Source organism: Photobacterium indicum (assembly GCF_003026215.1).
GTDB lineage: Bacteria > Pseudomonadota > Gammaproteobacteria > Enterobacterales > Vibrionaceae > Photobacterium > Photobacterium indicum.
Window position 1 is genome coordinate 173,014 of sequence record NZ_PYOC01000007.1, and the last position, 57,671, is coordinate 230,684.

A 57,671-nucleotide genomic window follows, 5' to 3' on the forward strand; every position below is an offset into this window, starting at 1 on the left:
AACAACTCGCAACGTCAGCATACATCGCTGGTGATAAATTCTCGGTGGCAGATATTACTGCGTTTGTAATGTGTGGCTTCATTAAAAACTTAGAAATTGAAGTCGACGACTCATTGCCTAACCTGTTGAATTGGTTCGATCGTGTTAGTCAACGCGCATCCGTTCAAGGCTAAACAGCAGAAATAATAACAACAACGGCAATAATACGAAGAAGGGATTAAGGTTATGATCGATCTATATACCGCTGCAACACCGAATGGCTTTAAGATTTCAATCGCACTTGAAGAAATGGGATTAGAATACCGTGTTCATCACTTAGATTTGATGTCTGCCGAACAAAAGCTTCCAGATTTCCTAGCGATTAATCCTAATGGTCGTATTCCCGCTATTATTGATCGTGATAATGATGATTTCGCCGTATTTGAATCAGGTGCGATCTTACTTTATCTTGCTGAAAAATCGGGTAAGTTCATTCCAGCTGAACCTAAAAAACGTTCGCAGGTGATCCAATGGCTGATGCTCCAAATGGGCGGTGTCGGACCAATGATGGGACAAGCGAATGTCTTTTATCGCTATTTTCCAGAAAAAATCCCAGCAGCAATTGAGCGTTATCAGAATGAAAGTCGTCGCTTATTTGAAGTCATGGATACTCAGCTAGCAAATAATAAATACTTAGCAGGTGATGAATATTCAATTGCTGATATTTCTACATGGCCATGGGTAAGAATTTACGACTGGAGCGGCGTAAGCATTGAAGGTTTACCTCACTTACAACGCTGGGTTGATGAGCTAGCCGATCGTCCTGCTTGCCAGAAAGGAATTGTAACACCTCCACCTTCCGAGCTAAGCGATGAAGATCAAGCAAAAGAAATCCGTAAGATGGTAAGTAAATAGCGAGACTTGGTACTTATATTCAAGCTATTTATACAAAAACTATGTAGGCACAAGCTATTCAGCAAACATTAACACCGAGAGCGAGTTCATTGTCTCGGTGTTTTTTAATACCATTCTTGAGCGGTATAACACGATGTTTAGCTTGCCACATCGATAAGGTGCTCATCAAAACCCAGTGCAACCAAACACTCAAAAGCTTTCCACACATCTTGAGGGATATCTTGCGGAATAGAGTAACCATACTGCGGGTAATATTTAATACGCTGTAAATCCCCTAGCATCACGTTAATCACATCAGAATACGACAGACCTTCGTTTGGGTATTCATCGAATGAAATATCAGGTGATGTCACAATGATCTCTTTTCCTGGCCATTGCCTCATGACTGTCGCAAAGGTTCGGCGTTCCATAAATGGCTTCTGCACTAAAATCATTTTATTGGGTGTCAGATCTTTTGACTCAAGTAGCTCACGAGTGAACTGAACATTCTCTCCCGTGTTCGTTGATTGAGGTTCAATCAGAATCTTTTCAAGTGGTACCCCCATATCTGCCGCAATATGAGCAAAGTACTCCGCCTCAGAGCAACCAAAAAAACCTTTCGTTAACTCACCTTCTCCACCAGAGAATACAATGTAGGGTGCATAGCCTGCCAAATAGATCTTCGCCGCATGCTCTGCAACTCTTACGTCATTGCTGCACAAAACAAAAATACAGTCACTTTTTTCTAACGTTTGATTAAGAAGATGGAAATCCCAGATTTTCTTTGCAAGAACATGTACATGTTTTGGCATAAATGATTCCTTCTTAATTCAAAATAACGTGAATACGCTTTATACAAATCAGCTTTGCGACAAACTAGCAAATAACAACTAGATTGCATAAAGAATGTGAATGGACGATGACAGTAACAATTACTGTCATCGTTTAAACACACTTAATTTAGCAAGAAATTGAGTAAGATTCAGGGTTCAATACTTATATTTCAAAAATAGAAAAGTGTGAGGGAGTTTAGCGGTGCCACCATTCAGGGGTAATTGTGATGCTTGTTTCACCAGAAGTTAACCAAGCTTGCTCACTTTCAATCGTTAGCTGAATCTGCATTGTACGAGCAAGAATTGATTCAAGCTGGCTGAGTGTTTCGTCATTAACGTAAATAACAGAAATGTTATCAGACTGCGTTATTTTACTCTTGTTTTGCTGCCACCAAGCTGTTGCTGCATTATTGCCATAAGCAAAAATGATCACTTTTTTAGCACGATTTGATGCTTTACGGATGCGTTTTTCATCAGGAAGACCAAGGTCAATCCAAAGCTCAATTTCATCACTTAGGCTTTTTGTCCAAAGATCAGGTTCATCTGTCGAACTCATCCCTTTCGTGAAGGTAAGATTTTCATCTGCATTTAATGCCCATGCCAACAAACGCAGCATTAAACGTTGATGCGTTTCTGATGGATGACAAGCAACAGTATGGGGCACATCTAAATAAACGTGACGATCCATATCAGCTACATTGATATGAGCTTTGTAAATAGTGGCTTTTTGTGCCATAGGAAGAACACCTAACAGGTATATTAATAAGTATAGTATCAGTATTGTTATACTACATTTTTTATCTATTTTTCAATGAGATAGACACCAATAGCTCTCAAAAATACAGCTGCATTTTGAAAGATAAAAGTACTAACCATTGATGGTTTGTATAGTTACCAACCAGATTTCGCTGTTTGATTTGGTAACTCAAAGAAAAGATTAAACCAAGCAGAGCAATTCTACGTTATTCCGCAAGTAATGTACGGAATTTTGTTATAAACGCAGTTTTAGGGGAGCAACATTTTTACATTCAAATGCTGAGTAATGATCGCTTCTTTCTTTATTTTAGGTAGCTGTTTAATACGATATTCAATTTGCATCGCAAATCGCTTATCACCGACTTCTTCATGCCATGCTAACGTCAGTGGCCCCTTCCCTTTTAGGTATTTTGCCCCTTTCTTTCCAGATTGGTGCTCAGTATAGCGCCGCTGAACATCTGTTGTGACACCACAGTACAGGGTATTAGATACCGTTCGAATCAAGTAAACCGACCAGGTTGGTTGCTGATTATCTAAAGAAGCAAGCTTGCTATCAACACCCTCTAGAGGCATTACATCTTGATTTTTCATAGTATTCTACACAATATAAATAGTACTCTACACAATATAAAAAGCTCGGCATAAGCCGAGCCACATAGTTGTTGAAGGTATCTTTTCTTTACGACGTAAGCGATTCTAATAATTCCTTCAATTCAGCTATTTCTAACTTCATTGCTTTCACTTCTTCTTCTAACTCTGCCAGTCTTTCGTTATTGACACTGGCAAGCCCAGTAGGAGATGCCAATTTTGCCGCTACAGCTAACGCTTCAATATCAACTTCACCGCTGAATAAATGCATATAACGGCAATCACGCTTACCTGATTCACGCGGTAATTTAACCACATAAGGGCCTTTCGCATGCTCTGCTAAGCCATCTAAAACGGCTTCTACTTCTTTTACGTCACTAAACGTACACAAACGATTCGTACGTGTACGTATTTCACCAGCACTTTGCGGTCCACGTAATAGCATAACGCAAACAGCGGCAAGTTCTTGAGCTGTAAACTTTAAAGAGCCAAATTCAGTATTACAAAAACGGTGTTGGAACTTTGATACACGACTGCCAAAGCTAGAAACATCATTGATTAAACGCTTTTCTTTTAGTTGCTCAACAGTATCAAGTACTGTTGCTTCATCTAACGCCATTACTGGTTCACGATTGCTCTTCTGATTACACGCTGTCGTGAGTGCATTCAGTGTCAATGGGTATTGATCTGGAGTGGTAACTTCTTTTTCAAGTAAACAACCAATCACACGCGCTTCATTTTGTGAAAAGTTAATATCCATGATCTTCCTTCACCCTATTCATTATGATTATTTAATACTTTATCGCACTATGTTTAGTTGAGAATATTTAAAGCAAACATAGTCGCAAAGTCTATTAGCAGATTAGCATGAGATGCTATAACGACAAGGGTTGATAGAATCAAGTGATGGAATTTTAATCATTAGATAAACAAATATCAGACTTACTTCAAAAGTTGCCATTTTGAGGCTATTTTCACAAACAAAAAAGCACAATTCGTTATGCTGTGCTCATGCGTATTCAGCTAACTTTCAAGTTCAGATAGGACCAGCGTTCAATTATGTAAACTCAGCCGCAACAAAACGGTTACGCCCTTGCTCTTTGGCTTTGTACAAGACTTTATCAACAATCTGATACATATTCTCAACCGTTTCTAGCCCTGTCGGCACCCAAGACACCATACCTTGGCTCACCGTTACGATGTTTGATGTTGCTGACTGAAGATGCGGTATTGCTAATCCATTAATACTAGATTTAAGCCTTTCGCACTCTTTCACTGCCCGAGTCTTATCACAATTACTCACTAAAATAACAAACTCTTCACCGCCGTAACGTGCAGCTAATTCCCCTGCGCGACTGAAATTAGCTTTTAATTCACCAGACACTAGCTGTAAACAACGATCACCATCAAGGTGGCCATAATAATCGTTGTAATCTTTAAAGTGATCAACATCAATCATGATCATAGTAAGAGAAAGCTCATGACGACCGTGCCAAGAAATAAATTCAGTCAGTTTCTGATCGAGAAAACGTCTATTAGCAATCTGAGTTAACCCATCTTCATTCACTTGTTGTGATAGCAGCTCATTCGCTTCTTCTAACTTAACAGTCGCTTGTTTTAATTGATGATGCATAGCAGCAATACGTTGCATTGCTTTTAGTTTCGATGCCAATACAATTTTATTTACAGGCTTAACTAAATAGTCATCCCCGCCCATATCAATGGCTTTCGCTATCATTTCAGGTTCATCGTGACCACTTAGGAAGATAATTGGTACCCACTCAGGATGGTCACTTCGAATTTTATGAGCAACTTCCATCCCGCTCATATCAGGCATACTGATATCCAGCAATAATAAGTCAGGATCAAAAAGAGGATATCGTTCAATGGCTTCATGCCCAGAACTGACCGCTTCAACGATATGACCTAATCGCTGCAATCTCATTGCAAGTTGCATGCGTTCTAAATGAACGTCATCAACCAGTAAGATACGCATTGCTTCCATGAAAGTATCCTATCGATATGAATATACTTATATTAATCATAATTTATAGCACACATGCTCTCCAAAAACAGAGCAATAGCAACCTAACCTTGCAAAAAACGTTCACTATCGACTATAAATTATCTAGCGTGATCTAGATTACATATTTAAAACTGCGAGATTTTATCTCTGAATTTGCATGATATGTTGACATTTGATGTTAGAAATATAGGATTCCCCTCCTTAAATCATAAATGCTGTAGGAAATGGCTATGTCTGAGATTGAAACAAAAGACGAGCAACTAGTTAATGAACCAACATTGACTCTTGATGAATGTTCACCAGAATTACGTCAAGTCGTTGCATTCGAAGAAGTACCTGAAGAACTGATGGATATGCTAATCAGTGTTTATATGGTATCCGAGCCTACTTCCCGTGAAGCATGGAATAGCATGCCAGGAAGTGCACAGAATGTTCTCGATAACTTTGAACAATTCCACGCACTTGTTGCACTAAGCCAGAGCTACTCTGGTGTTGATTTCCTTGGTGAAATGCAAGAAACAACACTACCAGATCACATGAGCGAAGAAGAGCAACAGGAATATAAAGCTGTATTGCTTGATAAAGTTCTTCACAACTGTCTAAAAGATCTGTGTAAGCAGCTAAAACAAGCACGTCGTAATCCTCCAATGAAGCGTGAGTTTCAGGAAATTTTCAAGAAGTAATTCTTGCTAAATAAAAAGGGAAGTTCTCGCTTCCCTTTTATTTTCTTCGACAAATACTAAAGTCGAACGTTACTTTTTATTTAAACAAAAGAATGATTGGTTCGATATCGCACAATAAGGACGATATTTGTACACCTCGATCTTTCCCTGCTTCCTTAACGTTTAATTATTGAACACCGCCCATAAGATTTTCTTATTCTATTCATTGCCATTAAAATCAAATCATCCAATTTTTCAAATAGATACAAGCTTTAATTTCTGTGAACTTATGTCATGATTATGTGAATCATTAGCCGTAAAAATGGTTTTTTACTTATTTCGTGATAATATCAATTTCTTATATAATTCAATGAAAATTGAACGTTCTTCATTAGTTAGAGGTATGAATGTCCAGCACTGAGCAGATTAAGTTTCGAACAGATATTTGCTACGTTCCAAGTCTTGGCATCCTAAAATCAGCAGATTCGACTCAGAAACTAAACCTTTCTGAACAGTATATTCTGACGCATCTGATCGAAAATTACGGTCGGCCGGTAACAAAAGATGAATTACTAAAGGCTGGATGGCCAGATCGCATTGTAACCGAAGCATCTTTATTTCAGGTTATCCGTGCTTTACGTGTAAAATTACATGAAGAGAAGAAAGGCGATATCATCGAAACCCTACCTCGCGTGGGCTACCAGGTTCGTGATTTCATACGTGAAGAAGTTAATTTAAATACAAATGTAAAATCAGTAAACTCTGATAAAAAGAAATCACCATTTTTCATTGGTTGTGCCATTTCAGGTACTATTACTATTGCTGGTTTATCTTATTATTTTTTTCCAGAACCAGTGCCAACCCCAGATAAATACATCATCACTGAAGATGTTATAAGCACTAACCAGTTAACATTAATTGGTAAAACAAAAGCTGACATTATTGATCTAAGAACGAAATCAATTGAAATATATAAAGAACACAAAATGTTATTTGATCCATCTTTAATTCTAGAACGAAGAATTATTGGATATAAAAATAACGATCTTTATTCATTTGCATGGTGTCGTCTTAATGATCAAGATGACTGTATCGAGAACAGTGATTTCTCTTATACCGTCACAGCTGAGAATTGGGAACAGTTCTCAGATTTTCTATCTAGGAATATGAAAACATACCGTGAAACGCCCATCATTCAAACTGAACTGGCGCGTGAACCCACAGCGCAATCATTTATGAATTATCTTGATGGCTCAGGTATTCATTCAAAAGTTATCCATTATTATATATCTAAAGAGCAATCTGGCGCATTGAATTACTCATTTATGTCATTCATAACAGAAAACAAAAGTGACTACCACCATGCATTATCTATTCGAGCAGCCTCTGCTCAAGAATATGATAAAACACAGTCTCAATTTTTGAAGACAATAATAATTACACCTGAAATGTTTCATTGGTCGTATCAACCAAGTAAAGAAATCATTGAAAGTAAATCTATAGCCTTAACAACAGAAAAAACCATGCAAGATACCTATTTAAATAATACGCCCACTTTTACGTACCTTGTCTACCAGCAAGATTACCTAAACCTTATCTTAAGCGATGATACGGGATTATATTGGTTGCATAATAGTGAAAAAAACAATAAATCACTTGAATCCACGGTAGACCCAGAAAATACCTACCAAGATTAGTAAGCTGGGGATCAAAACATTCCACATGATCCCTATTCCTACCAGGCCCCAAAGTACGATCGCTGTAATCATAAATACTACAGCAGTTTTGGCCGCAGCCTTCCAATTAGCACTCATTACCATATCAACAATACCAGTAACACCCAGTAAAATGAGTAAACCTGGCCACCACCACCCAGTTAGATAAAGTAACCCAAAACCAATAAGGAAAATGCCTGAAGACACACCATCTCGCCCTGCTACTTTTAGCCCAAACATACTCCCCCCTTACGTACTCATCGCTGTTAGCTTAGCGTTATAAAAATTTCTTATTACAACGACAATACACCAATCAAACTCAGTACGGTTATAGTGTTTTGATATAATTAAATTTAATACTATATTATTTATTCAGTACATGTGTTTAATCAACGTGCTGATCATTTTATATAACTTAATAAGTGCCTTTAAAATCAGTCTCTTTTGTGAAAATTAAGAAAAATTTGATTAGCTAACACCAATAAACAAAAAGTAAATAGGTTGATAATCGATGATGTATAAACCTTTTTTTAAGCACTACAAACGTGCAATTTTAATACTAGCATCCGTTATATTTTCTGGGTGTGCCGCTTACGCGGGTTTAAATTACAATAAGCTATATGGTACACCTGAACCTCAACAGCGTATCTTAGAAGCAGAATCTTTCCATGCTCAACATTATGTAAATGATGTTAAGCCCATAATAGATAACAGGTGTGTCGTCTGCCACGCTTGTTATGATGCGCCTTGCCAACTGAAGATGTCATCTGCTGAAGGTATCGACCGTGGTACTAATAAAGATAAAGTGTACCAAGGCACACGATTGCTAGCCGCAAATACAACTCGAATGTTTATAGATGCACAAACAACCGCAGGATGGCGTGATAAAGGCTTTTCACCTGTATTGAATGAACGCTTACAATCACCAGAAGCCAATACGCAAGCTGGTGTTATTGCCCGAATGCTTCAGTTAAAACAAAACCACCCTTTACCGAATAGTGATATTCTTGATGACACTTGGGACTTTTCTCTCGATCGTGATCAACAGTGCCCTACCATTGAAGAAATGAGCACCTATGAACAAAAATACCCTAAATGGGGAATGCCTTACGGTTTACCGCAAATATCAAGCACTGAAAATGATATTTTAATGCAATGGATTTCGGAAGGTGCGCCAATGACTGGTGTCGCTCCACCTTCAAACACTGAACTTAAAGAAGTGGAAAAATGGGAAGTATTCTTAAATCGAAATTCGTTAAAACAACAACTAACAAGCCGTTATATATTTGAACATATATTCGTTTCACATTTATACTTCGATACAAAAGAAGTACGTACACAAGAAGTGCCAACATTCTTCAAGTTAGTAAGATCAAAAACAGCACCCGGTAAGCCGATTGATTTAATCACAACACGCCGACCTTACGATGCTCCAAAAGTAGAGCGCGTTTACTACCGCTTAAAACAAGTTCGCGAAACAATCGTTGATAAAACGCATATGCCATACGCACTCAACAATGAAAAGCTTGCTCGTATAAAATCATTATTTATTGAGCCTAATTACACAATAACAGCCTTACCAAGCTACAAACCGACAGTAGCTGCAAACCCGCTAACAACCTTCACTGAATTACCAGTTGAGGCACGCTATAAGTTCATGCTTGATAATGCGCAAAATACGATTATGGCGTATATAAAAGGCCCTGTATGTAGAGGGCAGCTTGCACTCAATGTTATTAATGACCGTTTTTGGGTGTTTTTTGTTGATCCTGATATGTCTAATTTCACGCAAGTAAACTCATTTTATCGTTCGCAAGAAAAAAACCTTCATCTTCCTGCGGAAAAAGAAAGCAATACCGTCACTATTGCTAATTGGATTTCATATTCCAAGCAACAAGGTCGATTTCTACAAGCTAAAAATGCCTACATGGCTGAACGATTCAAAAATGGTGAACACTTAACTACTCAACTGATTTGGGATGGTGATGGTACAAATACAAACGCAACCTTGACGGTATTCCGCCACTTCGATAGTGCATCGGTGGTTAAAGGTTTAATCGGTGAGCAACCTAAAACTGCATGGGTCATTGATTATTCGCTATTAGAACGAATTCATTACCTACTTGTCGCTGGTTTTGATGTCTATGGTAATTATGGTCACCAATTAATTACACGTATGTACATGGATCTTCTACGCATGGAAGGCGAATCAAATTTCTTATCATTCCTACCAACCAAAAATCGCCATCAAGAGCTTGCAGATTGGTATCAAGGCGCTAATAAAGATTTAACAACGTATCTTGAAGGTGATATTAATGAGTTCAACCAACCAACAGGGGTTACCTATATAACAAGTAATCCCAAACATGAATTATTACAAATGCTAAAGAAGCGCGTTGAAAATGTAACGCCGACACGTTATTCGCTAGAATCAACACAACTTTCAAATGAGAGTAAGAAGTCTCTTCGCAAGATCAATGAATTACGAGGAGAAGATGCCTCCATATTCCCTGAGCTCACTTTTATTATGGTTGAACCAGAAGATACTTCTTTAGATCCTCAGCTCTTCACCTTAATAAGAAATAGTGCTCATAAAAATATTTCTAGCTTATTTGATGAAAAATCAAACAGGAAATATAAACGCGATACAGTGACTCTCGTTAACGGACTACTGGGAAGTTACCCCGCCGCTTTTTGGCTAATAAAAGAAAGTGAGCTCCCTGCCTTAGCAGCTCAAGTACTAAAAGTGAAAACCAATGGTGATTATGAAAGGTTATTAGATAAATACGGGATTCGTAGAACGAATTCTTCCTTCTGGTCTTTCAGTGATGCCTTGATGAAGCAATATAAGCACAACTACCCTATTGAATCAGGTATTCTTGATTACAATCGTATTCAAAACAGATGAGTAGCTTGTTTTAAGGTACGTTACTCTTATTATACCGTTCTATGTAAATCATTTTAATCCGGTATTTGCCTAGATTCGTATTTTAAGCCAGTAGAAAGTTTCTATTGGCTTTTTCATATAAATTAATTGTAAAAAAATGCAACAAATGTAGTACTAGATTGTTAATTTTGAGAAAATAGCGCGTATGCCGCTAACGTACAAAATTTTCGGTTACATGTTGTTGCTCAACCATAACCGACCTATAACAATCTAATGGAAAGTATTATGAAAGTATCAACAACAGCTATCTGGGATAGCTTTGTTCGTGGTTATCACTGGCTTCAAGTCTTGTGTATTGGCGGTTTATGGTACACGGGTACTGAAGGCCTAATGGACTGGCATTTTGCTATTGCTTACTTCCTATTAACGCTTTTATTAACACGTATTATTTGGGGTTTTATTGGCAGTGACACTGCAAAATTTCTTCTTTTTGTGCGTTCTCCACGTGCTGTTCTTCAATATTTTCAGTCGATGCGTAAGAAAAAAAATGATGAGGTGCATTTAGGCCATAACCCTGCTGGCGGCTATATGGTTTTAGGCTTCTTCATTTTACTCACTACTCAGCTGATCACAGGTCTTTTTGCTAACGACGATATTATATCTGAAGGCCCTTTAGCGATGTACATTACCGGTGAAGAAAGCAGCTTGATGACCGAAATCCATGCATTGAATTTTGATGTTATGCTCGGGGCTATTATTTTACACCTTGTGGCTATTTTCTTTTATCTATACAAGAAAGATAACCTAATAAAACCAATGCTCAATGGCCGCAAAGAAACAGTCACAGAAATCGATACAGATGCGGCTCCGAAAATGGTCAATGGTCTTATTGGCTGGATAGTATTTGCCACAATAGGCTCTGCTGTATATTCATACTTAGCAAAAGACATTGTTGCTTATCTTTTTTAAACCCCATTTTTAAATGTAAATTACAAACAAATACTAAAAAACACCGAAGGCAGTATGATTAAATGTCATTTATCTTCGGTGTTTTACTATCAGAGTTACTGTTATTTCACCAAACGTTTAACGAAACTTGTAATCTGTATGGCAAGACTTACAGTTTTTAGCGGCAACACCAAACGCTTTCTTAGTTGCTCGTTCATCACCTTCTGATGACACATTTGCCAACTGCGCCAAATCACCTTGGAACTTTGTTAATTTACCTGTGAACCCATTCCAATCACTCCAGATCTCGGGCTTCGCTTTCGTATCACCTTTGTCAGAGCCTTCAACATTAAATGCTTCCTCAGGCATCAGTGCTAACTGAGAGATATACTGAGCACGTTGAGCAAAAACGTCTTGGTTCCAATCTTTACGACCTTTTACCATTTCAGCCATATCACCAAAGTTTGCAGCAATCATTGTGAATGCTGATTGGCGATAGTGAATCGCATCTTCTGGTTTTTCAAACGGGCTAGCTACAGCAGTTGTCGCGACTAGTACAATACTGCTTAATAGTAATTTTACTTTCATTGCGTCCATTCCATATTATTGTTATATCAACAAAATGATACCAAACAATAATATATAGTAAACAAGCCCCATCAAGAAAAGACAAATCCACATAACATTTCACATAAATGAACAATTTTAATGCGTATTATTTTTTAATGCCCCTGTTAAGCAGTAACTGTTAAAATGAAGTCATTATAAAAGCAAGATAAATGAGCAAAGTCATGCAAGGTACACTAAGAAAAATGAAGTCAACATTAGGTGATGTGGTTGAATACTACTTACCTGTCGGTGAAGAACAACTAGCATTAAACCCATTAATTGGGAAACATCTCAAATTGACTCACACAGGTAATATCTTTTGTGATGCCTGCGGTAAAAAAACCAAAAAAAGCTATTCTCAAGGTCATTGCTTTCCTTGTATGAAAAAGCTTGCCCGTTGTGACATGTGTATTATGAAGCCAGAAACCTGTCATTACGCTAAAGGAACGTGTCGTGAGCCTGAATGGGGCGTGGCTAATTGCATGGTGCCTCACTATGTTTACTTATCGAATACTTCGGCTTTAAAAGTAGGTATTACACGCCATACTCAGATCCCTACTCGCTGGATAGATCAAGGTGCAACACAAGCACTTGCCATTTTAAAAGTAAAAACTCGCCAAATTTCAGGGTTAGTCGAAATAGCCATAGCTGAAATGGTTGCCGATAAAACGAACTGGCGAACAATGCTGAAAGGCGATAATGACGCTATCGATTTGAAGCAAGAAGCAGAAAGACTGCTACCTGAAATTGAAACACGCATTAAAGAGATAACAGACTTATACGGTGACGATGCTATTGAACGTCTTGATGGTGAAATTATTGACCTTAAATTTCCGGTTACCGAATATCCGACAAAGATAACGTCGCATAACTTTGACAAAGAGCCAGTTGTAGAAGGCACATTAGTTGGTATTAAAGGGCAATATTTATTCTTTGATACGGGTGTGATTAATATTCGTAAGTTCTCAAGCTATGAAGTTCTTGTAGAAGCTTAATAAATTTTGTGCGGATAACTGTAATTTAAAAGCGGCGCCTAAATAAGCACCGCTTTTTTAATAAATACATTTTATATACAGGGCCTTATTTCACTTTAGGTTGTACGTAATTTCTTTTTGGATCACGCACTGCAACGTCGCGAGTAAAGTTTTCTCCCAACGTTACACCAGAGCCTTTAATTAAAATAAACTCTGTTTGTTCATTTAATTCACCTAATTTAGTCCGTAGCTTAATGACGGCTTGCTTATTGTCTTCACCATTAGACTTAATCCAACGAACGACAGGGCGTTCTATCGATTTGCCACCACTTGTAAATTTAACCCAACTTTTTCCATCACGTTCAAAATTTTGTACATCTGAGGATCCAATTGTCGATACCTTACTATTAGTATCAACCTTCACTTTGACATGCGCCTGCACTTCATCAAACCAAACCCACTCTTGTGCACCAAGAATCAACTTCCCATCTTTAGTTTTCGTCACGACAGGCACTGGCTTAGGTTTCTTTTCAGGTACAGGTTTAACCTCTGGCAAAGGCTTAATTTCAGGTTTAACTTCTGGAGTAATCACTTCAGGAATACTTGGCTCAACCATTGGAACCTCTTTACCTACTTCAGGCTGTTTTTCTGGCTCCTGAATACTTTTTTGCTGCGCACAGCCAACAAGTAGCAACACACAAAAACCAGTAACAATCTTTTTCATTTATCGCATCCTTGGCACATTTTAGTTGACCATCTATTAGGTAACAATAATATCTAAAGTCATGATTATCCAGAAAGATTTACGCCTGCTTATAAGCAGTGTTAAATCGATCAAGTTTACTGTTAATCCAAGATTCATCATACCAGCCGATATTACGACTATGTTTAGCGTCGTCCCACAAGCCTAAAAAGTAACGACGAATTTCAAACCCTTCAATTAATGGAGATTTTTCATGATAACGAGCAACTAAGTTTAAATCTTCTCTTACATCAAACAAGTGAAAAATATCAAACTCTTTATGTTTAAAGCCGACATCGCAGGGATCGAGTAATCCTGATATTTTATATGTTTTCGGGTCAAAAAGAACATTTGCAATGTGGCAGTCATCATGAACAAAAGAAGATTGATTATTAATCGGCGTTAATATTTCCGTTTTTTTCTCCCACAAAAACCTGTAAGCATCTTTTAATTCACAGGAAAATGGTGAAGCACTACTTAGTACATACCGTAAGACAGGATACATCCACTGATCAAAAGCATCGATCAAAGATGGCTCAAACTTTTCAGGTGTAACTTCAAACCCTCGGGAGTCAGTGTGCTCATGTAATGCAATTAATATGTTTGTGTAATCTTCTCGGAACGTTTCTATCGCTTTGGGGTTATTAGGTAATTCATAAGCTGATATACCTTCTAGCCATTCAATCAGCATGTAATCGTAGCCCTCTGTACGACCAAAAAAGTACACTTCAGGCACAGGGCAAATCACTTTTTTTTTCAATAATCCAAGAGCTGTAACCTCTTTCTCTATTCGCCCAAATTCACGAGAAAATTTAACTACCACTTTTCCTTTGGGTGAAATAAGAAAAACAACCCAGCCATAGAATGTTTCTTGAATATTACTCACGTCAGGCTTTTGGCTAAACATCGCTTGATAAGCACTTTCAGCAATTCGCTTTAGCTGGAGCTTATTCATAATAATATCCTTATACTAACCTAACATTACTGACCACTTTAAAAATTTTATTCCACTAAAGAATAAACATTAAATATTTTATAGTTTTAATTAACATCAACAAGAGTGCAATAAAACGCATAATAATACTAGTGATTTATTTAAATACTAATTTAGTAATTAAGAAGAAAGAACTATTCGTTAACCATATAAAATAACGGTGACGTTATTTAAAAGAGGTAAATAATACCTCTTTCTATATAACGACATTAATATTTTTGTATAGCAATTCCAATTTCGTTAGACAATTCCTTTAACTGCTCTTCATTGTCTAATCGTATAGACCAGTTTATTCCACTTCCTGTTGCTGTTATTACATTAGCACCGCCAATCAATGTAACTTCATCGACTTGCGCTTGCAGTGTCACTTTTGCAGCGCTTTCAATACGAATAACAAGCTCATGTTGATTGGCTATGATTTTACCTTCTGAAAACGTCATTAACATTTATTGTTCTTTCTTTTTATGTTGCATCACTGCCATAGTAATTCGACTAGTACAAACAAGTCGCTCTCTCTCGTCACTAATTTCAATTTGCCATACTTGCGTTGTAACACCGATATGAAGTGGTGTAGCTTTTCCCGTCACATTGCCTGTTCGCATAGCACGGATATGATTGGCATTAATATCTAAACCAACACAATATTTTTTTTCATCCACACACATATTTGCCGCAATTGAGCCTAATGTTTCAGCTAATACCACCGATGCTCCGCCATGTAGCATACCAAGTGGTTGATGCGTTTTAGGCTCTACTGGCATGGTTGCCGATAGGCTATTATCATCAAACGATGAATATTTAATCCCTAAATGTTCAACCAGTGTATTCAATGATGTTTGGTTTAGGGTATCGAGCGTAAAAGCTTTCTTCCAAATTGTCATTAATTTACCTAACGTTCGGTTCTACTCTGTAGATAGAATACCAGTTAACCTTCGTAATTCCATCGAATTACCACCAGCCATTCAATTTGCATATAAATAACAATTAAATAAGCGCCTTGCCTAGAGCACAACAAATACTCGCTGATACGAGCATCTTGAGGTAACTTGGGTATAGATAGTCGCGTCATAATAGACACATAATTTATAATTAAGGAATGGAAGGAGTCATTCATATGAAACTACAGCATCCTCTATTTTTAACGGTATTAATAGCATCGTCACTTACTCTTACTGCGTGCTCGAGTTCTCCCACTGGCCGCCAGCAAGTTTTACTTTTTTCGGGTAACGATATGTCTCAGCTTGGTGCTCAGTCATTTGAAGAATTGAAAAAGCAAGAGAAGATCAACACTGATGCTAAAACTAACCAATACGTTCAATGCGTTACAAGCGCAATCACAACACAATTAGGTCCACAGCCTGACTTTGACCAATGGGAAGTCGTTGTTTTTGATAGCGACCAAGTTAATGCATTTGCTCTCCCTGGTGGTAAAATTGGCGTCTACACAGGGTTACTTAACGTTGCTAAAAATCAAGATCAATTAGCAACTGTTATTGGTCATGAAATTGGGCATGTAATGGCGCAGCATAGTAATGAAAGGTTATCTCGTAGCCAGCTCGCAAATGCAGGTTTAGAGCTTACCAATATTGCCATGAGCGGTACTCAATACCAAGGTGCAGCAATGGCTGGTTTAGGCTTAGGTGTTCAATATGGCGTACTTATGCCTTATGGACGAGCACAAGAATCTGAATCAGATATTATTGGATTAAGGTTAATGGCTCAGTCAGGGTTTGACCCATACCAAAGTGTTGAGCTATGGAAAAATATGGCAAAAGCATCAGGAGGAAATCAACCTCCAGAGTTACTATCAACTCACCCATCTCATGCAACGCGTATTGATGATTTAAAAGCTGAAATAGCTCAACTACCAGCAACAAATACAAAGCGACAAAGCTGTACGTTATAGACATTACGACTAACACTGAGTAATGCCGTTCAATTAATGTGAGCGGCATTGCTTTACCCTTCTAAGTATCTCTAAAGTTATTAATATTACGGCCGCTATAACAACAAGAGAGCATACCCTAAAGCGATAACTGCATACCTCTAGCGATTGTCACACTCGAATCTCGCAGTTTTAAGCCGTATACGCATATATGTGATGCAATTTTCAACCACTCTTTTCTAGATTAATCACTCTTTATAGTTGGCTGTTATGAACATAAATAACTTAACAATCAGAACAAAGTTCTATCTTTTGATTGGCGTGATTTTGTCAATCTTTGCTATCTCATTGCTTTTTATCAAATCAGCCAATGATCGAATTGCTAACAATTTCAATCAATTCTATACACAAAACTTCGCGGTTTCATTGTTATTTGAAGAAGTCAAAGATACGCAAACCGAGATTATGTTGAATGTTCGAGGATTGCAGATTGCTTACTTGCTGAACCTTTCAAATCAGGTTGATGGCTATGTGTCGAGTATTAATAAAAACATGGCGGATACCCCGCAGTTATTGAATGCCTTATCCAAAGACTTTGCCGGTGATGCAACGACTACAACTAAACTTAGGCAAGTAGTAACAACTTTTCAGAACAATTCATCGGCTTTCATTAAGGCAATGGAAAATGCGCCAGATAATAAAGCCCCTTTTTCTGTATTCTCAGATTACCGTGATGCATATTCCGCCCTTAACGAGTTCTTTAATGATTTTCAAAAAATGAATTATAGCGCAGCGGATACCGCAAATAAGGACGCCAATAATGCAATTAGTTATGCGAATTATGTCTTCTATTTATCCATAATTATTTCAGTTGCCATCGCTGTAATCTTTAGTCAATTCTTATCAAAAAAAATTACTAATAGTATTAAGCATGTAATGGATACTGCGCACGCACTGGCCAAAGGCAAACTGAATGTGTCGTGTGTTGTTGACGGAAAAGATGAAATAGCCGAACTCAGCTGTGCATTGAATACCACGATTCAAAACCTGAACAATACACTTTCTGCTATTAATAGCTCGACGCAGATTGTCGATACCAATAGTCAAACACTACTAGAAGCTAATAATAATATTCAAATTTCAGCTTCTGAAGTGTCTGATCACACTGTACAGGTTGTAACGGCCATTGAAGAATTGACGATCACCAGCATGAATATCGCCGACAATACTTCTGAATCTGCGCAAACTTCAGATACCATGGCGGTGCTGGCTAACAAAGGGATCGACTCTTCAAATCAGACTAAAGACGCAGTTATTAAACTGGTTGGTAATCTGAATGAAACTGCCAATGTCGTTGGCCTGCTAAAAGACGAATCAACAAGAATCGAAAGTATCCTCGATGTGATTCGTAATATTGCTGAACAAACAAACCTGCTTGCCCTCAATGCAGCCATTGAAGCTGCACGAGCTGGTGAGCAAGGACGTGGATTCGCTGTTGTTGCCGATGAAGTAAGAAGCCTTGCTCAACGTTCGCAATCATCCGTTAATGAAATCGAAGCCATGCTGAATCAACTCAGCTCAGCTTGTGAAAATGCAGTTAAAATGATGTTTGACAGCACTGAAATTGCCACTTCAGCTGAAGGAAAAGTGGTAGAAAGTAACCAGATGATTGAAGACATTCTAGAATTGATTCATCAAGTCAATGATCAGACGCAGCAAATTGCCACGGCCGCTGAGCAACAAAGTGCTGTCGCAACTGAGATCAGCGGTAACATGCATACTGTACAAGAATTAACTCAAAAATCAGCAACCATTTGTGCCGAAACAGCAAGCTGCAGTGATGAAATGAATCAGGTTAGCAAGCAAGTATTGAAACAAGTTCAATTCTTCGAACTTTGCTAGCCTACCCTACTTCATGACAGTCCAACTTACTGCATCTCTGGTGATGCAGTGGCTGGATTTGTGGTTAACATTAAGTGGGGTGTAACAGAAGCTTAATCTAAGTATATTGGCGCTATCCGAACAGTTTCTGGCGGCAAGCACATTTTATCATTACATGCTTGTAACCGTATGTTTATTAATAAATAATTAGAAGCTACTGGCTGAACTATATTTCCTGTCAATTTCAGCTCGTCTTCATATAATGATAATTCTTGCTGACTGAAACTAAGCGATTTCAGATGACCGTCAGGGTACTGCATCGTCAGGTCTGCGGTTGTAGGATAAACAAGTTCAACAGTGGTAGGGATCAAGTTGGATTGCAATGGCTGTGTACTATTGATATGCCAGCCATTTGAAATCATCAAGGTTAACGTTAACTGTTTTTTATTCTGTCTAAATTCAGCATGAATTTTAATATTACCTTTTGCCGCATATTTCACAGGCTTGATGTTGGCTTGAAGTGATTCATCAACTGCAGCCAACATGGCGATAAATGCGATTGGATTTTGGTTTATTGTAGACGCATTGTAACTGATAAATTCTTTGATCTGACTCTGCTTAACAAATTGCCCACTTCGCTGATGCAACATGACCATAGCCATAAGCATTGCAGAATTTCCTGAAGCAATGGTGTTATCTGTCACATCTTTATTACGTAAAAAAAACTGTTCATTTTGATCGAACGCTGTATTAAAGAAGCTTCCTGATTTTTTATCCTGGAACATTCTCACTGCTTGAAGATAGATAAGATGCGAGCGCGTTAGCCAAATATCTTTATCGGTAACATCGTATAACGTCAACATAGCCTGAATATAATGCCCATAGTCACCTAACGTCGCAGAAGCAGAACTTTTGTTTGAATCAATTAAACGGGAAGATGATCCTTGATCATTTATCGCATGTTGCCATATTGCTTCAGCACACTGATCTGCAACACGAATATACTCAGGAGTATTAAATACCAGACCACTGTTTGCCAATGCACTTATCATCAAAGCGCTCCATTCAACTATTTGTTTTTTGTCCTTAAAAGGCGGAATGCGCTCAGCTCGTTTTTGATAAAGCTTCTGTCGAATTCCTGCTATTTTTGTTAATAGTATCTGGTAATCAATATCGTTAGCTTCGGCAACTGATTCAAGACCGTTGGGTAAATAAAGGATATTTTTATGGTTAAAATTGCCTTCCTGTCTAATACCATATAATTTCCGTACAAAATCTGTTTCTCCCGGTGTAAATAAAGAAGCAATATCTATGTCATGCCACAAATAAAACTTACCTTCATTATTCTCACTATCAGCATCAGTTGCAGAATAGAAACAAGCCTTATCGGAACGCATTTCATTAAGTACATAATTCAAGGTTTCAATAACGATACGTTTATATTCATTATCACCACTATAAAACCAAGCATTAGTATAAACATCTACTAATAGCGCTTGATTAAATAGCATTTTTTCGAAGTGGGGAATTCGCCAGGCCTTATCAGTTGCATAGCGATGAAAACCTCCTGCAACCTGATCGTAAATCCCACCTTGTAAAAGAGCATCTAACTCTCGGCTAATAAACTCCCACTCTCGACTTAAAGCGAAATAATCAACTGTTTTCAATTTCCGAAGCAGTAACATTAATATTAATTCCCGTGGAAACTTTGGAATGTGATCGACTCCTCCCCACCTCTTATCCTCAGAGCTAAGTATTTTTATTATGGTTTGATCAATCAAAGACGGGGAAATTGTATCCGCCACGCTGGCCACTTTTTGTTGCTCTTGAATTTCCTGATAAATTTCAATGGCTGACTTAAGCAAAAATTGATGATCATTTGTCCACTTATCTTGTACTTGCTCAAGTAAATCGACAAAATCTGGTCGCGAAAAATATGAGGCGGCAAAAAATGGCTTACTATCATGGGTTAGAAAGCTTGAAACCGGCCACCCCGCCTTACCTGAAAAAACTAGAGCCGCTTTGATATAAAAACCATCAATATCAGGACGTAAATCTCGATCAACCTTGATACTAATGAAGTACTTATTGAGTATCCGTGCCACCTCTTCATTATCAAAGCTCTCAGCTTCCATTACATGACACCAATGACAAGTTGAATAACCTATAGATAAAAAGATTGGCTTATTCTCTCGACGGGCAGCATCAAAGGCTTCCTTACCCCATGCATACCAGTTAACGGGGTTATGAGCATGTTGTAAAAGGTAAGGCGAATTTTCCAATATCAGCCGATTGGTGTAGACCGGAGTACCTATTTTTGATAAATATTGAGTTCTAACCTGGTATTGACCTTGCCTACTTAAGCGAGCTTGTTCCAAGTCGAGTTCAAGGGTATTTTCCAACCCTTTGCAATATACGACGGGGCAAAGAAAGATAAGTAATAAAACTTGATAGTGGAATTTAAACATACTGAGAACTCTTTATAATAGCTTTCATTAATAGATAAATAGCTAACAGTTGATATTTAAATGATCCAGATCAATATTTTAAAAGCAGAGAATTAAAATCAATTAAACAGACTGTCACCCATCATTACCTGTTACCAGTATAGTAAATACCAATGTCAACATCATATTAAATAACAGCCTATTCGTTGCAATTGATTGATAACTTTATAATTAAAAATATAGAATTATGTTTACCTCAAAAAAAACACAATTAATTGGCTTGGTCGTTAATTAAAAATAAACCTTAGAATTAGATAATTTATAAGCTGACTCTTTCTTATTTAATAATAACCAACCCCATTTAATATCAACCACGCCCAACAAAACAATAAAGTTGCGCAAGACAAAACATTGACTATATTTATTTTAAAAATAAATAAAGGAGCAGATCGTGAATAGGGAAAATACTTATTTTATCTCGTTGATGGCCTTCTGTGTCAACTTGCTGTTTGGTTCATTTAGCTTTGCGGCAAATAGTGAAAAAATGAAAGAAGGTGAAGCGCTTTATAATCAGAACTGTGTTTTTTGCCATCAGCCAGATGCGATTGGCAAACCGGGGTTTGCCCCATCTTTATCCAATCCTGAGTTACTTTCAATTTCCTCCGACAAATTCCTGATGTCCACAATTCGTGATGGTCGAAAAGGGACTGCCATGGCCCCTTACGCTCATCTTAACCGTGACGGCATTAGCGCCATTGTTACCTATTTACGCAGCCATGAAACCCTGCCCAATCGTTCTGCCTCTGTTGAGGCACAAAGACCTGCACAGGGCGATCCTCGTAAGGGAGAATTATGGTTCAGAGATATCTGCGCGACCTGTCACGGCATTAAAGGGGATGGTTACCTTGCTGGTGGCTCTGGTTCAGCCATAGGGAAGATCGGCTTTTTAAGTAAGGCAAGCGATGGCTTTATTCGTGAAACCATCAAAAACGGTCGTTCCAATACCCGCATGTTGCCATTTTCTGGGCCGGACGGATTGGCAAATCTAAGTGAAACAGAAATCGAAGATATCATTAGTTATATGCGCACATTAGGTAAGTAAAGGAGTTATATACCATGAAGCGAAATAAAGTATCACGCCGAAACTTTTTGAAAGGTAGTGGATTTATTGCAAGTACCGCAGCAGGTGCTGGATTGTTTGTGGCACATAACCCTGAGCTAGAAGCTGCACCACTAACAGGGGAGCCCACCAAAAGAACGACAGCTTTAGCACAATGCCCATATTGTGGCGTTGGCTGTGGCACCATTATCCAGGTTGAAAATGGAAAGATTGTTTCCATGCGCCCAGATAAAGACCATCCAACAAACTATGGTTTGCAGTGTATCAAAGGGTTAACGGCAGCAGAGCCAATGTATGTTGACCGCATGGAAGGTGACCCGTATGTGCGCAAGGATGTGTGGGAGGAATGGAATAAACCGGATCACGGTGATATTGAATATATAAGTAAAACCAAAGGCTCGTTTGATGAAGAGCATTTTATCCGGGTACCCTACCATGATGCTTCCGATATGGTCGCTCGTAAGATCGCTCATTTTGCCAAGAAATACTCAGGAAACTCCATCTCCCTTTATGGTTCTGGTCAGCTAACAATGGAAGGCCAGTACCTAGAAAACCTGTTTATGAAAGGAGTACTGGGGTCAAACACCATTGAAGCGAATGCGCGCATGTGTATGACGTCAGCAGTAACGGGTTATTTTGCTACTTTAGGTTCAGATACCCCACCACTGGCTTACGATGATATCGAATTGGCCGACATGGTGATGCATTTTGGTCATAATGCCCGAGAGTCACACCCGATTATTTTCTGGCGTATTGCCGATCATAAAAAGAAAAAGGACATCCCAACTGTCGTTGTTGATCCCCGTGCCACCGGAACCAATAAGGGTTATGCCGACATCAACGACAAGAACAATATTCATGTGCCGCTGCTCAATGGTGACATCAGTTTTTTGAATGCAATCGCTCATGTATTACTTAAAGAGCATGACGACGTTATCGACTGGAAGTTCCTCAAAGCGCATGTGACTGGCTGGCAAGAATATATTGATGGCGTTAAAAGAAATTATAGCCCAGAGCAGGTTCAAGATCGCATGGGTGGCGTCAACCATGATGTTTCACCAGAAAAAATCCGTCGCGTTGCCGCAATGTTTGCCGATGCAACTCGCAAGCGACTCGCACGCAGCAAGGGCAAGCAAGAGGGTGAAGGGTATGGCGGTGTCATCATCATGTGGGGTATCGGCTATAACCAACATATTCATGGTCAGCACAATGTTATCTCTATTATTAACTTGTTAACATTAACTGGTAATCTAGCCAAACCGGGGTGCGGTCCGTTCTCTATGACTGGCCAGCCGAATGCGATGGGTGAACGTTTTACCGGCGGGCTGACTGGACGCCTGCCCTTTAATGAAGGTTTAGGTAACCTCAAACATCGCGCCCATATGGCTAAAATGTGGCGGGTACCAGAGAAAAACCTAGATAACGCCGCCAGTTCACCCAACCCCGGTTATGCCGTGGGGATGATGGAACGTGCCCTCAAAGACGATCTTAAAGCCATGTTTCTGGTTTATGCGACCCACATTGACTTACCTGATCAATACAATCTGGTGCGCCCAGCACTGGCAAAAACCTTTAACGTCGTGCAGGAGATCTATCGCCATGCGCCGAACAATCTTTATGCTGATGTGATCTTCCCTGCATGTACCTGGGGCGAAGTCAACGGCGTTTATATTAGCTCGGAGCGTCGGATCAATATTACAGAAAAAGCAGCGCAAGGGCCTAAAGGTTGCCGTCCTGATATGGATATGGTGATTGATAAAGGTAAGGAAATAGCTGAGTTACTGGGGATGGATGGCGATAAAATCTTTCCTTATAAGCGAGGAAAAGACGGCGAATACGATGCCGAAGAAGTCTTCAGGGATGTTTGTCGTGCCTCTGTGGGAACGGATGCTGATCTCACTGGGATCCTGGATCGTGAAAAACTCGACGGCATCAGCCCATATGAGCAGCTTAAAACCCTGCGCGGTATACAGTGGCCGGCCCCTAACTATGAAGCGGCGAAAAATGGCGGCACACAACGCCGTTACATGATGCAGGAAGGTCAATGGGAAAATCGCCCCTATGGCTACTTCCGAACTAAAGACGGCAAGGTACATATGAAACTGTGCCAGCAGGATTATAGCCAACGTAAGGAGATCACCGAGAAATTGATGGAATTTGGTGTCAAAAAAGATCATTACACCATTGATAATCAAGATTTAATTATTAAAGCCCGAGATATGGCCTTAACACCGGATCTCCCTGATGAAGAATTCAGGGGCCAGTCATGGCAAAACGTTCCTAAGGACAAATTCCCATACTGGATGGGTCTCGGCGTGGTTTATGAGCACTTCCATACTGCCAAATCAAACCGTAGCCCGACAACGCGACGACTGGTACCAGAGATGTATGTCGAAATGCATGCAGAAGATGCCAAAGATCTCGGGATTAAAGATGGTGAATGGGTGCGTGTTGTGAGCCGTAGAGGTTCGTTAGAAGCCAGAGCACAGGTCGGTGGTACGGATAGTTTAGTGAAACCCGCTCGAAACAGTGTGCCGCGCGGTTATATGTTTGGTCCTTGGAATCTGTCAGTGGCAGACAGTGCCGATCCCAAGAAAAACAAATGGCTGGCAAATGGCATCAGTAACCGTTGCTGGGATCCCGTATCAGGACAGGTCGACTTTAAAAAGCTGGCTTGCCGGATAGAAAAAATATAACAGCAATACCGTGGCAGAGCCTTTGTCACGGTCGACGAGTTAGGCGCAAGGCATGAGTACTAATGTCTTTGGGGAGTTTGTGGTTATTTATACCCAAACGCCTTGGCGTATAGTTACCTGGAGGTAGTCATTTGAATAGACGACGTTTTATAAGGCAGCTTAGCTTATTAGCCTCCGCAGGTGTTTTCTTTAAAACGTCGTTGGTTAAGGCTGCTTTTAAAGCAAAACAGTTCACCCAACGTTATTTACGTCCCCCAGGGGCACTCAAAGAAGAAGATTTCATCAATCGCTGTATACGCTGCAATCAATGTGCAGAAATCTGCCCTAATAACTGTATCAAGTTTTTTGACTCCGAAAATGGACTTGAGTCTCATGGTACCCCCTATATTACACCACGAGAAAAGGCCTGCATTTTATGTATGAAATGTGGCGATGTTTGTCCAACAGGGGCGATTCAGCCGATAAAACGCCAATTGGAACCCATTGTACAACAAGTGAATATGGGGGTTGCTCGGGTCGATAAACAGCTGTGCTTATCTTGGCAGGGAAAATCTTGTGGGGTCTGTTACCGGGCCTGTCCACTATCAGATGTTGCGATAAAAGTTGGCTTCATGGAGCAACCTGAAGTACTCGACGCTTGTGTCGGGTGTGGCCTGTGCGAACGCAGTTGCATTCAGATTCCACAAGCAATTAAAGTTATACCAAGTCATACATTAGATGCCTTGAGGAGATCGTAATGTCGGATGAGATGGATCTTAAGCACCAAAGTCAATCGGCGGGAAAAATAAACCAGCCATTCTTTCTTTGGCGTCATCTGAATAAATTACGCTGGTTATGCCTGGTCATTGTTTTTTTAATGTTGATTTTGATCCCGCTGCTTAGTCTTTACCAACATTTTGTTGCGGCACAGGGCTATAACCATTTAACTGGCTCAGAAAAATTTATCTATGATTCCATGGCGTTTATTACCGCCCCTTTAGTCAGCGATCCTGAGCATGAGCTTGATGCAATAAAGGGGACAACATGGTCTGGTCAGTTATTTGGCCTGAAGTTAACGGATCCATTGGCACTCGTCGGGCAAATTGCGGCTGGAATCGAAATTTACTGGCCATTCGCCCTTACGGCAATGATCCCGATTATCTTTACTCTGCTATTTGGGCGATTTTTCTGCGGCTGGATTTGTCCTGCGACTTTTTTATATGAACTAAACACCAATATGGCTGTTTGGCTTAACAAGATCGGCATACGAACGGGGAATCGGCGTTTTAACAGAATGTTTAAGTACCTAGTTCTGATCGTTGGCATCGTACTGTCAGCTCTGACAGGCAGCATTATTTTTGCCAGTATTTATCCACCAGCTGTGATTGGTCGGGAATTATATTTTTCTATTGCTCTGTCGGGGTTCGGAGGCGGAACACTCTTTTTCATTCTCACCTTGTTATTTGATTTACTCGTTGCTAAGCGGGGTTTTTGTCGATACCTATGCCCGGGTGGTGCGCTGTATTCACTACTTGGTCGTTATCGGGTATTTCGTATCAGGCGTATTGTTGAGAAGTGTAATGACTGCTCTAAATGTAATGCGGTTTGTGAGTTTGGCCTCAATCCAATGGAGGATGACTTCGGGCAAGAATGTAATAATTGTGCAGCCTGCATCTCGGTCTGCCCTAAAAATGCGATGACGTTTACTTTTTCGATGAAAGACCATAAATATCAAGGATATGGTCATCACAGCCGTCACTATCGAAAAAACCAAAGTGATAACAGGTTTGGTGATATCGAAGTAAAAAACCTCAACGATTGAGGAGCGATCATGAACAGAAGAGCAATAGACAGACGATCATTTCTTTACCGTATATTTAAATCACTCTGGCTGACCACCATTGCGGCTATTCCCTATGGTCTCGGCCGTATGCTCATGCCAGAAAAGAATCAGTTAGCCTCTTTGAATAAATCTCAGTTAAACCATGACAAACTAAGACCACCCGGTGCATTAAATGATGACATTGATTTTCAAAAGGCGTGCATCGGATGTAGCTTATGCGCAGAAGTTTGCCCCCCTGCCTGTATTCAGTTTTACCACCTCGACGGTGCCAACAATGCCAATACCCCCTACATAGAACCCGCTCTAAGGGCGTGCATTTTATGTGGCAAATGTATGGAAGTTTGTCCAACGAATGCTCTAACTGTCACAGAAACAAGAAAAGTAAACATGGGCCGTGCTCAAATAGAACGTTTAGCCTGTTATCCCTGGGTTGACCGAGGTATTTGTGGCGCCTGTGTCTCAATTTGTCCTTTGGGTGAGACGGCTATTAGTTTTGAATTTGCCAATATGTACCGTCCTGTCGTTAATGATGGCTGTGTCGGTTGCGGTTTATGTGTTGAAGTCTGCCCCCACCCGAGTTTACCAATACGTATAATTAAAGAAGCCGATGCTATCGTATAAATAGGTGGTCAATGATGTTAAAGCACACTGTTAACTTATTATTTTGCTGTTATTTCCTGATGCTCAGTATCCCGAGTTATAGTCACCATGTATTGGGACGTCCTTCATATAGCCTAAATGAAGACTCGAATACCCCGCCCAGTATGGCTGTTGAAACTCAGATCGGTAATTATTTCATCACCTACATGGTTTTTCCTGCCTTTCCCAAACCGAATGAACCGGGACGGGTTAACTTGTACGCCACCCGTATTGATAACGGCCAGACACTAAATACATCAATTACTTTTTCTGTTCGTGATGACCGTTGGTTTGGTAGTAGAGAACCCAATGAAACTATCGGTTTACAAGAAATAGATGATGGGGTTTACCGGCAAGGTTTTTTATTCAAAAAAGCGGGTGACTACATTATTCGTGCTCATTTTGAAGCGGATGGCGAACCTTACGAAATAGACTTTCCACTTCAAGTTGGCTCTGGCAATTCTGTTGGCCCAATAGGGGCTGCTATTGGTTTTTTAATCTTTTTCTTGATCTGTATAAACATAGTGCAACGTAAACGTATTGCGCGTTCTAAAATTCAGCAGGGGAAGCAAACATCATGATTATGACCCATCCAGGCTTACCCATTGAGCTGGCCATCATCATTGGCATTAGTATGTTACTGTTAGGTTTATGGGCTTTAAAAAGTAAAGCGCCAAGTCACACTACCACTGCCAGCACATCATTAGCCCATGTCCCCATAGTAGGGACATTTTTTAAGTATATAAGCCAACACACCTGGCCGCTCTTGCTACTTAAAATAGTATTTGCGCTTCTATTTGTTTTGATTGTAGTTGCTGGGTTATGGGGCACCCCGATTGTTGAACGTAATCTTGCAACGACATTGACCTGGAATTTCTGGTGGACGGGTATCATTATCGCCATATTGTTCAGTGGGTCAGCCTGGTGCGCTATCTGCCCCTGGGATAATATCGCCAGCTGGCTGGTCAATCACAAATTATGGCATCGCTCCAACTCTAACAGCAGGCTGCAACTGAGAGTGCCCAACGTTCTGCGTAACATTTGGCCTGCCAGCCTATTATTTATTGGGTTTACCTGGCTTGAATTAGGCGTTGGTATTGTAGCCAGCCCTTATGCTACAGCATTACTGGCACTGGCGATGGTCATTTTGGCAACCACGGCTCTGGCGCTGTTTGAAGGCAAAGCTTTTTGTCGCTATATGTGTCCGGTTGGCAGAACCGTCGGCGCCTATTCTCAGCTCGCACCTGTGGCATTGCGCCCCATAAATAGTGATACCTGCAGAAGCTGTAAGACATTAGAGTGTTATCACGGTTCAGAGAGCATTGCTCCTTGTCCAACCCAGCAGATCATGGGACGGTTACAAGAAAATACCTATTGCACCTCCTGTGGGAATTGTACGCAAAGTTGTCCCTCTCATAATATTAGCTGGCAGCTACGCTCGCCAAGTAGCGAGGCGATCAACGATGCCCGTCCTCATACGGATGAGGCATTCTTCATGTTGATCCTTTTGGCTCTGACCCTTTTTCACGGCTTAACCATGCTTGACCACTGGCAAATCTATATTAGTCAGATAGCGCAAAATATTAATGACAGCGGCCAGCTCCTTTTGAGTTTTACCATTGGTCTGATAGCGTGCTTACTACTGCCCATTTTATTGTATGGTGTGAGCATCTGGTTAACGTCAAAGTTATGCGATGAAACTGCCGGGGTCAGTTTTAAAAAGTTATTCTCCGGCTTTGCTTTTGTCTCACTGCCGTTAGCCTTTTCCTACCATATTGCCCATAACCTGAATCACTTTATTCGTGAAAGCAGTAACTGGACAGAATTGCTTAGCAATCCACTTGGTATTGATACCCAGCCATTAAGCATGATGGAAAAACACATTCGTCATATGGCAATGATGATCCCAGAAAATATGTTATTCGCCTTGCAAGGTCTGTTAATGGCTGCTGGTTTCTTTATTGCCGTACAAGTCATTCGTCATCGGGGAAGTCATCTATTTGCAGCCCGAGGCATACAGTTACTGCCCATGCTGTTGTTCGCAGCGCTAGTTTCCGGCATTAATCTGTGGATGCTTGTACAACCGATGACCATGAGAATGTAGAAGGAATTGTATCGTGAATAAAGATAATCCAATGGATCGCCGGAGTTTTTTTAAACATAGCTTTGCAAAAATGGTTCAGACTGGTAACGATATTATCGAACAAAAAGCGATTGAAAAAGCGAAGGGCTGGATCCGACCTCCTTTTGCCGAGCAGGAGCTGGATTTGTTAATCAACTGCAGCCGTTGCGGCGATTGTATCAGTGCCTGTCCACACCAAGTCATTTTTCCTTTACCACTGAAACGCGGTGCTGACGTTGCTGGAACGCCAGCGATGGATATTATTAATAAAGGCTGTCACCTCTGTGCTGACTGGCCATGTGTAACGGCCTGTAATGAGAAAGCGCTGGTATTTCCGATAAATAAAATAGATGAAAAGGATGAAAAGGATGAAAAGGATAGTACGGGTGAAACAGAAAATTCTACGGAAACATCCGTAGGATCAGCAGAAGATAAAAAACGTCCTGATGCGCAGGATTGCCCTCCTATGGCCAAAGCCACCGTCAACAGTGCTACATGTTTACCCTACTCCGGACCTGAATGTGGAGCCTGTAAAGGCAGCTGCCCAATCCCCGACACTTTAGTCTGGCAGAATGAAAAACCCAACATCATACAAGAGAACTGTGTCGGTTGTGGATTATGTCGAGAAGCCTGTATTACCAGCCCTAAAGCCATTGAGATCAGCCCCATTGTAATTAACAGCAAAGAACAGCCGGATCGCAACCTGCGGACTCAAGAGAATGTTTAACCTTTGCAAAAGACTATTGCATCGTAAAATTGTTTTTGGCAGCACCGTTGGCGTCGCCCTTTTTTTTATGTTCATCGGTGTGGTGTGCTGGGGGGCATTCAACACGGCGCTTGAAGTAACTAACGATATGAATTTTTGTATTAGTTGCCATGAAATGGAGGAAAATGTTTATACCGAATATATCAACACCATACATTATAATAATCGATCGGGAGTAAGAGCCACCTGTCCCGATTGTCATGTTCCAAAAGAGTGGCAACATATGCTGCTAAGAAAAATATTCGCCTCTCGGGAATTATTTCAAAAGCTTATCGGCACGATTGATACGCCTGAAAAATTTAACCTTAAGCGATTAGAGTTAGCCCAGCATGTCTGGCAAAGCATGGAACAAACCAATTCCCGTGAATGTCGTAATTGCCACAACTTCAATGCCATGGATATCGCATTTCAAAAAAGCCGTAGCGGCCTGGTTCACACCTATGCACAACAACGAAATAAAACCTGCATTGATTGCCACAAGGGCATAGCCCACCAACTTCCTGATGGCGTACTTCCCTACAAGGGAGGCAATGATGATGACCACCAGTATTATGAACAACAACAAATCGATTGTTATCAGTGTCATGAAGGGATGCCCAAACCCAATACCGATGATTGGGAGCTTTAATCCACTCAACCAAAGCAAACATTCCGCCAATCAAAATGAAGCAGAAGCAAGAGCGTCTGAAGGTTATACCAAATCCATTAATTATCTGATCAATTCAGCGAGAGTTAATGGAATTGGTATTACATAAAAAATCCGGAATCAGTTACTGATTCCGGATTATGTCAGGCTCATAGGATCGTTCAACTGATCAGCATTACCCTAGGGTGCTTTTTATTGTTAGAAAGCGACAGTTAAGATTTGTTACTGACCTTCCATCTCAAAACCAGGTGTAAATACTTCTACACGACGGTTTTGAGCACGACCATCTTCTGTATCATTCGCTGCAACTGGCTCTAGCTCACCACGACCTTGCGCCTGAATTCGACTCTGTTCAATACCAAAGTGTGTTGCTAAATAACCAGCAACCACTGCTGCACGTTCTTCAGATAGGTTTTGGTTATACGCTTCTGCACCACGGCTATCAGTGTGACCGATAACAAATAGTTCCGTTTCTGGGAAGTTAACCAGACGCTGCGCAATAGGCTGTAACTGATCAATGTCTTGCTGAGATAACGTATCGCTATCAAATGCAAACGGCAGTGCAACCGTGATTGGTTCTACTTGAACCATAGCTGGAACAGGTGCAGGTGCTGGTTCAGGTGCTGGTTCAACCACTGCAACTGGTGCAGGAGCGCCCCAACCATACACTAAGCTAATACCATAGAAATGAGTATCCCAGCTAGCGTCAATGCCTGAATCTTTAAGTTCTAGATCATTGTAATATTGATATTCAAGACGTGCCGATAGGTTCTTATTAAAGAAGTATTCAGCACCTACGCCTGCCGTACCAATGATGCCGTCATCAGAGGCATTAATAAGGCCGCTACCATCAGCGAAATAATAGAAACCACCCGCTTTAGCAAACAAATCAATTGAGTCAGTGATATTCCAGGTGAACTTACCAACAAGATCAACACCTTGTTGCTCAACTGATGCATTTGTACCTTTAATGTCAGCTTCACCAAGGTAGGTATAACCACCTTCAACGGCAAACCACGGCACAATGTTATATCCTAAGAATGCACCACCGCCCCAATCCTCTTTATCAACATTACTTGAGCTAATATCACCAGAGAAGCCGCTATAACTCGTACCACCGACTCGAGCGCCTGCATACCACGGGTTTTCTGTTGCAGCATTAACTACACCAGAAATGAGTAACGCAAGCGGAAGTATGTAATTCATTTTAGACATTTTTCAATCCTTTTATTATTTTAGTGCCACTACCATGTACACTATTAGGCTCAGTTCTTATTTTTTACAAGCCGACTTTCTATTTCTTCCATATAGTTCAATTTTTCTTAAATCATTTCAGCGCGATAGTTATTATTGTTCTATACTTTATTTCTGCAATTACTTGAAGCTTATTAACTTAATTGTCAATTATTTACAGCTGATTTTGAATATTACAAAAAACACTTACAATTCAGTGTATTCACCTACTTTATTTAAGCTTAATATATGAGTAACCCTCGAGTTCCCCTATCGTTAGCAAGTCATTAAAAACAAAAAAGCGAGTTTCACTGCACGTTTATTGGCTAATACCGTTTTCTTACCGCTAAAAGTACATTTTTAACAATTACAACTGTCGAAACAGTTTTAAACATGATTAATGCCAAGTAGAATACCCCTTAATATGACCATGTTTGATTTGATCACAGACAAGTAGAATATGAATGTAAATGTTTCAGATACACCTTTTGAAAACATCGATGGCTCAATAAAAACTAAAATCACCGTTGGTGTTGTAGGAGGTGGTGTTGCAGGTTCAACCGTAGCACTTCGTTTAGCCGAACTTGGCATACCAGTGACTTTATTCGAAGAAGGCACGACCTTAGTGAATGGTCCTCCTATATGTCATCTACATGCAGGAGGTAATTTATATCGTGAAATATCGGACGAACAATGCGTCACATTGCTTCGCCAATCGATAGATACACTACGTGTTTTTCCTCATACCGCAAACATCCGACCAACCGTTATCGCTGTGCCATTACGCGATTCAGGTAATCCTGATACATTATTACCACGCTTAAAGTTACTTAAAAATGTCTATAAAAAACTCATCGAGCAGGACACAGGCAATGCTGTACTTGGTGACCCAGATGAGTATTTTAAAATTTATCAACAACAAGATTTGATAAATCTGGCAGCTAAAAATTTACCGTTAATGCCAGTTTCACTGGATGATTGGATGGTTCCAGTGGCTAAAAATTTGAATTTAAATGAATTCAAATACCCTATTATCATGGTGCAAGAATACGGATTAAGCATATTTAGAATTGCAGCCACTGCATCTCTAGCCTTTGATAAATTGCCAGCCTGTAAGGTTTATACTAACGCCAAAGTAACTCATATAGAAAAAAACGATAGTAAGAACCAACAAGCTTGGAATATTTCCTTTCAGCGCTTTAATAAGCAACTTAATGATCATCAGACGGAGAATATAACCGTTGATTATCTCGTAAACGCTTGTGGCTATCGAACAGGATCATTAGATGATATGGCAGCCGTTACACGAAACCGCATGGTTGAATTTAAAGCCGCTTATGTCACTCAATGGCCTGCATGTGAAGGTATTTGGCCTGAGGTGATTTTTCATGGCGAACGTGGTACACCCAATGGTATGGCGCAATTAACACCCTACCCTAATGGATACTTCCAGCTTCATGGAATGACTGAAGACATAACCTTATTCAAAAAAGGGCTCGTCAGTTCAACAAAGCAAAGTGCTCAGCCAAAACTTGAAGAACACTTCATTAGTAAGCTTAAAACACAGTGGAAACCGTTTGAAGTAACAGCTCGAACGCAACGAGCAATCAATCACATGGCACAATTTGTTCCAACGTTTGATGATGCTATTGTAAGTGGAAACCCTCTTTTTGGTGCACAGCAAATTCCGGGGAACGACCCAACATTACGTGCAGCAGATGTTTCTTTCGAAGATCAACATTACGCCCGCTCTGAAATTGTGAAAGCGTCGTCGGCTATATCTGCAGCAGATGCTATTTTAGACAAACTGGTAGAAGAAGGTCTGATCACTAAAGATATATTCGCAGGCTTATTGTCACGTGAAGAACAATTTCAAATGACGCATGCTCTTAACACTGAAGATGTTGTTCGAGTTGCTGAACAATTAGCCGAAAGTAGACATTTTCCGAAAGCGTTAGCTCAGCCAGTTAATATCGCCAAGAATCAAAAATAGTTTCTAAGAACTACAAATAACTAATAATTCTTTTTTAATTCTCAGATAAGTGAAGCCTTTATTCTTGCTTCACTTATCTCATGAATTTTAATATCAAGTTTAAAAAGCGACTTATCATTGCGTTAAATCGGTATCAATCCAATACTTAGAACCAGACACGTTTGCATCAAGCAGCAAACCTTTTTCACCTATTTGATAAATAGCCATTCCACCATTATATTTCGCTGTTAATTCTGCACTTTCAGTACCCGCAACAGCGCCCATTTCTGATGTTGCTTCCCAGCCATCTTTCACAAAACCATCAAATGTTTTTTGATCTTCAAAAAAAATGATTTGCTGGTAGAACTTTCCACCAAGCCCTGCAGCCAAACCCGCACCAAACATTTTCATGTAGGTACGCTTGTTTGTCTTACGATTAACCGCGACACCCGCACCTTGGTTAGTGTGCAGCATCAATGAAAATTTTCGGGAATCAAAAACAGCATAACCATAAGCGGAATCAAACAGCAGCTTTGCCGAGGGTTGCTTATCAAATAAACGAGCAAGTGCAGTATCAGACATTGTATTCAATGCTTTTCGAGCTTCTTCAGGGGTCTCTGGTTCTAACATCTCATTTAGCTTAGCTTCACCAGATTCCCATGTTTCTTTCGAAAAGTCAGATACACTATCCCATGCATCTTTGCTGGTATCACCGATTGCACTTCCTAAATCAGATGCGGAATCTTTTATTTTATCCCAGCTGGCATGCACGGGTAAAACGAATAAACCCAAAGCGATAATAATGGCTCTATATTTCACGATACTGCCCTCATATAAAAACGGTAGCCATAAGGCTACCGACTTGTAAATTAGTTAAGCTGAAGTCATTACTTCTGCTTTGGACGGAAAGGCTTAATCACTTCCTCGTTACACTCAAGGAATGGACCTTCCATCAAATCGATACAATAAGGTATAGCAGGGAATACTGCATCCAGACACTCACGGATAGATTTTGGCTTGCCCGGTAGATTTACAATCAAGCTATCACCACGAAGACCCGCCGTTTGGCGTGATAAAATCGCTGTCGGTACAAACTTCAATGATTCAGTACGCATTAGCTCGCCGAAACCTGGCATCATACGGTCACATACAGCCTCTGTTGCTTCTGGCGTTACATCACGCTTTGCAGGGCCAGTGCCGCCTGTCGTTACAATAAGGCTACAATCTTGCTCATCAGCCATCTTGATAAGCGTTGCTTCAATCACGTCTTGCTCATCAGGGATCACTTGGTATACAGGCTCCCAAGGCGATGTTAAGTAGTCATTCAACGTATCGATAATTGCTTGGCCAGAAATATCTTCGTAAACACCTGCGCTAGCACGGTCACTTACTGTCACAATACCGATTTTCGCTTTACTCATCTGTTATCCCTCAGACCTTAATAGATCTTATTTTGTTAGTTATTGGTGCATTGTAATCCATAACTGCCGCATAAAACGGATTCCATTTATCACAATAACCAAATGAATTATTTGAAATGCAATATTAAGGAATAATCGTGTATGGATAAAGAGAAAGATAAGGTTTCCGTTTTTAAACCTTACAGACCGCCCATTAGCATGTACTTTGTTTCCATGTAATCACAAATCCCCTGTCGAGCACCCTCACGGCCAAGGCCAGACTCTTTTACACCACCAAAAGGCGCAACTTCAGTAGAAATTAATCCTTCATTTATACCTACCATACCGAATTCGAGACTTTCACCCATACGCCATGCACGCTGTAATGATCGCGTATAAACATATGATGCTAAACCTGAATCTGTATCATTTGCACGGGCAATAACTTCATCTTCTGTCGCAAAACTGAATACTGCAGCCAGAGGGCCAAACGTTTCTTCAGTAGCAACACGCATTTCATCGGTAACATGTGTAATAACATGTGGGGGGAAGAAGTTCGTTGATGAATCAGCTTTTTCACCAAATGCTAAGGTTGCCCCTTTTTCTAAGGCATCTGTTACATGGCTTTGTACTTTTTCAGCAGATGCTCGATTAATTAATGGACCAATTGTAGCGCCATCGGTAAAACCGTCAGCCATTATTAGTGTTGATACTCGCTGAACCAGCTTTTCAACAAAGACGTCATACACTGTTTCATGTACATACAAACGGTTTGCACACACACAGGTTTGACCTGCATTACGGAATTTAGCAACCATAACGCCGTCAATAGCTGCATCCAGATCTGCATCTTCAAACACGATAAATGGTGCATTACCACCTAACTCTAAAGACAATTTTTTCACTGTTGGAGCAGATTGCGCCATTAACAACTTACCGACAGCAGTTGAACCCGTAAAAGAGATTTTCTTAACCACTTTACTCTTCGTCAGCTCACCACCAATGGCAACAGCATCACCCGTGATAACGTTGAATAACCCTGCTGGTAACCCTGCACGTTCGGCAAGTTCAGCCAATGCAAAAGCACTAAATGGAGTGTCTGGCGCTGGTTTTAGTACAACGGCACAACCTGCAGCAAATGCAGGGCCACATTTACGAGTGATCATTGCGGCTGGAAAATTCCACGGTGTAATAGCCCCTACAACACCAATCGGTTCTTTTGATACAACAATTCGAGCGTCGGTTTTATGGCTTGGTATTACTTCACCGTATGTACGTTTCGCTTCTTCGGCAAACCATTCAATAAAATTAGCGGCGTAAATCACTTCACCTTTGGCTTCAGCAAAAGGTTTACCTTGCTCTGTTGTCATGATGGTCGCGAGATCATCGATATTTTCTAAAATAAGTTCATACCATTTACGTAACGTATTTGAACGCTCTTTAGCTGACACTTTCTTCCAGCTTTGAAATGCTCGCTGTGCAGCCTCAATAGCATGCAAGGTTTCTTCATGCTCCATTACAGGTACATAGCCGATAATTTCACCCGTCGATGGGTTTGTAACAGGCTCTACTTTGCCGTTTTCAGCGGTTACCCATTGGCCTGCGATATAACACTTTTGTTTAAACAAACTGGGATCATTCAGATTCACTTGGAATTTCCTTTCGACAGTGCACAAGTTAATGGCTTGAATTTTAATAGCATATACATATACCCAAGTTACCTCAAAAGTGAACACTGTTCACAATGCTATGCTATTAGCCCATTTCAGGCAAGCTCACGATCTTATAGCAGCAAAACAATAACGAATATTGCTCATCACGTATGGATATACCCAAGTTACCGCAACTAGCACCAGCGGCGAACTTCACTGCAATACTTTTTGTAATCATCTCCAAATATAGCGGTAAGCACTTCTTCTTCAGGCTCTATTTGAAAGTTATTCATGAAAAAGAAAAAGATACCAAGCATCAAAAAACATGATATTGCACCTAAGTAAAAGATAGCGGCTAATTGAAATAGCACTAATCCTAAGTACATAGGGTTACGAGAATAACGGTATATTCCAGAGGTAATAAGACGAGATGCCTTTTGTGGCTTCCTTGGATCAATCGATGTTCTGGCTTTCGCAAACGACACGATGCCAGCTAGCCCAAGAATAGCGCCTAGAAAACAAAAAATAAGAACGACAAAAGATTGCCCAGGAAAAACGAATACCCAAAGTGGCCAATACATTGCCAATAAATACATTCCGCCAAAAGATAGCAACAGCAATAGCGGTGGTGGTAGTTTAAGACTCATAAAGAAACTCCATATGTATGATTCTGTCTATCGCTGAATTCAATAAATCAGTGCAACTCTAGTACAATAAAGCGACGTTATAAACTAAGTATATAGCGCCATACCCTATCTATTGATGCGCCGTGCAAATAATAACAACCATACAGATTTAGCTAAGGAATACGGTGACAAGTCGCATAAATAGTACAAGTATTTTACCGATATTATATTGCCAGAACTAAGTAAGACTTATAAAATCAGCCCGCTTTCTCATTTACTGTTTTTCATGTGTTATCGAGATAATTTTCTATGCAAGAATTGAAATACCTCCAAGGTTACTCTTCTGATTTAACTAGCCAAGTACAAAAACTGATTGATAGTCAAAAACTTGAAGCATTATTACTAAAGAAATATCCCGATAATCACAACATTAAAACAGAGAAAGCCCTGTATGATTATGTTGTTGAAATTAAAAACCAATACTTAAAAAAGTCGGCCCCCATTAGCAAAGTTGCATACGATAATAAGATCAATGTTATTCACCATGCTTTAGGCCTTCATACATTTATCTCTCGAGTACAAGGTGGAAAGCTAAAATCTAAGCACGAAATCCGTGTTGCTTCAGTGTTCAAAGACGCACCATTGGCTTTTTTACGCATGATCGTCGTGCATGAGCTTGCCCATCTTCGAGAAAAAGAACATAACAAATCTTTCTACCAATTGTGTTGCCACATGGAACCCAATTATCACCAGTTAGAATTTGATATGCGTTTATACCTAACTCAGGTCGATATTTCTCGCAGTTCAAAATACTAGCCTCATTAATACACCAAGTAACCTCAAAGTACATGACTCTGAGTAAGCTTAGCGAGTCTTTTGAGATGGCTTCGATATAAACATATAGAATAACTGAGCAAGAAATGAATTATATCGCACCCTTTTTTACATTGTTCAGTACACTAATTCTACTACTATCCATTAGCCCAATATTGTCGATTTGTGACAAAAACAACCATAAAGGCTGGCGTACTATCGCCGTGTTTTTAATCTTTTTCATTTTTGGTTCAGTCACTTATACAATTCTACTTTTATTGCTTCCTTTCAGCCCATTAGAACTTTTTATTGCTCCTATTTTTGCAATTGGTAGTTTATTTACCCTGCTAGTCATACACCTTAGCTTGAAGAGTATTCACCAATATCAAATCACGGCAATGAATGAGCGCTTTAACGCTCAACATGACGCACTAACAGGGCTTAAAAATCGTCAGTTCATGTGGCAAAACTTAAAGCTTAAAACCCAGAACAAGCAACATTTTGCCTTAATGCTTATCGATCTCGATAACTTTAAACAAGTTAATGATGCATTTGGTCACTTAGCGGGAGATGCTTTACTGAAAGCCATGGCTACACGTATTCAAGCAATATTTAAGAAAAAAAACACAATAAATAATAGTGTCGAGCTCATTCGATTAGGAGGTGATGAATTCGCCATCATTCTAGATTACACAAAGAAAAGTGAAGTTACCGATTGTATTCAGCTACTACAAAACATCTTAAAAAAACCTTTTTTCATTCGTGGAACTATGGTTCATATTCAAATGAGTATTGGTATTGCCTGTTACCCTGAGCATTCTTGCAGTATCACTGAATTAATAAAATCGGCAGATGCGGCAATGTACAAAGCGAAGAAACAAGCATCTGGTTTCTGTTTTTACTCAATAGAGTATGAGCGAAGTTCGATACAACACATTCAGCTTAACGATAAAATTCGTAACGCACTCGCTAAGAATGAATTTTCATTGCATTACCAACCTATTTTTGAAAATGATGGTCGAACAGTTTATAGCTTAGAAGCATTAATTCGCTGGCAACAGCAAGATGGTAGTTATATATCTCCTTCTTTATTTATTCCTGTCGCAGAAAAAGCAGGGCTAATTTCATCTATCACACAATGGGTGATCCACGCTGCTTTTACCCAGCTTGAAATATGGCAAGACTTAGGACATTACCGACACCTTCAGATTAATTTATCTGCGTGCGATTTACAAAATGATGGCATTGTTGATTACTTAAAAGAACAATTAGACACTTTTAATATAAACCCAAATCAAGTCATATTAGAAATAACAGAAAGTGCCATGATTGCTGATATTACCTTGGCAAAAAATGCACTCAGAAAGCTTTACGCACTTGGAATTACACTAAGTGTTGATGATTTTGGTTCAGGTTATACATCATTGACTATGTTAAGTGATATGCCAATAAAACAGATAAAAATTGATGCTCAATACGTGATTGAGATGAGCCGTAAAAATAATAATTTTGCCATCATTTCATCCATTGCTTTTCTGGCGAACAGTATCGGTGCTAAGGTCGTTATTGAAGGTATTCAAAACCAAAAAGTACTGACTAAAGTTTCAACATTAGAAACCGCACTGTTACAGGGTCACTTCCTTAGCCATCCCATGAAAGCAGAACAACTTGAACCGATGTTTTCATCAACAATTAAAATAATGAGCTTACAACCTTAGAAGCCGATTGGAATAATTGGTTTTTTCATGATTTCTGATTGAAAGCCTGACAATAGTTCGGGTTTTAGCCTACAATGTTCAGCTAGAAAAATGATTAGGTGTTTACATGAAAATTTGTGCTGTTGAGTTACGAAGCAACGAGGCAATTATTTGTCTTCTTTCTCTAAAAGATGGTCTGTTCGATCTTCCTCAGTGTCGTACTCAGAAGTTCATCATGCAGGACTCTCTTGATAACGAACAAATGAGAGATTTCCAATTCGCATTTAAAAAGCTATTGGATGATTACAAAGTTGAGCGTGTTGTTATTCGTACTCGTGAAACACGTGGTAAGTTCGCAGGTAGTTCTGTTGGCTTTAAACTAGAATCAGCGATTCAGTTAATTGAAGGTCTTGAAGTAGACTTCATGACAAACGCTGATATTAAGCAAAAGCTTAAGCGTAACCCGATGGGAATTGATTTCCGTGCAACGGGTCTACGTCAGTTCCAAGAAGCTGCATTCACAACAGGTTACGCTTACCTAGGTAAGTACTAATCGATTACATGCTGTGACTGTAAAGTGTCTGTGTTACCGACGCTTCTACTATAAGAACATATGAAAAAGGTACGGCATAAGCTGTACCTTTTTCTTTTGTGAGCACTCAATGATTTGATTGAATTGAACCTGCGACTAATCACACCTCAAAGGCCGAATCACCGATTCTAACCCTTCAATTTTAAACTCCAGCGCCAATGCCATTAGCGTGCCTAACTCTCCCTCTGGAAAGCCTTGCTTTCGAAACCACAGCAAATATTCCTCAGGTAGGTCAATCAATACTCGCCCACTGTACTTTCCAAATGGCATTTTCATATTGGCTAGTTTGATTAGGTGTTCTTTTTGAAACATAAAGTTATTTATCCGCATTTAACTGATGCTAGGGTTCTTTAAGCACTTACACTGCTGTAACTGCTTGTATGCGAAGATTATACGCTTGCAGTCCATTGCTGGCTAACCAGCGTTTTTCCATTTTGTGTCACTGTACCGATATACACATCACCCGCGATTATTTTACCCACGCCTTTGGGTGTGCCTGTCATGACGATATCACCATTCGTTAATGCCATGAAAGTTTGTATTTCAGCTAATATCTCATCGGGCTTATAGAGCATTAATTGAGTATCACCTTCTTGAATTAACGTATTATTGATACTTAACGTTAAACCCAATAAAGACGCTTCAGGTTGTAATGATACAAATTCACTGAATACAGCTGAACCATTAAACGCTTTGCTGCGTTCCCACGGAAGAGATTTCGATTTCAAAACATTTTGTATACTGCGTTTTGTTAAATCAATGCCGAACGCCACGGCACTGAACTTACCATTTTGATAAAGGAAAGAGATCTCTCCTTCATAATGCAGTTCATCGCCATTATGTGATGCAAGTAAGGATGAAGATATAGCAGAGTTAGGTTTTACAAATAGTACCATTTCATTTGGTACTTCATTACCCAGTTCATGAATATGCTCTACATAATTTCGCCCAACACAAACCACCTTGTTTGGTGTTATAGATGATCCATCTAACGTAATTTGATTCATTTTAATCCCTTAATAACGACTGTCACTCTGCTTTAAAGGCAACGATATCACTAAACACATAGATACCAAAGCAAGCGTAAAACGCAAGATTAACCGTCCATTCAGAGTATTGAATACAGAAGAGAGCGTATTGAGTTACTTTGACAGGGCTAGCATCTTGAGGTGACTTGGGTATAGCGATAACAAAAAGCCGCACGCTATTTAGTCAATAAACTGCGGCTTTCTATAACGGGGGTTATATAGTGCTAATTCTTTTTCATAAAAAAAAGCTGCACGTTTACAGGTACGCTTGTTGCGATAGAATTAAGCTTTGCCACTTGTTGTAAGGCTGCAACACCACCATCCAGCTTAAAAGCCGCAGAATCGATCACGATAGAGTTAATTGAATTAACTTGTAACCCACCATTTTCAAGCCCTGTCACTTGCAGGTTAGCCGTTAATAGTTGTTTATTACCGTGTAAATCGAGATCAAATTCAACCTCAACCGGCATCGTCTTTCCAGCAGACAAGTCTGATAATGCATCAGAATCTACAGTTGCACTTAGGGTCGCAACAGGGAATTGCCCGGTTTCAAATAACATCTCTTTCATTCGATCATCACGGATTGATATCGCAGTATCGACGCTAGTAAGGTCTATCGAGATTTTAACGTCACCGTTATCAGTTACTGAACCACTCACATTTCTAAATTGATGCATTTCTGTTACTGCAGCATTTTTCACCGACATAAAGTTAATATTCGAATCTGTCGGGCTAAGTGTCCAATCTGCCAACACCGATGATGAAAAGCTGACTAATGCGATACCTGTTGATAGAAATATATATTTTAAAAGCTTCATAAACCGCCCTGTGATTATTTAAACCGATTTCATGACTATAGGCTAAAAATACCCCATTAAAGTCTTTTCATCTGATTTTTAGAGCTTGCTCTGATTACAAAACCTAAATTTTTACCACAAAAAAGCCTGCAATCATGCAGGCTCTTTATAAACAAAAGATAAGAAACAATAAGCCTTTACTTGAACAAAGCTATTAGCTCGCTTTCTTTAATTCAGATGTTAATGCTGATGACGATAACAACTCATCGACGATCAATTTCAATAAAAAAGTTTCACGTTCTATCGACATGCCTTTTTTATCACTATTGGCTATCGTCTCTTCGTTATGGGCAATCGCCTTATGGATATTCATCCAAACAGGTTTCATCCCATTTTTGATTTCGTAATCTTCAAAGCGTGTCTCACCAAGTTCAGCATCAATGGTACATACAAAACAATATGATTCCATATGAACGATATCAAATTCAGGCTTATACCAAGGTCGGTATTCTTCATAAATACCAAATGCACGAATATCACGAATATTTTGCGCACCAGTTTCTTCTTGAAGCTCTCTAATCAAGCCCATTACTGCATCTTCACCGTCATCAATACCACCACCGGGTAAAGTGTAATCATGATAACGAGCGGTATAAAGCATAAGAATATTTTCACCGTCAAGAATGATACCGCGAGCCGCTTTACGATGAAAAACAGTGCCATCTAAACCTGCAATATCAGGATGCACAGAAGACTTTAATAAACGCATAGCTTGTAATAATGGCATTAATTTTGTCGCCTAATTCAATTCGAAACGAGAAAAGTCGGCTATTCTAACGTAAAAACTCACTCGTTTCAGGTAATCTGTAAAATGCCGTATTACCAATTAAACAATTTTTGTAAAAAGCCTTCCACACTCTTAACGCAACTTGGTTGAAGATTTCCTTTTGGATCCCATGCTGGCAACTTACTTTGCCCCACACAACTGGCTGAATATGTACCATTCTGTGATTGACTGTATGTGAAGTTGGTAATTTGAGCAGGGCGACGTAACACTAATGCTTCAGGATCACGCTGCTTAATATAATCAGAATACAACCTTAAAGCCCCAGAAGAACCCGTTAGATTAATCCCCTTATTGTCATCTCGCCCCATCCAAACTGTCACCACTTCACGTCCATCAATGCCAACATACCAGCTATCACGACTTTTATCTGTCGTACCGGTTTTACCCGCTAAATGTGATGAGGGAAATTGTGCATTCAAATAACGACCAGTACCAGTCGAAACTACTTTTTGCATACCATACATCGTTAACCAAGCAGCTTGTGCAGGTACGGCAGCTGATGATGTTGGCCAATTTTGGTAAATGATATTGCCTTTGCCATCTGTTACGGCGCTTAATGCTGTTAGCTCGGCTTTATGACCACCACTCGCAATGGTTTGATACATCTGGGTTACTTGCAATGGTGTTAATGTAAATGCGCCTAATAACATAGATGGTAACTTGGGCACTTCTTTTCGATCGACACCCAGTTTATCAAGCGTATCAATCACGGTATCAAGCCCAACAGCCAAACCAAGGTTCACGGTAGGAATATTATAAGACTTAGCTAAAGCTTGATACAACGGCACTTCACCACGATATTGACGATCATAGTTACGTGGCGACCAATTCTCACCTTTAGCTCCTTTTAACGTAAGCGGTCGATCTTTCAAGCTTGTTGCGAGAGAAAAACGTTCTGGCTGTTCAAGTGCAGCAAGATAGATGGCAGGTTTAACGATAGAACCAATCTGGCGTTTGGCATCAATTGCACGGTTAAAGCCAGCATATCCCGGACGACTTCCGCCTACCATTGCTCGAATTTCGCCAGACATACGATCGGCAATAACAACGGCAGTTTCTAGTTCTTTACCTGCTTTTTTCTCTAATTTGGGCACCGCCTGTCGAACCGCGAGTTCTGCTTTTTCTTGCGATAAAGGATCGAGCGATGTGAATAATCGTAAACCTTTGTCTGGCTGATAATCATCTCCAACATTCGCTTTTAGTTCTCGTTTAATTTGCTCAAAATACGCAGGCTGTCGATTAGCAATCTGACCTTTTTCTTGTAAATCTAATGGTAACTTTATTGCGGCTTCATAATCTGCTGGCTCTAGCTGTTTTGAATCTACCATCAAGCTGAGAATTAAATCACGACGTTGTTTCGCACGCTCAGGGTATCGCCATGGATTATAATATGATGGACCCTTTACTAGCCCCACCAGCAAAGCTTGCTGATCGACACGTAACTCAGACAAAGGACGTCCAAAATAGAAACGTGATCCCAACGCAAATCCATGAATAGCATCTGCCCCACTTTGTGCTAAATACACTTGGTTTAAGTAGCCATCAAGGATCTGATCTTTGTCATAACGATAATCAATGATTAACGCCATGTACGCTTCTTTGAACTTACGCCATAAACTACGTTCACTACTTAAGAAAAGGTTTTTAGCAAGCTGCTGGGTAAGTGTACTACCACCTTGAACGGTTCTACCCGCTTTTAGATTAGCTAAAAACGCACGCGCAATCGCAACGGGAGAAACACCATCATGCTCATAAAAATTGCGATCTTCTGTCGTGAGCAAAGCTTGAATTAATGGCTCAGGCATTTCATCTTTCGGTAAATAAATACGTTGCTCTTCGGCTTTTGCTTCTAACATACCTAGCATTTTAGGCTCTACACGAAGAAAGCCTAATTCTCGGTTTGACTCGATTTCTGAAATGCGTTTAATCGATGCATAGTCAAAATCAACCACAACATGTCGAGCGCCTTCAATGCCTTCTTTAAATTCAAAAGGACGACGTACAAACTCAACACGCTGACGGCTTACCGAATACTCACCACTTTGCTTTGGTGAGGCAACTTTTCTGTATTTTAAGACCTTAAGTTCGTTAACTAAATCATCAAATCGAATTGGAGCACCCGGCTGAAGAGTCAGTTCACGCGCATAGACAACCGAAGGTAACTGCCAAAGCTGCCCTTCAAATTTTTCACTTACGGTTTGGTTGAGTGAAAAGCCCATCCATACCATGCTAACCGTACCCATTATTACGGCACCAATCAGCGAGCGCTTAATCCACACACGTTTCGTCTTCTTTGGTGACGTAGAAATAGGTTGCTTACCGTCGGAAGACGCTGATTTTGGTGCTGTCTTAGAATCATCAAGTGGTGAGCTTGGTTCGTGCTGTTTGTGTTTATCTGACATCGTCATAAATAGTACTTATTGCTCAGATAACGCCTGAGTCTTACCCTGCTGTGTAATTGGCCCACAATCTTTTGAGAGAGCTCTAATGGGCGCATAATAAGGAATAAGCGCCCTATAAGTGTCATGCTTTTGTCAGAGCGCAATGTTAGCAAAACATGCATAGACCAAAGCATGCACAAACAAAAGCACTTTAACTATAAAGATGGTAATTCAATAGAAAATCCCTCAAAATACGCGCCCGTTTATCGTTAATGCGATAAATATATATTGAACAATTGCTGAGAATAACTATGGAACGCGACTACAAACTTGAATGCCTGTTGACTATGCCACGCCACGAGCTAGAAGAATTTAGTCACCGTGTTATTAGCCGCATGGTACCTGAAGATGTTATGCAGGAATTGTTCACGTTCGATCAAGAAGAAATCGATAGTGACGAGCGTATGCGCTCAGCTCAACTAGATGCCATGTTACGTATGACGTCTATCGCATTAGGTGAAGTAAAAGTTGCGTTCTCTGATTCAGAAAATGCAAATCAGAATGCTATTCGTATGACTCGTCTTATTCTGTGGCATTTTTATGCGATGTCATTCAACCTTGAAGCAGCAGTCACACTTGAACAGCACTGTGAGCAAGTTGAAACTATTTTAGTCGACGCGCCTGATAATGCTTTTGGCTGGATTAAGGTACTGACTGAGTTATTGCACAAATATGCAGAACTCAGCGACAAGAAATAACAATTACTCAATATAACAATCATTTAATTTGTAAGAGCAAACACGCATAAAACAAAAAAGCCGCACTCAGCGGCTTTTTTAATGGGCATCGAAAAATAGTATCGAGTCCTGAAACAGGTATACGTGTTCAGTGCTATAACTAGCTGGCAATAGATGCCTGATGCTGCAAGATCAAATCATTCATTGCAGACTCTGCACGTTGCTGAGCATGCTCAAGCGTATCTTCATGAATCATTGGTTCTACAACTTCGTAGTAGCATTTTAACTTGGGTTCTGTTCCAGAAGGACGTACGACAACACGTGCCCCACTGTCTAAATGGTAAATCAATACATCACTCTCGGGTAAATCTATATCTTCAAACGTCCCATCTTGAAACATTCGCTTAGATGACTTTAAATCATCGGTTTGCAAAACAGTTTGGCCTGCAATCTGCATTACAGGGTTAGCGCGTAACTTATCGCCAATAGGCGGCGCTGATGGGTCGAGTGCAATACTTCGCTGAGCATTAAGGTACAAACCATGCTCACGATAAATCGCCTCGAGTTGATCCCATATTGTTTGTCCGTTACTGGCTAACTCTGCGGTTAATTGTGCAAATGCCACCAAAGCCGACAAACCATCTTTATCCCACACTTCACTACCGACGGTATAACCCAAGGCTTCTTCATAAGCGAATAAGAATTGACTGGTTTCCGTTTCTTGTTTCATGCCTACATTCGTTAACCACTTAAACCCCGTTAGTGTTTGATAATAATTAGCACCAGCAGATTTCGCTATTTGCTCTAATAAGCTTGAAGATACGATCGTCGCACCGACTAAGTTTTGCTCAGATTTTACATGCGATAACAAATAATGACCAAATAGTACGCCGACTTGATCACCCGTTAGCATTTTGTATTCGTCATTATCTAGCTGCACAGCAACGGCAAAGCGATCTGCATCTGGGTCATTGGCACACGCTAAAGTCGCACCATGTTTTTTTGCTTCAGCTATCACCATATCCATCGCACCTGGTTCTTCAGGATTGGGGAAATTAACTGTAGGGAATGCACCATCAGGCTCACGTTGTGCAGCGACACTATAAACATGATTAAAGCCTGCATCGTGTAACAGGGTTTCTGCCATATTCGCACCAACACCATGCATGGCGGTATAGGCAAGGCTGATACCATCAGGTTGAGTATGATTTGAAAGTAATGGGTTTTCATTCATGGTTCGACGGTATTCTTGGTAGAAATCATCATCAAGCCACACTAATAGCCCTTGTTGATGGGCTATTTCTAAATCCATTAAATGCAGTTCTTGTTGCGCGGCAGCATCAATTTCAGCGGCAATACCTGAATCATGCGGTGGAATAATTTGCGCCCCATTGCCCCAATATACTTTAAAGCCATTGTAAGCTGGTGGGTTATGGCTGGCGGTCACCACAATACCAGCGGCTGTGCCTAGGTGTTTAACCCCAAATGCAACAAGAGGTGTGGCCGCAACGCGTATCGTAAGGTAAACCTTTATGCCGTGAGCCGTTAATGCTGATGCCGCATCGCAAGCAAATTGCTTTGAGTCGGGTCTACCATCGTAACCAATTACCACCCCACGATATTCAGCATCATGCTCTTGTGCTTTTAAATAATGTGCTAAACCAATGGCAGTTTCTTGGATCACTAAACGATTCATTCGATTAGGCCCAGCACCAACAATCCCTCTTAAACCTGCGGTACCAAACTCTAAACGACCATTAAATCGATCTTCTAACTCGACTGACTCTTGCGAATCAATCAACCTTTCTAGCTCTTCTCGAGTTTTAGGATCAGGGTCTCTTGATAGCCAACGAGAAATTATAGTCTTCATTCTGTCTGTTCCTACTACGTTAATATCTCACCAAAATACCACAAATGATATTCATTCGCATTTAGTTTCTTTGTATATACATCTTAATAATTGAAACAACAAATTAATTTCGCTAAATACAGTATAGAAGTTATCGTCACAACCAAAAATGAAGATAAAGCTCACCTTACTAATCCGGTACTTTTATAATTGAGCAACGTAAAATAACTTGGCTTTAAAATCTTGCTAAATGACTAAAAAAACAGACAACATTATTAATAAAACCCAGCACCAATGAATTTTTATTAATTAATTCCAACACTTAGCAATACCGCCGCTGGATTCAAATAATAAGTACAAAACGCCTAGCTTTTAAGGCAAATTAATATGAAACTCAACTAATAGTAATTGTGTATGTTTAAATATTAAATAAATATTTTTTACACTTTAAAACATATAGTTAGAATTAATATTATTTAAGTGTCAAAAAAATACCACAAAAAAATATGGGCTGAACTATTGTTAAATTAGCTTGGGTTGTTAGACAAGCAACATTAAAACCTTACAGGAGTATTACCATGCAGAATTTCAAACAGTCTCTAATCGAATTTTGGAAAGACGAAGAAGGACTAACAACGGTTGAATATGCGATTGCAGGATCACTTGTTGGGGCTGCTGTCGTAACGGCATTTACAGATTTAGGCGGCGCTGTTGGTGACGTGATAGACGGTATAACCACTGATATTGGTGGTACACCTACTCCTTAATAATAAATTATAGTATTTAGCGAGTCTGATAATGAATATAGTGATCCTTAGCGTTGTTATTTATTCTGCCCTCTATGACCTTAGAGAGAATAAAATACCTAATCATGCCATTATTGTTTTAATTTTTCTTGGGTTAACTCAAGCAATAATGTCATCATTGGCAATAGGATCACTCGATTTTCATTACCTTACCGACGCCTTATTAGGGCTTATTGTAGGCTTATTGGTTTCTATTATATTGCATTATCTCGGCCTATTTGGCGCTGGGGATGCAAAACTGCTCGCGGCTCTGGGTATTGTGGTTGGCTTCCCTAACATATTGTTATTAATTTCGATGTCTGTCGTTTTTTCCGGGGCATTATCATTACTATTAATGATTTGTAAACATGACTTCATACCCAACTTTAGACGCTGGGCAAATATTATCGTTTATCAATTCTATCAGTCACCTGAAGCTGATTCCATTGCGATAAATGCTGTTCCTATGGGTGGGGCTATTTTACTCGCCACACTCTATTGCGAATTTTATATGTTTTAATTATGAGGCTAATCTATGATGCATTCTGCTTCTTCAGTTATCGCTGAATCAACGAATCCTAATGATTTGCTTCCTAAACCACGAACCATTGAGCAAACGGGCATTCCTTCACGGCTACTTGAAAGTTTACTGTTAAAACATTTATCTCAAGCCATTGATTTAGATGTGCCTCACCTTTCACTGTCGATGGCATTACCCGGTAACCTTATCGATATTTTAGCTCAAAAACTCAAAGCAGAAGCGCTCGTTGAAGTGCGGTCTGATTTAAGAATCGATAAAGGTATCCGTTATGCGCTAACCAAGAAAGGGATGTTATTTTCCCAGCATGAGTTACAACGCGATGGATATCTTGGGCCGACCCCTATTCCTCTTTCACTTTATAAAAAAATTGTTACCTCACAAAGCTTAAATAAAGAATCGGTGACGCCTAAAAGCCTCAAAGAAGGGTTAAGCGATTTAATATTGCCAGAAAAATTGGTTGGTCAGTTAGGGCCTGCACTTAACTCAGGCAGAGCCATATTTATTTACGGTTTGCCGGGCACGGGTAAAACTTATGTTTCTCGTCGCCTTGTAAGAATGTTCAATTCTAACGTCTATATTCCTCATTCAGTGTGTATCGGGCATCAAATATTACAAGTTTACGACCCGATTATTCATGAGAAAGTGAGTTCTACACCCGCAAGCTCAGCGCAAAGTTTACGCCTAGATAGCGGGCATGATGAGCGCCTACTTTTATGTAAACGGCCTGAAGTCGTGGTCGGTGGTGAGCTAACCGATAAAATGTTTGAAGTCTCTTATGATATAGCCCATAAAATAAACCGCGCCCCGCTTCAAATGAAAGCCAATAACGGTATTTTTCTCATTGATGATCTTGGTCGTCAAAGAGTCTCTGTAGATACAATACTCAATCGCTGGATTGTTCCTTTAGAAGAAAAAATCGATTACCTTGCTATGGCTTCAGGTGAACACTTCGACATTCCATTCGAGCAAGTATTAGTTTTTTCTTCTAACATTCACCCAGCCAAGCTTGCCGACGATGCTTTTCTTCGTCGTATTGGTTACAAAATTGAATTTGAACCGATATCGATTAGTGATTATCAATATCTATGGCAACAACAGGGTTTATTTCATGATTTAAGCATTCCAAGTGAAAGCCTTAAGCATGTTATCGACACCCTCCATAAGAATCATAATATTCCGTTATTACCTTGCTACCCAAGGGATCTTGTGACCATGTGTCGCAATCAAATTGATTTTTTCCAGCTTGAAAAACATATAACCCCATCACTTATTGATAGTGTCTGGAGCAGCTACTTTGTTGATCGTGCTGAGCATGATGTATTAGGAGGTACACATGGCTAAAGGCAAGATATTTCTGACCTTATTCATTTCAATCATGATGGGTCTTGGCGCGCTAATATTGGCTAACAACTGGTTACAATCAAAACAAGCCAACCTCAATGCGCAAACTAAACCTGCAGAGCAAGTTACAGAGGTTGAAGTTCAAATAAAAGAAGTCATGAAAGAAGAAGCTAAAGTACCAAGAGTAACGGCTCAACAAAGAATTCCACTGGGCACAAAAATTGAAGCTAAGCATCTTAGCATCGAATACTACCCTACAGATCTAGTAAAAAGTAAAGGGTATGAAACACCAGAACAAGTCGTGGGTATGCTTGCTCAGAATGAAATATTTGAAGGTGACCTATTACGAAAAGAACGCCTTGTAACGCCTGGAGAAGGGACAACGCTTGCCGCTTTAATTTCACCGAATATGCGCGCCGTTACCATTCGAGTGAATGATGTTATTGGTGTAGCAGGATTCTTATTACCCGGTGATTTTGTCGATGTTATCTACACCAAAGAAAAATCAAACAACGCTATAACAGTATTAAAGAAAATTAAAATTCTCGCAGTCGATCAAACAGCCCGAACAGATGATTCAAAACCCGTTATTGTTCGTGCTGTCACATTAGAATTAACCCCGAAACAAGCTGAGTCTTTAGTCACAGCTAAATCTAAAGGTGAATTACAGCTTTCACTGCGTAATCCCAATGATATTGAACAAAAAAAGCGTGTTTATCGTCGCACAACCGATGCAGTAACCATTATTAAAGGGACTGACACAAGTCGTGTCAACGTACGCATATAGTCACATGGAGTCAATAAAATGGAATTTACAGCGATAAAAGCCCTTTACAACAAATGCATGATTTTTATAAGTATTCTGTCTTTCAGTTTATTTTTTTCTACCAATGTTAGTGCGACTAGAACTGAAAGTATCTCAGTACCACACAATAAATCACGTTTGGTTGAAATTCCAGGAAGAGCAAAGAAAATATCTGTTGGTAACCCAGCGATTGCCGATATTTTAATTCTTCGTTCAAACAAGATTTATGTGTTAGGCAAGCAATTCGGCACCACCAACGTCATAATTTGGGATTCAAGAGATCAATTAATCACAGTATTAGATGTCGAAGTTACGCACGACTTGAACGCGTTAAAATCCAAGTTATATGAATTCATGCCCAATGAAAAAATTTCAGTTTATACCAGCCAAAATAAATTAGTGCTAAGTGGTGAGGTCTCTAGCGCTGATAAAATCGCGACCGCGGTTGAAATAGCAAACACCTTCACAGCTGACGGTGAAATTATTAATTTAATGGCTGTTGGTGGCTCACATCAAGTCATGTTAGAGGTTACCGTCGCCGAGGTACAGCGATCATTGGTGCGTGAATTTGATTCTAAATTTGTTTTTGCCCATCAAAGCGGAAATTGGACATGGGGAGGAGCAAGTGGCGGAGCAAGTGTGCCTAGTAATGTAGGTATAATAGATCCCATTATAGATGCCGCAATTTCAAACCCACTAAGCATTGACGATAACGGTTTATTCGCAAGTTTCTTAAGCAGTAACACCCTCTTTGCTGCCGCTTTTGACATAGCAAAAACAAATGGGTTAGCCAAAGTATTAGCAGAACCCACCTTAACCGCCATAAGTGGTGAAGAAGCAGAGTTTATTTCTGGGGGTGAATTCCCGATACCGGTTCCGAATGATGAAAATATTACCATTGAGTTTAAAGAATTTGGTGTCGCTTTAAAATTTATTCCTACCGTAATGTCTGCCGACAGCATCAACCTCGCTTTGAATATCGAAGTGAGTGAAATATCGAACCAAAATGCCGTTTCTATAGCTCCTAGTGGTACTAATACTCAATTTTTTGTTCCTTCCCTTTCAAAGCGTGGAGCCAAAACAACCATAGAACTTGGTAATGGTCAAACAATCGGTATTGCTGGGTTACTCAATGAAAACATTACTGATGTCGTAGAAAAGCTGCCTGGTTTAGGTGATTTACCCATTATTGGTCAATTATTTCGTAGCCAATCATTTCGTAAAGGTGAAACTGAACTTGTCATTCTTGTTACCCCTCGCTTAGCCAAACCTGTACGTAAACAAGATATTACTCTACCAACAGATAATTTTGTTGAACCCAACGATTGGGAATACTACTTACTGGGTCGTATGAGTGAACTAAAACGTAATGCACCAGCAGAGAATAGCTATACACAAACGTCTACCTCTTCAAGTTACAGTATTGCACCTGATGCGGGTTCTGAAGGTCGATTTGGGCATCAATTATAAGGGATAAAATGATGAAAATTATTATGCTTGTGACCTTTGTTATGGCTGTTTCTGTATCAAGTTGCTCGAACGAATTTAACTTGGGTGATAGTCGAAATAAAATGCTCCGCATGCAAACTGTCGATCCATTAGCTGAAAATAAAGTACCGGTGGGTTCTCCTCCTTACAGTGGTAAAAAAGCATCGAAAGCAATCACTTCTGGCAATGAAGGGAAGGAAGGAAAAGACTTAAAAAATAAAACATTAATCGACGAGTCATAAGAAAGCCAATAGATATATTGCAGAGAATAAGGAGTTTCCATGGTTATTAGACGGATTAATGCATCGCCCTACCGCGCTCAGAAAGGCGTAGTGGCCATTTTTGCAACATTAGCCATGGTCGTTTTAATTGGTGCGGGCGCGCTTGCTCTAGATGTCGGTAATTTGATTTTATCCAAAGGTAAACTGCAAAATCTAGTCGATTCGGCCGCCCTTAGCGCTGCAAAAGCGATTGCTTCAGGGGGTGATCAAGCTGCGGCTATTCTGGCTGGAAATGAAGCCATTAATAATAACCTTATATTAGATGGTTTTGGTTCCATGACCATTGATGGCACTGATATTCATTATGAATTTTCAGAATCACTGCCCTTCGATTCATCAACAAGTACTACCACCTCACCGTATGTAAGAGTGCGCATAGAAGATGTTGATGTAGCTGATTACCTTGTTATCATCTTTAATATTGATATGTCAGCAAGATCTTCAGCTGTAGCCGGACCGAGTAGCAGTTTGGGAGGAACCTGTAACATCGTACCCCTCAGTGTTTGCCAAGGGCCGGATACTGGCGAGGATGGCAGCAACATTTCAGGCTATGAACAAGGTTCACTGCACGTACTTAAAGCATCATTACAAAATGACTCCAGTATCGGTGCTGGTAATTTCATGCCAATGGCGCTATACGATGCTGACGGTAATCTAAATAAAGGGGCAGATGCCTATAAAAAAGCTCTGGCCGGTGATTATGACGCATGCTTAGATTTTAGTAATGAAACAATCACATCTGAACCGGGCAACAAGGTTGGTCCCTCATTGGCTATAGATTCCCGCTTCTTTGAGGATAAAATCGGTAACAAGACATATTATCCAGATACACACCCCGAATACGATAAAGCCAACCCTCTTCAGGTCCTCACAGAAACGGATGACAGTGGGGTTGCTAGCTATCAAACTACACAAGCGCCTCTAGATAGTGGAAGCTATTTTGATCAGTATATGGATTACTATATAGAAGAAAAGAATCAAAGCTATGATGCCTGCCTTGATGGTAGTTGCGGGCGTGATTTTCGCCGTATCCTCACCGTTCCGATTATTGACTGTGACGCCATACCCAAACCTGGCAGAACAGCTGTTCCCTTCAAGGGCTTCGCTTGCTTCTTTCTGGTACAGCCTGTAAGTGCAACCAATCACGTTGATAAGAGTAATGGGCAAGGTAATGGTTCATGGATCGTTGGTGAGTTCATCAAAAATTGCCGTAACAATACAGGGGAGCCCGGAATGGCTCCCAATGATAAAGGCCCTTATAAGATTGTACTGTTTAATGATCCTGATAGTGAGGATTCATAATGAAAAGAATACGAGTTCAACAAGGCTTGGCCATGGTAGAATTTACTATAATTCTACCCGTTTTATTAATATTACTTCTATCGATCTTAGAACTGGGCCGTGCCTTTTATCAATATTCAGAATTAGAGAAATTGAGCCGCGATAGCACTCGCTACCTTGCCAATGTGATTGCATCTGGAACAACTGGTGTTTATTCGTTAACAGACTCACAGGTAACTCAAGCCAGTAATCTTATTGTTTACGGTACAATCGGCGTAGGTAACGATAGTTTACTCCCCTTACTAACCACTAATCATGTTTCTGTCACTCTAGATAATAATTATGTACAGGTTGAGGTGGCTTACCCTTTTCAACCTGTGTTATCAGTATTACCTAATTTTTTTTCTGGTGATGATACTTCTCTCAACTTTACTATGACGTCTAGTTATACGATGAGGGTACTGTAATGAAATCATTAACGCTAAATAAAAGACAACGTGGAATAACCATTGTAGAGTTCAGTATTGTCGCAACTTTATTTTTTATCATTATCTTTGCAATCATTGAATTTGGGCGTTTAATGTTTACTTGGCATGTGCTAAATGAAACTAGCAGGCGTACCGCACGATTAGCCAGTGTGTGCCAAGTTACCACCGCAGAGCAAGCCGACATATTAACTGCTGCTATTATTAATGATGTGCCATTACCAAACTTTACGGCAAACAATATCCAGATCATATATTTGGACAGTAGTGGTGAAGAAATTACTGACTCATTAACAGATGAGTCAACATTTCTTACCATTAGGTTTGTCGAAGCAAGAATCATAGACTACGAAATAAATTTAATTATTCCACTGGCTACCTTTGGTGTTGATTTTTCCGCCCCCAGTTTCACAACCCAATTACCTCGGGAAAGTTTAGGCGTTACTCGTACCGGCTTATCTGACTGCTAAAGAATGGTGAAGTATGAATAATTTACAAGCAGTAGAAAATAAAACAAAGAGTGCTAAGCAACCATTAGTGACCCTTTTAAATGGCTGGGTTATTAGTAATAATGTTCAATTCACATCTCACCTTTCCGCTTACATTTCACAGTGGTCGAATGCAAAGTTTATCAGTATCACTAGCTCAGAAGTCGAGCACAGTTTAAGTCAATTAAAAGAATCAACCACACCTGATTTAATTCTAATGGATGGAAAAGATGACTGGCAAGCACTTACCATATCGCTAAAACAGACGCTAAAACAAGACTCACTGATACCCGATATTGTATTACTGGTTGACCATGCAGATACAACCATAATGCGTCAAGCGCTTAAATTTGGCGTTAAGGATGTATTAACAATTCCATTTGGTGAAGAAGAGCTGGATCAGGTATTTTTTGATTGTGCCGCGATAAAGAAAAACAACGTTACATTAGGAAAAGTAAGTGTTTTTATTAATGCAAAAGGCGGAATGGGTGCATCTATAATATCGACAACTGTCGCACATATGGTAACGTTACAGCATACCTCTCCACCAGTACTCATTGATACAGATGCCCAATTTGGCTGTATATCGGATTTACTCTCAACCAGTTCAAAATTCACACTCAGTGACGCCTTAGAACAAACAGACGAACTTGATGAATACGCTTTACAAGGGCTGCTATCAAAACATAAATCAGGGTTACGTTTTATTTCCAGTCGTAAAGACAAATTGTTTGACACTATACCCACACACTCCCCTCTTGCATTTAACCAATTTCTAACTAAATTGAGGGCTAACTTTGAACATATAATTATAGATATGTCGCGCGGTATAGAAAAGTTCACTTTGCCAGCCCTATCAGAAGCCGAATATATTTTTATCGTTGTGCAACAGAATGTACCAGCAATCAGAGAGGCTGCAAATTTAATCAAACAAATAAAACATCTTTTAGGGGTTAATGACAATAAATTTAAGATTATTGTTAATCGTTATTCAAAGAAGATTGAAATAACACCTGATGAAATAAAAAAATCACTGCATATTGATGAGCTGCTTTTAGTTCCTAATGACTTTCAATCAGTGAGCGCTTCAACCAATTTAGGCGAACTACTTGCCACTCACTCTAGCAAGCAACCGATTATTAAAGAAATGAGAGCAATCTCTAACATAATACTCAATAAGAACGAAAAACAGCTGAAAGGCATGAAACGGTTATTTTCATTCATAAGGAATTAGATATGTTTTTTAAAAAGGAACCACCAGCAGAGCTGATTATAGAAAATAACCCCGTAAAAGTTAATACCGAGGTTAAAGAACAAGAATCAAGACCACAACAGCACTCTATCAGTGAGAGTGATCGCCGAATTAAAAAAAATCTTCTCGAAGAATTATTTAACTCACTTGATTTATCACTGATAGAAACTCTAGATAGAGATCAAGCAAAAGAACAAATTTTTGATGCTGCCTCTACCTTGCTACTTGACCAAAATGTCCCTTTAAACGCAGATGCACGTATAAGAATCATCAACGAAATCATTGATGAAATTCTAGGGCTTGGCCCCTTAGAACCTTTATTAAAAGACCCTACAATTTCGGATATTTTAGTAAATGGCCATAGAAGCATTTATATTGAACGAAAGGGTAAATTAGAAGCGACAGAAGCCCAATTTAGAGATGATGCCCATTTATTAAATGTCATTGATCGCATTGTTTCACTTGTCGGACGTCGTATTGATGAAAGTTCACCAATGGTTGATGCACGACTCAAAGATGGCTCAAGGGTAAATGCCATTATTCCGCCTTTGGCTATCGATGGTCCTTCATTGTCTATTCGACGTTTTGCGGTTGAAAAGTTGGACATAGAACAACTCTTAGACTACGGAAGCCTAAATAAACCCATGGCAGATTTACTACAAGCCATTG

57 protein-coding genes (2 of these 57 only partly in view) are annotated in these 57,671 nt (G+C 39.8%); 34 read left to right on the forward strand and 23 right to left on the reverse strand.

Annotation, left to right across the window (positions count from 1 at the left end; translation table 11 throughout):
• Positions 1-173 carry the 3' portion of a glutathione S-transferase gene (locus tag C9J47_RS18300; protein WP_107254779.1) on the forward strand. 439 nt of this gene lie to the left of the window's left edge, so only the last 173 of its 612 coding nucleotides appear in the window; its start codon lies beyond the left edge, outside the window; its stop codon occupies positions 171-173.
• 52 nt (positions 174-225) lie between these two features.
• On the forward strand, positions 226-894 hold the full coding sequence (locus C9J47_RS18305; protein WP_107254780.1) for a glutathione S-transferase family protein: 669 nt from the start codon (positions 226-228) through the stop codon (positions 892-894).
• 137 nt (positions 895-1,031) lie between these two features.
• Here the strand turns inward: C9J47_RS18305 and C9J47_RS18310 are convergent, their stop codons facing one another.
• The 5 genes from C9J47_RS18310 to C9J47_RS18330 form a co-directional block, all read right to left on the reverse strand.
• Entirely contained in the window at positions 1,032-1,685 is a 654-nt protein-coding gene (locus C9J47_RS18310) for a YdcF family protein (protein WP_107254781.1), read from the reverse strand.
• Between the two features lie 217 nt (positions 1,686-1,902).
• The gene (locus C9J47_RS18315) at positions 1,903-2,442 is read right to left on the reverse strand and encodes a YaeQ family protein (protein ID WP_107254782.1); all 540 of its coding nucleotides are present in this window, start codon (positions 2,440-2,442) and stop codon (positions 1,903-1,905) included.
• Positions 2,443-2,711: 269 nt separating this feature from the next.
• On the reverse strand, positions 2,712-3,035 hold the full coding sequence (locus tag C9J47_RS18320; RefSeq protein WP_107254853.1) for a GIY-YIG nuclease family protein: 324 nt from the start codon (positions 3,033-3,035) through the stop codon (positions 2,712-2,714).
• A 106-nt stretch (positions 3,036-3,141) separates the two neighbouring features.
• Entirely contained in the window at positions 3,142-3,810 is a 669-nt protein-coding gene (locus C9J47_RS18325; RefSeq protein ID WP_107254783.1) for a YceH family protein, read from the reverse strand.
• Positions 3,811-4,107: 297 nt separating this feature from the next.
• Entirely contained in the window at positions 4,108-5,046 is a 939-nt protein-coding gene (locus C9J47_RS18330; RefSeq protein WP_425440608.1) for a GGDEF domain-containing response regulator, read from the reverse strand.
• Positions 5,047-5,306: 260 nt separating this feature from the next.
• Here C9J47_RS18330 and C9J47_RS18335 point away from each other — a divergent pair, with 260 nt between their 5' ends.
• Together C9J47_RS18335 and C9J47_RS18340 are read left to right on the forward strand one after the other, a co-directional pair.
• Positions 5,307-5,759 carry a DUF3069 domain-containing protein gene (locus C9J47_RS18335; protein ID WP_006229380.1) on the forward strand — a complete coding sequence of 151 codons (453 nt, stop codon included), beginning with the start codon at positions 5,307-5,309 and terminating at the stop codon, positions 5,757-5,759.
• 386 nt (positions 5,760-6,145) lie between these two features.
• Complete coding sequence (locus C9J47_RS18340) at positions 6,146-7,435, forward strand: winged helix-turn-helix domain-containing protein (protein ID WP_107254785.1); 1,290 nt, start codon at positions 6,146-6,148, stop codon at positions 7,433-7,435.
• Here C9J47_RS18340 and C9J47_RS18345 read toward each other — a convergent pair.
• Entirely contained in the window at positions 7,391-7,693 is a 303-nt protein-coding gene (locus C9J47_RS18345) for a hypothetical protein (protein WP_107254786.1), read from the reverse strand. The two genes, C9J47_RS18340 and C9J47_RS18345, sit on opposite strands and share 45 nt — an antisense overlap.
• 271 nt (positions 7,694-7,964) lie before the next feature.
• On the opposite strand from C9J47_RS18345, the gene C9J47_RS18350 reads away from it, so the two are divergent.
• Both C9J47_RS18350 and C9J47_RS18355 read left to right on the forward strand, forming a co-directional pair.
• Positions 7,965-10,361 (forward strand): fatty acid cis/trans isomerase, encoded by a 2,397-nt coding sequence (locus C9J47_RS18350; RefSeq protein ID WP_107254787.1) that lies wholly within the window; start codon positions 7,965-7,967, stop codon positions 10,359-10,361.
• 264 nt (positions 10,362-10,625) lie between these two features.
• Positions 10,626-11,309, forward strand: a complete 684-nt coding sequence (locus C9J47_RS18355; RefSeq protein ID WP_107254788.1) for a cytochrome b/b6 domain-containing protein — start codon at positions 10,626-10,628, stop codon at positions 11,307-11,309.
• 117 nt (positions 11,310-11,426) lie between these two features.
• Here C9J47_RS18355 and C9J47_RS18360 read toward each other — a convergent pair whose 3' ends face one another.
• Positions 11,427-11,876 carry a c-type cytochrome gene (locus C9J47_RS18360; RefSeq protein WP_107254789.1) on the reverse strand — a complete coding sequence of 150 codons (450 nt, stop codon included), beginning with the start codon at positions 11,874-11,876 and terminating at the stop codon, positions 11,427-11,429.
• 191 nt (positions 11,877-12,067) lie between these two features.
• Between C9J47_RS18360 and C9J47_RS18365 the strand changes: the two genes are divergently transcribed.
• Positions 12,068-12,892 (forward strand): DUF2797 domain-containing protein, encoded by an 825-nt coding sequence (locus C9J47_RS18365; protein ID WP_107254790.1) that lies wholly within the window; start codon positions 12,068-12,070, stop codon positions 12,890-12,892.
• Positions 12,893-12,977: 85 nt separating this feature from the next.
• On the opposite strand, the gene C9J47_RS18370 is transcribed toward C9J47_RS18365, so the two are convergent.
• From C9J47_RS18370 to C9J47_RS18385, 4 genes are all read right to left on the reverse strand, one after another.
• A complete protein-coding gene (locus C9J47_RS18370; protein ID WP_107254791.1) occupies positions 12,978-13,595 on the reverse strand; it encodes a putative ATP-dependent zinc protease in 618 nt (205 codons plus the stop codon).
• A 79-nt stretch (positions 13,596-13,674) separates the two neighbouring features.
• Positions 13,675-14,568, reverse strand: coding sequence for a phosphotransferase (locus tag C9J47_RS18375; protein ID WP_107254792.1), 894 nt, complete (start codon positions 14,566-14,568; stop codon positions 13,675-13,677).
• Positions 14,569-14,816: 248 nt separating this feature from the next.
• On the reverse strand, positions 14,817-15,053 hold the full coding sequence (locus tag C9J47_RS18380; protein ID WP_006229371.1) for a DUF3389 domain-containing protein: 237 nt from the start codon (positions 15,051-15,053) through the stop codon (positions 14,817-14,819).
• Positions 15,054-15,488 (reverse strand): hotdog fold thioesterase, encoded by a 435-nt coding sequence (locus C9J47_RS18385; protein ID WP_107254793.1) that lies wholly within the window; start codon positions 15,486-15,488, stop codon positions 15,054-15,056.
• Between the two features lie 233 nt (positions 15,489-15,721).
• On the opposite strand from C9J47_RS18385, the gene C9J47_RS18390 reads away from it, so the two are divergent.
• Together C9J47_RS18390 and C9J47_RS18395 are read left to right on the forward strand one after the other, a co-directional pair.
• Positions 15,722-16,513 carry a M48 family metallopeptidase gene (locus C9J47_RS18390; RefSeq protein ID WP_107254794.1) on the forward strand — a complete coding sequence of 264 codons (792 nt, stop codon included), beginning with the start codon at positions 15,722-15,724 and terminating at the stop codon, positions 16,511-16,513.
• 249 nt (positions 16,514-16,762) lie between these two features.
• The gene (locus C9J47_RS18395; protein ID WP_107254795.1) at positions 16,763-18,394 is read left to right on the forward strand and encodes a methyl-accepting chemotaxis protein; all 1,632 of its coding nucleotides are present in this window, start codon (positions 16,763-16,765) and stop codon (positions 18,392-18,394) included.
• 92 nt (positions 18,395-18,486) lie between these two features.
• Here C9J47_RS18395 and C9J47_RS18400 read toward each other — a convergent pair whose 3' ends face one another.
• Positions 18,487-20,841 (reverse strand): thioredoxin domain-containing protein, encoded by a 2,355-nt coding sequence (locus C9J47_RS18400; RefSeq protein ID WP_107254796.1) that lies wholly within the window; start codon positions 20,839-20,841, stop codon positions 18,487-18,489.
• A 430-nt stretch (positions 20,842-21,271) separates the two neighbouring features.
• Here C9J47_RS18400 and C9J47_RS18405 point away from each other — a divergent pair, with 430 nt between their 5' ends.
• From C9J47_RS18405 to C9J47_RS18445, 9 genes are all read left to right on the forward strand, one after another.
• On the forward strand, positions 21,272-21,922 hold the full coding sequence (locus tag C9J47_RS18405; RefSeq protein ID WP_107254797.1) for a c-type cytochrome: 651 nt from the start codon (positions 21,272-21,274) through the stop codon (positions 21,920-21,922).
• Between the two features lie 14 nt (positions 21,923-21,936).
• Complete coding sequence (locus tag C9J47_RS18410; RefSeq protein WP_107254798.1) at positions 21,937-24,636, forward strand: molybdopterin-dependent oxidoreductase; 2,700 nt, start codon at positions 21,937-21,939, stop codon at positions 24,634-24,636.
• Between the two features lie 131 nt (positions 24,637-24,767).
• Positions 24,768-25,373, forward strand: a complete 606-nt coding sequence (locus C9J47_RS18415; RefSeq protein ID WP_011220738.1) for a 4Fe-4S dicluster domain-containing protein — start codon at positions 24,768-24,770, stop codon at positions 25,371-25,373.
• Positions 25,373-26,437, forward strand: coding sequence for a 4Fe-4S binding protein (locus C9J47_RS18420; RefSeq protein WP_107254799.1), 1,065 nt, complete (start codon positions 25,373-25,375; stop codon positions 26,435-26,437). The genes C9J47_RS18415 and C9J47_RS18420 overlap by 1 nt, the downstream gene beginning before the upstream one ends.
• Before the next feature lie 9 nt (positions 26,438-26,446).
• Positions 26,447-27,079 carry a 4Fe-4S dicluster domain-containing protein gene (locus C9J47_RS18425; protein WP_107254800.1) on the forward strand — a complete coding sequence of 211 codons (633 nt, stop codon included), beginning with the start codon at positions 26,447-26,449 and terminating at the stop codon, positions 27,077-27,079.
• An 11-nt stretch (positions 27,080-27,090) separates the two neighbouring features.
• On the forward strand, positions 27,091-27,678 hold the full coding sequence (locus C9J47_RS18430) for a hypothetical protein (protein ID WP_107254801.1): 588 nt from the start codon (positions 27,091-27,093) through the stop codon (positions 27,676-27,678).
• Positions 27,675-29,201 (forward strand): 4Fe-4S binding protein, encoded by a 1,527-nt coding sequence (locus C9J47_RS18435; protein WP_107254802.1) that lies wholly within the window; start codon positions 27,675-27,677, stop codon positions 29,199-29,201. Before C9J47_RS18430 ends, C9J47_RS18435 begins: the two co-directional genes overlap by 4 nt.
• Positions 29,202-29,214: 13 nt before the next feature.
• Positions 29,215-29,946: a 4Fe-4S dicluster domain-containing protein gene (locus C9J47_RS18440; protein ID WP_245903524.1), complete on the forward strand. Its 732-nt coding sequence runs from the start codon at positions 29,215-29,217 to the stop codon at positions 29,944-29,946.
• Complete coding sequence (locus C9J47_RS18445) at positions 29,939-30,613, forward strand: NapC/NirT family cytochrome c (protein WP_107254803.1); 675 nt, start codon at positions 29,939-29,941, stop codon at positions 30,611-30,613. Before C9J47_RS18440 ends, C9J47_RS18445 begins: the two co-directional genes overlap by 8 nt.
• Positions 30,614-30,853: 240 nt before the next feature.
• Here C9J47_RS18445 and C9J47_RS18450 read toward each other — a convergent pair whose 3' ends face one another.
• Complete coding sequence (locus C9J47_RS18450) at positions 30,854-31,846, reverse strand: OmpA family protein (RefSeq protein WP_107254804.1); 993 nt, start codon at positions 31,844-31,846, stop codon at positions 30,854-30,856.
• Positions 31,847-32,324: 478 nt separating this feature from the next.
• On the opposite strand from C9J47_RS18450, the gene C9J47_RS18455 reads away from it, so the two are divergent.
• Positions 32,325-33,857: an FAD-dependent oxidoreductase gene (locus C9J47_RS18455; protein ID WP_107254805.1), complete on the forward strand. Its 1,533-nt coding sequence runs from the start codon at positions 32,325-32,327 to the stop codon at positions 33,855-33,857.
• 114 nt (positions 33,858-33,971) lie between these two features.
• On the opposite strand, the gene C9J47_RS18460 is transcribed toward C9J47_RS18455, so the two are convergent.
• The 4 genes from C9J47_RS18460 to C9J47_RS18475 form a co-directional block, all read right to left on the reverse strand.
• Positions 33,972-34,658 (reverse strand): lipid-binding SYLF domain-containing protein, encoded by a 687-nt coding sequence (locus tag C9J47_RS18460; protein WP_211321770.1) that lies wholly within the window; start codon positions 34,656-34,658, stop codon positions 33,972-33,974.
• Positions 34,659-34,723: 65 nt separating this feature from the next.
• On the reverse strand, positions 34,724-35,257 hold the full coding sequence (mog, locus tag C9J47_RS18465; protein WP_011220728.1) for a molybdopterin adenylyltransferase: 534 nt from the start codon (positions 35,255-35,257) through the stop codon (positions 34,724-34,726).
• Positions 35,258-35,436: 179 nt separating this feature from the next.
• Positions 35,437-36,885, reverse strand: coding sequence for an NAD-dependent succinate-semialdehyde dehydrogenase (locus C9J47_RS18470; protein ID WP_107254807.1), 1,449 nt, complete (start codon positions 36,883-36,885; stop codon positions 35,437-35,439).
• Positions 36,886-37,082: 197 nt separating this feature from the next.
• Positions 37,083-37,535 (reverse strand): methyltransferase family protein, encoded by a 453-nt coding sequence (locus C9J47_RS18475; protein WP_011220726.1) that lies wholly within the window; start codon positions 37,533-37,535, stop codon positions 37,083-37,085.
• Between the two features lie 288 nt (positions 37,536-37,823).
• Between C9J47_RS18475 and C9J47_RS18480 the strand changes: the two genes are divergently transcribed.
• The 3 genes from C9J47_RS18480 (at position 37,824) to C9J47_RS18490 (ending at position 40,577) form a co-directional block, all read left to right on the forward strand.
• Positions 37,824-38,330 carry a M48 metallopeptidase family protein gene (locus C9J47_RS18480; RefSeq protein WP_107242524.1) on the forward strand — a complete coding sequence of 169 codons (507 nt, stop codon included), beginning with the start codon at positions 37,824-37,826 and terminating at the stop codon, positions 38,328-38,330.
• Between the two features lie 104 nt (positions 38,331-38,434).
• Positions 38,435-40,045: a putative bifunctional diguanylate cyclase/phosphodiesterase gene (locus tag C9J47_RS18485; RefSeq protein ID WP_107254808.1), complete on the forward strand. Its 1,611-nt coding sequence runs from the start codon at positions 38,435-38,437 to the stop codon at positions 40,043-40,045.
• Between the two features lie 106 nt (positions 40,046-40,151).
• Positions 40,152-40,577: a DUF3010 family protein gene (locus tag C9J47_RS18490; RefSeq protein WP_006229337.1), complete on the forward strand. Its 426-nt coding sequence runs from the start codon at positions 40,152-40,154 to the stop codon at positions 40,575-40,577.
• 135 nt (positions 40,578-40,712) lie between these two features.
• Here C9J47_RS18490 and C9J47_RS18495 read toward each other — a convergent pair whose 3' ends face one another.
• The 5 genes from C9J47_RS18495 to mrcB all read right to left on the reverse strand — a co-directional run bounded on the left by C9J47_RS18495 (position 40,713) and on the right by mrcB (position 45,690).
• The gene (locus C9J47_RS18495; RefSeq protein ID WP_107254855.1) at positions 40,713-40,928 is read right to left on the reverse strand and encodes a DUF3820 family protein; all 216 of its coding nucleotides are present in this window, start codon (positions 40,926-40,928) and stop codon (positions 40,713-40,715) included.
• 77 nt (positions 40,929-41,005) lie between these two features.
• Positions 41,006-41,623, reverse strand: coding sequence for a fumarylacetoacetate hydrolase family protein (locus tag C9J47_RS18500; RefSeq protein WP_107254809.1), 618 nt, complete (start codon positions 41,621-41,623; stop codon positions 41,006-41,008).
• Between the two features lie 245 nt (positions 41,624-41,868).
• A complete protein-coding gene (locus tag C9J47_RS18505) occupies positions 41,869-42,462 on the reverse strand; it encodes a YceI family protein (RefSeq protein WP_107254810.1) in 594 nt (197 codons plus the stop codon).
• Positions 42,463-42,655: 193 nt separating this feature from the next.
• Positions 42,656-43,210 carry an NUDIX hydrolase gene (locus tag C9J47_RS18510; RefSeq protein ID WP_170107545.1) on the reverse strand — a complete coding sequence of 185 codons (555 nt, stop codon included), beginning with the start codon at positions 43,208-43,210 and terminating at the stop codon, positions 42,656-42,658.
• A gap of 110 nt (positions 43,211-43,320) precedes the next feature.
• The gene (gene mrcB / locus C9J47_RS18515; RefSeq protein ID WP_425440609.1) at positions 43,321-45,690 is read right to left on the reverse strand and encodes a penicillin-binding protein 1B; all 2,370 of its coding nucleotides are present in this window, start codon (positions 45,688-45,690) and stop codon (positions 43,321-43,323) included.
• A 290-nt stretch (positions 45,691-45,980) separates the two neighbouring features.
• Here mrcB and C9J47_RS18520 point away from each other — a divergent pair, with 290 nt between their 5' ends.
• Positions 45,981-46,427, forward strand: coding sequence for an exoribonuclease R (locus C9J47_RS18520; RefSeq protein WP_107254813.1), 447 nt, complete (start codon positions 45,981-45,983; stop codon positions 46,425-46,427).
• 139 nt (positions 46,428-46,566) lie between these two features.
• On the opposite strand, the gene C9J47_RS18525 is transcribed toward C9J47_RS18520, so the two are convergent.
• Positions 46,567-48,276, reverse strand: a complete 1,710-nt coding sequence (locus tag C9J47_RS18525) for a phospho-sugar mutase (RefSeq protein WP_107254814.1) — start codon at positions 48,274-48,276, stop codon at positions 46,567-46,569.
• A 557-nt stretch (positions 48,277-48,833) separates the two neighbouring features.
• On the opposite strand from C9J47_RS18525, the gene C9J47_RS18530 reads away from it, so the two are divergent.
• The 11 genes in view from C9J47_RS18530 to C9J47_RS18580 are tightly spaced (at most 39 nt apart) and all read left to right on the forward strand, a layout consistent with a single transcriptional unit that may run on beyond the window.
• Positions 48,834-49,022, forward strand: a complete 189-nt coding sequence (locus C9J47_RS18530; RefSeq protein WP_107254815.1) for a Flp family type IVb pilin — start codon at positions 48,834-48,836, stop codon at positions 49,020-49,022.
• A gap of 31 nt (positions 49,023-49,053) precedes the next feature.
• Positions 49,054-49,560, forward strand: a complete 507-nt coding sequence (locus C9J47_RS18535) for an A24 family peptidase (RefSeq protein WP_107254816.1) — start codon at positions 49,054-49,056, stop codon at positions 49,558-49,560.
• 15 nt (positions 49,561-49,575) lie between these two features.
• Entirely contained in the window at positions 49,576-50,922 is a 1,347-nt protein-coding gene (locus C9J47_RS18540) for an orc1/cdc6 family replication initiation protein (protein WP_107254817.1), read from the forward strand.
• On the forward strand, positions 50,915-51,709 hold the full coding sequence (gene cpaB / locus C9J47_RS18545; RefSeq protein WP_107254818.1) for a Flp pilus assembly protein CpaB: 795 nt from the start codon (positions 50,915-50,917) through the stop codon (positions 51,707-51,709). Before C9J47_RS18540 ends, cpaB begins: the two co-directional genes overlap by 8 nt.
• Before the next feature lie 18 nt (positions 51,710-51,727).
• Entirely contained in the window at positions 51,728-53,197 is a 1,470-nt protein-coding gene (locus C9J47_RS18550; RefSeq protein WP_107254819.1) for a type II and III secretion system protein family protein, read from the forward strand.
• An 8-nt stretch (positions 53,198-53,205) separates the two neighbouring features.
• Positions 53,206-53,457: a hypothetical protein gene (locus C9J47_RS18555; protein ID WP_245903526.1), complete on the forward strand. Its 252-nt coding sequence runs from the start codon at positions 53,206-53,208 to the stop codon at positions 53,455-53,457.
• A gap of 39 nt (positions 53,458-53,496) precedes the next feature.
• Positions 53,497-54,798, forward strand: a complete 1,302-nt coding sequence (locus C9J47_RS18560) for a pilus assembly protein TadG-related protein (RefSeq protein ID WP_107254821.1) — start codon at positions 53,497-53,499, stop codon at positions 54,796-54,798.
• Positions 54,798-55,244 carry a TadE/TadG family type IV pilus assembly protein gene (locus C9J47_RS18565; RefSeq protein WP_107254822.1) on the forward strand — a complete coding sequence of 149 codons (447 nt, stop codon included), beginning with the start codon at positions 54,798-54,800 and terminating at the stop codon, positions 55,242-55,244. Before C9J47_RS18560 ends, C9J47_RS18565 begins: the two co-directional genes overlap by 1 nt.
• Positions 55,244-55,732 (forward strand): TadE/TadG family type IV pilus assembly protein, encoded by a 489-nt coding sequence (locus tag C9J47_RS18570; protein ID WP_107254823.1) that lies wholly within the window; start codon positions 55,244-55,246, stop codon positions 55,730-55,732. The genes C9J47_RS18565 and C9J47_RS18570 overlap by 1 nt, the downstream gene beginning before the upstream one ends.
• A 13-nt stretch (positions 55,733-55,745) precedes the next feature.
• Positions 55,746-56,984 (forward strand): CpaE/TadZ family protein, encoded by a 1,239-nt coding sequence (locus C9J47_RS18575; RefSeq protein WP_107254824.1) that lies wholly within the window; start codon positions 55,746-55,748, stop codon positions 56,982-56,984.
• A 2-nt stretch (positions 56,985-56,986) separates the two neighbouring features.
• Positions 56,987-57,671, forward strand: partial view of a TadA family conjugal transfer-associated ATPase gene (locus C9J47_RS18580; RefSeq protein ID WP_107254825.1) — the beginning only. It continues 704 nt past the right edge of the window; 685 of the gene's 1,389 nt are visible here — the first part of the coding sequence; its start codon is at positions 56,987-56,989; its stop codon lies beyond the right edge, outside the window.

Bases quoted from the DNA above. Each gene is read 5' to 3' on its own strand.
- C9J47_RS18305 (WP_107254780.1), top strand. From the start codon at position 226: ATGATCGATCTATATACCGCTGCAACACCGAATGGCTTTAAGATTTCA.
- C9J47_RS18310 (WP_107254781.1), bottom strand. From the start codon at position 1,685: ATGCCAAAACATGTACATGTTCTTGCAAAGAAAATCTGGGATTTCCAT.
- C9J47_RS18315 (WP_107254782.1), bottom strand. From the start codon at position 2,442: ATGGCACAAAAAGCCACTATTTACAAAGCTCATATCAATGTAGCTGAT.
- C9J47_RS18320 (WP_107254853.1), bottom strand. From the start codon at position 3,035: ATGCCTCTAGAGGGTGTTGATAGCAAGCTTGCTTCTTTAGATAATCAG.
- C9J47_RS18325 (WP_107254783.1), bottom strand. From the start codon at position 3,810: ATGGATATTAACTTTTCACAAAATGAAGCGCGTGTGATTGGTTGTTTA.
- C9J47_RS18330 (WP_425440608.1), bottom strand. From the start codon at position 5,046: ATGCGTATCTTACTGGTTGATGACGTTCATTTAGAACGCATGCAACTT.
- C9J47_RS18335 (WP_006229380.1), top strand. From the start codon at position 5,307: ATGTCTGAGATTGAAACAAAAGACGAGCAACTAGTTAATGAACCAACA.
- C9J47_RS18340 (WP_107254785.1), top strand. From the start codon at position 6,146: ATGTCCAGCACTGAGCAGATTAAGTTTCGAACAGATATTTGCTACGTT.
- C9J47_RS18345 (WP_107254786.1), bottom strand. From the start codon at position 7,693: ATGTTTGGGCTAAAAGTAGCAGGGCGAGATGGTGTGTCTTCAGGCATT.
- C9J47_RS18350 (WP_107254787.1), top strand. From the start codon at position 7,965: ATGATGTATAAACCTTTTTTTAAGCACTACAAACGTGCAATTTTAATA.
- C9J47_RS18355 (WP_107254788.1), top strand. From the start codon at position 10,626: ATGAAAGTATCAACAACAGCTATCTGGGATAGCTTTGTTCGTGGTTAT.
- C9J47_RS18360 (WP_107254789.1), bottom strand. From the start codon at position 11,876: ATGAAAGTAAAATTACTATTAAGCAGTATTGTACTAGTCGCGACAACT.
- C9J47_RS18365 (WP_107254790.1), top strand. From the start codon at position 12,068: ATGAGCAAAGTCATGCAAGGTACACTAAGAAAAATGAAGTCAACATTA.
- C9J47_RS18370 (WP_107254791.1), bottom strand. From the start codon at position 13,595: ATGAAAAAGATTGTTACTGGTTTTTGTGTGTTGCTACTTGTTGGCTGT.
- C9J47_RS18375 (WP_107254792.1), bottom strand. From the start codon at position 14,568: ATGAATAAGCTCCAGCTAAAGCGAATTGCTGAAAGTGCTTATCAAGCG.
- C9J47_RS18380 (WP_006229371.1), bottom strand. From the start codon at position 15,053: ATGTTAATGACGTTTTCAGAAGGTAAAATCATAGCCAATCAACATGAG.
- C9J47_RS18385 (WP_107254793.1), bottom strand. From the start codon at position 15,488: ATGACAATTTGGAAGAAAGCTTTTACGCTCGATACCCTAAACCAAACA.
- C9J47_RS18390 (WP_107254794.1), top strand. From the start codon at position 15,722: ATGAAACTACAGCATCCTCTATTTTTAACGGTATTAATAGCATCGTCA.
- C9J47_RS18395 (WP_107254795.1), top strand. From the start codon at position 16,763: ATGAACATAAATAACTTAACAATCAGAACAAAGTTCTATCTTTTGATT.
- C9J47_RS18400 (WP_107254796.1), bottom strand. From the start codon at position 20,841: ATGTTTAAATTCCACTATCAAGTTTTATTACTTATCTTTCTTTGCCCC.
- C9J47_RS18410 (WP_107254798.1), top strand. From the start codon at position 21,937: ATGAAGCGAAATAAAGTATCACGCCGAAACTTTTTGAAAGGTAGTGGA.
- C9J47_RS18420 (WP_107254799.1), top strand. From the start codon at position 25,373: ATGTCGGATGAGATGGATCTTAAGCACCAAAGTCAATCGGCGGGAAAA.
- C9J47_RS18425 (WP_107254800.1), top strand. From the start codon at position 26,447: ATGAACAGAAGAGCAATAGACAGACGATCATTTCTTTACCGTATATTT.
- C9J47_RS18430 (WP_107254801.1), top strand. From the start codon at position 27,091: ATGATGTTAAAGCACACTGTTAACTTATTATTTTGCTGTTATTTCCTG.
- C9J47_RS18435 (WP_107254802.1), top strand. From the start codon at position 27,675: ATGATTATGACCCATCCAGGCTTACCCATTGAGCTGGCCATCATCATT.
- C9J47_RS18445 (WP_107254803.1), top strand. From the start codon at position 29,939: ATGTTTAACCTTTGCAAAAGACTATTGCATCGTAAAATTGTTTTTGGC.
- C9J47_RS18450 (WP_107254804.1), bottom strand. From the start codon at position 31,846: ATGTCTAAAATGAATTACATACTTCCGCTTGCGTTACTCATTTCTGGT.
- C9J47_RS18455 (WP_107254805.1), top strand. From the start codon at position 32,325: ATGAATGTAAATGTTTCAGATACACCTTTTGAAAACATCGATGGCTCA.
- mog (WP_011220728.1), bottom strand. From the start codon at position 35,257: ATGAGTAAAGCGAAAATCGGTATTGTGACAGTAAGTGACCGTGCTAGC.
- C9J47_RS18475 (WP_011220726.1), bottom strand. From the start codon at position 37,535: ATGAGTCTTAAACTACCACCACCGCTATTGCTGTTGCTATCTTTTGGC.
- C9J47_RS18480 (WP_107242524.1), top strand. From the start codon at position 37,824: ATGCAAGAATTGAAATACCTCCAAGGTTACTCTTCTGATTTAACTAGC.
- C9J47_RS18485 (WP_107254808.1), top strand. From the start codon at position 38,435: ATGAATTATATCGCACCCTTTTTTACATTGTTCAGTACACTAATTCTA.
- C9J47_RS18490 (WP_006229337.1), top strand. From the start codon at position 40,152: ATGAAAATTTGTGCTGTTGAGTTACGAAGCAACGAGGCAATTATTTGT.
- C9J47_RS18495 (WP_107254855.1), bottom strand. From the start codon at position 40,928: ATGTTTCAAAAAGAACACCTAATCAAACTAGCCAATATGAAAATGCCA.
- C9J47_RS18500 (WP_107254809.1), bottom strand. From the start codon at position 41,623: ATGAATCAAATTACGTTAGATGGATCATCTATAACACCAAACAAGGTG.
- C9J47_RS18505 (WP_107254810.1), bottom strand. From the start codon at position 42,462: ATGAAGCTTTTAAAATATATATTTCTATCAACAGGTATCGCATTAGTC.
- C9J47_RS18510 (WP_170107545.1), bottom strand. From the start codon at position 43,210: ATGCGTTTATTAAAGTCTTCTGTGCATCCTGATATTGCAGGTTTAGAT.
- mrcB (WP_425440609.1), bottom strand. From the start codon at position 45,690: ATGTCAGATAAACACAAACAGCACGAACCAAGCTCACCACTTGATGAT.
- C9J47_RS18520 (WP_107254813.1), top strand. From the start codon at position 45,981: ATGGAACGCGACTACAAACTTGAATGCCTGTTGACTATGCCACGCCAC.
- C9J47_RS18525 (WP_107254814.1), bottom strand. From the start codon at position 48,276: ATGAAGACTATAATTTCTCGTTGGCTATCAAGAGACCCTGATCCTAAA.
- C9J47_RS18530 (WP_107254815.1), top strand. From the start codon at position 48,834: ATGCAGAATTTCAAACAGTCTCTAATCGAATTTTGGAAAGACGAAGAA.
- C9J47_RS18535 (WP_107254816.1), top strand. From the start codon at position 49,054: ATGAATATAGTGATCCTTAGCGTTGTTATTTATTCTGCCCTCTATGAC.
- C9J47_RS18540 (WP_107254817.1), top strand. From the start codon at position 49,576: ATGATGCATTCTGCTTCTTCAGTTATCGCTGAATCAACGAATCCTAAT.
- cpaB (WP_107254818.1), top strand. From the start codon at position 50,915: ATGGCTAAAGGCAAGATATTTCTGACCTTATTCATTTCAATCATGATG.
- C9J47_RS18550 (WP_107254819.1), top strand. From the start codon at position 51,728: ATGGAATTTACAGCGATAAAAGCCCTTTACAACAAATGCATGATTTTT.
- C9J47_RS18555 (WP_245903526.1), top strand. From the start codon at position 53,206: ATGATGAAAATTATTATGCTTGTGACCTTTGTTATGGCTGTTTCTGTA.
- C9J47_RS18560 (WP_107254821.1), top strand. From the start codon at position 53,497: ATGGTTATTAGACGGATTAATGCATCGCCCTACCGCGCTCAGAAAGGC.
- C9J47_RS18565 (WP_107254822.1), top strand. From the start codon at position 54,798: ATGAAAAGAATACGAGTTCAACAAGGCTTGGCCATGGTAGAATTTACT.
- C9J47_RS18570 (WP_107254823.1), top strand. From the start codon at position 55,244: ATGAAATCATTAACGCTAAATAAAAGACAACGTGGAATAACCATTGTA.
- C9J47_RS18575 (WP_107254824.1), top strand. From the start codon at position 55,746: ATGAATAATTTACAAGCAGTAGAAAATAAAACAAAGAGTGCTAAGCAA.